Here is a 51,959-nt window from a genome sequence, read left to right on the forward strand (position 1 = left end):
CGTATATTCTAACACATCTTACATTTTTAAGAAATACTGTTATAATGATAATTATTAAAATATTACTAAGAAAGTAGGCATTTAAATGGAGACATTATTTTCAGGCATCCAACCTAGTGGAATTCCTACTATTGGAAATTATATTGGCGCACTAAAACAATTTGTTGATGTGCAAAATGACTACGATTGTTATTTCTGTATCGTAGATCAACATGCAATTACAATGCCACAAGATCGCTTAAAATTACGTAAACAAACTAGACAATTAGCAGCGATTTATTTAGCTTCTGGTATAGATCCAGACAAAGCAACATTGTTCATACAATCTGAAGTCCCTGCACACGTACAAGCAGGATGGATGTTAACTACGATTGCTTCTGTTGGAGAATTAGAGCGTATGACGCAATACAAAGATAAAGCTCAGAAAGCAGTTGAAGGTATACCAGCTGGTCTATTAACATATCCACCTTTAATGGCAGCTGATATTGTTCTTTACAATACTAATATCGTTCCAGTTGGCGATGACCAAAAGCAGCATATCGAATTGACTCGTAACCTTGTAGATAGATTTAATAGCCGCTATAATGATGTGCTTGTGAAACCTGAAATTCGTATGCCTAAAGTTGGTGGACGTGTCATGAGTTTACAAGACCCAACAAGAAAAATGAGTAAGAGTGATGATAATGCTAAAAACTTCATTTCATTATTAGACGAGCCGAATGTTGCAGCTAAAAAAATTAAAAGCGCAGTAACTGATTCAGATGGTATTATTAAATTTGATCGTGACAAAAAGCCAGGTATAACGAATTTAATTTCAATATACGCTGGATTAACAGACATGCCAATTAAAGATATTGAGGCAAAATATGAAGGCGAAGGTTATGGTAAATTTAAAGGTGACCTTGCTGAAATAGTTAAAGCATTTTTAGTAGAATTCCAAGAAAAATACGAAAGTTTCTATAACTCAGATAAACTTGATGATATTTTAGATCAAGGTAGAGATAAAGCACACAAAGTTTCATTTAAAACTGTCAAGAAAATGGAAAAAGCGATGGGTTTAGGACGTAAGAGATAAAATAAAGAGGTACTAGAATTAACTAGTACCTCTTTTATTATTTAACGTCTACCTCTAGGATTAAAAGCATCTTTAAGCCCTTCCCCTACAAAGTTTATACTTAATATAGTTAATGTAATCAATATAGCAGGTGGCATCCATATCCATGGTTTACCACTTATAACATCCCCTTCTTGAGCATCACTCAACATATTACCCCAAGATGGGATTGCTTTACTAATTCCGAATCCTAAAAAACTCAATCCTGATTCCACTACAATCATACCGGCAAATAACAATGTTGCTTGTACGATAACTACACTTAATATATTCGGCAAAAGATGTTTCAAAATAATTTTATATGTGGGTGTACCAATTGATTTTGCTGCCAAAAAGTATTCATTTTCTTTTTCTTGAAGTACTTTACCACGAACAAGTCTTGCAATACCTCCCCAACTTAATACGATAATAACTAGAACAAGAATTATGGCAGATCCATAAGGATTTTTAATTTTATCTCCAAGTGCAGCATTTAATACAATTGCAAATATTAAAAATGGAAATAACATAACAAATTCGGTTATTCTCATTAATAATGTATCAACAATACCTCCAAAATAACCAGAAATCACTCCAACTGTAATTCCAATCAAAAGCATTCCTATTGTAGATGTAATTCCAATGGATAATGAAATACGACCTGCATATAACAAACGACTAAAGTTATCCCTACCACCAGAGTCTGTACCAAGAATGTTTTGTGCTGTCATTTCACCTTTTATATTTAATAAATCTTGTTGGTTCACTGGAAAAGGAGCTATTAATGGCGCTATAATTGATACAATAGTTATGATTAATAAAAAAATAACCGATAACATTGCAATTTTATTATGAATAAATTTAGACAATGCAATTTTAAAAGGCGATTTTGACTTATTTTGCATTCTAATCCCCCCTAGTTACTTCTAATTCTTGAATCTATAAATCCATAAGTAATATCAGAAATCAAATTACCCAGTAAACCTAAAAATGAGAAAAATAACGTTAATGCCATCATTAATGGATAGTCTTGGCCTATTACCGATTCTAAAAATAATTTACCGATACCGTTATATGAAAAGATAGTCTCCGTAATCACAGCTCCACCTAAAATACTTACAATATCAGCACCTAAAAATGTAATAATAGGTATTAGAGAATTTCTCAATATATGTTTATTATAAATTTTATTCATAGATAATCCTTTTGACCTTGCCGTCAATACATAATCTTTTTTAGAATTTTCAATAATATCATTACGTAAATATTGAATATAACCAGCAGTAGATAATAAACCTAAAGTGAATGCAGGTAAAAATGTGTGATATATTTTACTCATATAATATTCAAAAGTGCCTTCTTTAAGGTTAATATCAACAGAACCTTGAAACGGGAACCATTGTAATTCAAAAGAAAAAATAAAAATTGCAAATACTCCCGCAATAAAAGATGGAATGGCTAACATCAAATAATTAAATATTTGCACAGTATAATCCGTCAAACTGTAAGAATATCTACCTGACGTTATTCCTAAAGCAAATGAGATAATATAAGTAATAATTAATGACATAGCACCGAGTAATATTGTATTTGGAATTCTTTCCTCAATAACATCAATTACCGGCCTTTTATATTTGATTGACTCCCCTAAATCACCGTGTATAACATGATTGACCCATCTAATGTATTGATGTGGTATTGAGTCGTTGAGACCTAACTTTTCTCTTTGTGCATTTATTGCTTCTTGTTTTATTTTACCGTTTTGTAAATCTGAAAATGGATCTCCTGGTTGTATGATTGCCAATGAAAATACAACTATTGAGATTAAAATTAGTAACGGGATCATTAACCCTAACCTTTTAAGTATTAATTTAATCATTTAAATCACCTACTTTATCTACGTAGAAACAAGCAACTTGATGTTCGTTACCAATGTCCTTTAATTCTGGCATACTTTTTTTGCACATATCTTGAGCAATTGGACATCTAGTATGGAAAGGACAACCTTGTGGCGGATTACTTGGCGAAGGTAATTCTCCCTTTAATATAATTCTATTTTTATTTAGCTTATCAATTTGTGGTATTGATGAAATCAACGCTTTTGTATATGGATGTTTGGGATTTTCATAAATTTCTTTATCAGATGCGATTTCAACTATATGACCTAAATACATAACTCCAATGACATCACTTATATGTTTTACTACACTTAAATCATGTGCGATAAATAAATAGCTTAAGTTAAATTGTTCTTGTAAATCTTTTAATAAATTCAGTACTTGAGATTGAACAGATACATCCAATGCACTTACAGGCTCATCAGCAACAATTAAACTCGGACGCAAAGCCAATGCTCTTGCAATTCCCACTCTTTGTCTCTGTCCACCTGAAAATTCATGTGCATATTTATAATATGCATCTTCACTTAGGCCAACACATTTTAATAAATATAGTACTTCTTTTTTTATTTCTTCTTTTGGCAATTTTTTATAATTTAAAATAGGTTCTGAAATGATATCTCCAACCATTTGCATCGGATTCAATGATGCATACGGATCTTGAAATATCATCTGATATTGTTGTCGTGATTTTCTCAGTTTTTTACCTTGTAACCTTGTTATATCTTCACCATTAACAATTATTGAGCCTGAAGTTGCATCTTCAAGCCTGATAATCACTTTACCTAACGTTGACTTACCACAACCCGATTCTCCTACTAATCCAAAAGTTTGTCCTTTTTTTATTGAAAACGATACGTCATCAACAGCTTTAACGTACTGAGTTTTTTGTAATAATCCAGTTTTAATTTTGTAGTATTTTTTTATGTGATTTACTTCTAAAATATTTTCCATTCTTATATCTCCTTATATTCATTTTGGTACAAATGACAACGTACAATGACGTCTTCACAAACATGCATTTTAGGAGATTGATTATTACAAATATCCAGTTTTTTGTTACATCTATTTGCAAATCTGCACTTATTAACGTGAAATGCTTGGATTGATGGCACAATTCCTTCTATCGTTTCAAGTCGTTTCTGCTCTTCTTTAAGTTTTGGAATTGTAGATAATAATTTTTGAGTATAAGGATGTTTCGGATTGTGTAGTATTTCTTTTATGCCTCCAAATTCTACAATTTGACCTGCATACATAACCAAAACTTTATCGCAAAATTCAGCAACCACACTCAAATCATGTGTAATCATCATAATTGCCATTTGCGTTTCCTTTTGCAATTCTTTTAATAAGTCTAATATTTGCGCTTGAATCGTGACATCCAAAGCAGTTGTAGGTTCATCAGCAATTAATAATTTGGGAGAACATGAAATGGCCATTGCAATCATTACTCTTTGCCGCATACCACCAGATAATTGATGAGGATAGCTATTTAATATTTCATCTTGTCTTGCAATTCCAACTTTTTTTAGTAAATCTTTTGCTAAGTTATTTGCTTCTTTTTTAGAAATTTTTTTATGTGATTTTATAGATTCCACTAGTTGATTTTTTATGGTAAATACCGGATTTAAAGCAGTCATAGGTTCTTGAAAAATCATAGCAATATCATTTCCTCGAATATCTAGCAATTGCTTCTCATTGAGTGTATCGATTCGTTTACCATCAAATATAACTTCTCCATTACTTAGTTTAGATATCTTTTCTGGTAATAATTTAATAATTGACTTACTTAATATGGACTTACCGCAACCAGATTCCCCTACTATACCCAAAACTTCTCCTTTAGATAATTCAAAAGAAATATTTTCAACAGTTGCTAACCATTCATTATTTATTTTTAATGATGTTTCTAAATCTTTAACCTCTAACAATACATTATTCATAACATCCCCCCATATAAGTAAACCTCGACAAAATCGTCGAGGTTACATTACTAAGCTTCTTTAGTTAAATTATATAAACTTTGATCAGTTCCAATTTCAATGTCTAAGTTTCGTACTTTATCGTTAACAATAGTTATCGATTTACCTTGGAACATTGGTAATCCAGGTAACTCATCATTCATATATTTTTGCCATTTAACATAAATATCTTTACGTTTCTTTTCATCAATGCCTACTTTTTCGAAGTCTAATGCATCATCTAAATATTGATCTGATTTTGGTAAAACTGTTCTCATTTCATTTTGAGGTCTATCAGTATGGTATAAATCTGATGGATCTGGATCTGTACCGCCTGCCCATGATCTGAAGTACACTTCCATATCTTTAGATGCATTTGCTAAGTCTTCATTATATTTACCGAATTCTACTAACTTCACATTTGTTTTCAAGCCAACTTTTTCCCAGAAATCTTTTATCGCAGCAGTTCTTGGTTCAAAAGTAGGATTTGAACCTGAATAATGTTTAAAGTTAATCTCAAATTTATTACCTTTAGGATCTTCTCTAAATCCGTCACCATCTCTATCTTTATAACCTAACTTATCTAAGATTTTTTTAGCTTTTTCAGGATCATATTTATAATCGTTTAGTTCCTTAGGATCAGCTGCTATCCAATGCATTGATGGTACAAAACTATTTATTTCACTAGCGTAACCATTGAAAAATGCTTTGATCCATTTTTCTCTATCAATTGCATAAAGCATTGCTTTACGTAATTCTTTGTCTTCATATTTTGGTCTCACTTTACCAGTTTTATTAGCTTTTTTATCGTAATCATGAGATACGAATCCTATTAAACCGTAGTCTAAGCTTGGCGCAGATAATACCTTGAGACCAGCATTAGATGACTTAGCATCTTTTGCCATTGCACCGGTAGCATCATTCGTAACATCAATATCGCCTTTTTCCATCGCCTTAATAATTTGAGCTTGATCAATAACTTTCAAATTGATTTTGTCTAATGCAGGCTTACCTTGCCAATAATCATCAAATTTAACAAGTTGAACAGCCTCACCTGGGACGATTTTCTTAACTTTATATGGTCCAATACCAATAGGATATTTTCGGATTTTATCTGATTTCGCTAAATCTTTAATTGATACATCTGATAAATATTTTTTACTTAATAAAGGTCCAGTAATAAATCCTGTTAAGTAATTTTCTTGCTTTTTATCAAATGTAACCTGCATAGTGTAGTCATCTATTTTCTTCAATCCGCTAATATGATCAGCTTTTCCTTCATGATAATCTTTTGCACCTTGGATATTTTCTACACTAGGATAATAAGCGCCTTCGTAATCCTTGTTAGCTAAGACTTCAATTGAATAAATCCAATCATCAATTTTTAATTCATTGCCATCATGCCATTTAATACCTTTTTTAATTTTAAATTCTATTTTCTTAGCCGGCTCGATGTCCTTCCATGAAGCAATATATGCTTTAGGACGTATTTTTTTATCAATTGTTAATAAGTTTTCATTAAAATATCCTTCAACTACAGCATCCGCATGTGTACTATTTAATAACGAAGAATAAACACCACTTGGCGGTGCTGTTAACGCTACATTTAGCGTACCACCTTTATGTTTTGACGCTTCTGTTTTAGTAGCATCTTTTACTCCTTCATCTTTATTACTGCTTTTTCCGCAAGCGCTCAACACTAAAACGACAATAAGAAGCATTGAAATATATTTAATAAGCTTCCCCATACATATGCCTCCTACTTTCAATCTAATATTTTCTTTTTAGTTTACTCATAGAAAAAATTATTACAAGTTTATTTTTAGAATATTCAGTCATTTGTGCATTTGATCAATTTCAGTAATTTAAAAAACGACTTATTTTAATTTTTTCCCAAGGTTTTTCTGCAATACAAAAAGACTGGAGATATATCTCCAGCCTAATTTACAAAGCATATTATTTTTTCTTCTTACCTGTTTCTTTATCTATCGATTTATCAATATATACATGTTTAAGTGAGTTATTTGGACCAAATTTATGGTAAATCAATCCTTTTACTTGAGGATTTGTTAAATGTGCAACACCTTTTTGATAAATTGGTGCTACCGGTGCATCTCCTAGGAACATTTCTTCTGCTTTTTTCAAGTTTTCATATCGTTTGTTCGGTTGAAGTGCCAATTTGGTTCTTGCTACTTTAAGTAATTGATCGTATTCTTTATTACCCCAGTCTGTATTATTTTGTGCGCTACCTGTGGTCATTGTTTCTAAGTAAGCCATAGGATCAGGGTAATCTGCAGACCAACCACTAAGTGATGCTTCAAAATTGTTACTCAGTTCTAGTGATACTCTTTGTTTAAACGGTAATTGTTTAATTTTCAAAGTGACACCTGGTAAATTTTTCTCAACTTGTGATTTGATGTATTCAGCAGATATTTTTGCATCTGGTGTATCTTCTGTGTTCATTGAAAATGTCAATTCATTTTTACCTAACTCTTTTTTAGCTTTGTCCCAGTGTTCTCTTGCTTCTTTAGGATTATATTTTAAAGGCGAATTCATGGTACTCGCATAATCTTTGCCATTAGGCGCTTTCGCAATGCCTTTGGCTGTTAATGTATCGGAAGGAATTGAGCCATTGTTTTTCACTGAATCAACGTATCCTTTTTTATCTATTGCTTGCGCGATAGCCAATCTTAAATTTTTGTTTTTAAAATCAGGATATTGTTTTTCATTCATTTTCACAAAAAATGTCCCAGACGTTAACACAAAGTTTAAACCTTTATTATCTTTATATTTATTTACTTGATCTGCTGTAATAACTGCGTCATCTACTGATTCAGTATCATACAATGATGCACCTGCTTGTAAGTCTTTAATAACTTTATAATTCACTTTATCTAATTTTACATTCTTTTTATCCCAATAATACTGATTTTTAGATAGTAAGGTTTTATCTTCTTGTTTCCAATCATCAACTTTAAATGGACCATTGTATACCGCTCTATCAGCTGCCGTACCATAATTTTTACCATATTTTTTGGCAACTTTTTCATTTTGAGGTGCAAATGTATTAAGTGCTAATAATTGATTAATATATGGAACCGGCTTTTCTAATTCAATTTGTAATGTTTCATCATCTAATGCTTTGATACCTAATTGCTCTACAGGTTTCTTACCAGTACTAATATCACTCGCATTTTTAATGTCCCCCATAATGTATGCAAATTCAGAACCTGTTTTAGGGTCAACTGTTTTTCTCCAAGCATAAACAAAGTCTTGTGCAGTCACTTTGTCACCATTGCTCCATTTAGCATCGCTTCTTAATTTAACCTTTAAAGTTTTCCCATCTTTACTCTTTTCTGGAAAAGCTTTCGCAACACCTAACACCGGTTTGTCACCTTTTCCTAATGTATATAAACCTTCGAATGTTTGCGCAGTCACTTCAGAAGATATTTCATCCGTAATTAATGATGTATCAAGTGATGTTAAGTCTGCTGACAAAATTTTTCTGAATACTTGACCTTTATCTGAATAAATACCATCGTCATTAGCACAACCACTTAATGCAATTGTGGCAACAAATATTAAAATCAGCGTTTTTAACTTTCTTGTCATTTTATTTCCCCCTTCCCCTTAATCTTGTGTTACCAACAAATTTTTTCGTAGTCGTGCCGCTTCATCTTCAGTACTAAAAACAAAATGCTTTGGTCTTATTTCATGTAATTGTCTTAAATGATTATTTGCTTCATCATCAATATAACTAAATCGTTTGCGACTACGTTCCGATTCAGGATCCGGTTGAGGAATTGCCGACAATAAAGACTTAGTATAATCATGTAATGGATATTGATAAATATCGTCTGCTGGTCCGATTTCTACAATTTTCCCAAAATGCATGATTGCAATTCGATCAGAGATATACTTCACCATTGATAAATCATGTGCAATAAATAGGAATGTAATACCTTTTTCACGCTGTAATTTTAATAACAAATTGACTACTTGAGCTTGAATTGAAACATCCAATGCTGAAATAGGTTCATCTGCTATAATAAATTCTGGTTCAACGGCTAATGCACGGGCAATTCCAATACGTTGGCGTTGTCCACCTGAAAATTCATGAGGATAACGATTGGCATGTTCTTTACTTAATCCAACAGTTTCAAGTAAATCATAGACACGTTTTTTACGCTCACGTTTATCAGTTGCTAAATGATGGATATCAATACCTTCAGCTACTATATCCATTACTTTTAACCTAGGATTTAAAGACGCATATGGGTCTTGAAAAATCATCTGTATCTTTTTATTAAATTTAAGCAAATCTTTACGTTTACGAATCTTTTGTATATCAATACCCTCATACAAAATTTCTCCACTTGTAATATCATTAAGTTTGATAATTGATTTACCAGTTGTAGATTTACCACACCCCGATTCTCCTACTAAACCTAATGTTTCCCCTTTGTATATTTCAAACGAAATATTTTCAATCGCTCTCACTTCGTTTTTCTTTCCTGCGTTAAAATATTGCTTTAAATTTTTAATAGATAATAGCACTTCATCATTTTTCATTGAACGACACCCTTTCTACCTTGAGTGGTTTTTCATAATTATTAGGCATCGGTTTCATACGTTGTTTTACCAGCTCGGGTAGTTCAACTTTTGGTGCACGTGCGTCTAATAACCAAGATTTCACAAAATGTGTCGGTGAAACTTTAAACCACGGTGGTTCTACTTTAAAATCAATATCTAATGCATATTGACTACGTCTAGCAAATGCATCACCTTTAGGTGGGTGTAATAAATCAGGTGGCGCTCCAGGAATCGCTAGTAATGGTGTGTCATTTGTTGTTGATAAATCAGGCATTGACGATAATAATCCCCATGTATATGGATGCTTTGGATCATAAAATATTTCGTTAACATCTCCTGTTTCAACCATTTGACCACCATACATAACTGCCACTCTATCAGCAATATTCGCAACAACCCCTAAATCATGCGTTATAAAAATAATTGCTGTATCGATTTTTTGTTGTAGTTCTTTCATTAAATCTAAAATTTGTGCCTGCATCGTTACGTCTAATGCAGTCGTTGGTTCATCAGCAATGAGCACTTTAGGTTCACAAGCTAATGCGGTTGCAATAACAATTCTTTGCCTTTGTCCACCTGAAAATTGATGTGGATATGCTTTAAATCTTTTTTCTGCATTTGGTAAACCTACAAGATTTAGTATTTCCAATGCGCGCTTTTTAGCTTGTGCTTTACTATAATTTTTGTGCTTAATTAATGGTTCCATGACTTGTTTACCAATTTGCATCGTTGGGTTTAAAGATGTCATTGGATCTTGAAAGATCATTGAAATATCTTTGCCACGTAATTTAATTAACTCATTTTCAGATTTTTTTGCTAAATCTTCCCCTAAAAATAAAATTTCTCCCTTTTTAATTCTTCCTGTGTCCCCTTGGAATAATTTTGTAATTGCTTTTGTTGTTACAGATTTACCTGAACCTGATTCACCAACAATTGCCAATGTTTCCCCTTTGTTTAAATAAAAATCTACACCTCTCACTGCCTGCACTTCCCCTGCTGTAATATCAAAGGAAACATGCAAATCATTTACTTCTAATATTCTTTCAGTCATATGCTATGCCCCCTTTTATTTACGCATTTTCGGATCAAATGCATCACGTAATCCATCACTAAATAAGTAAAAGAATAGAATTAATAAACTTAAAATCATTGCTGGTATAAATAATTCATGTGGATAAATTAATAACATTGCGCGCCCATCATTTACTAATGACCCTAACGATGTTTGAGGTGCGGGTACACCTATACCAATGAAACTTAAAAATGCTTCGAAGAAAATAGCACTAGGTACTGTAAACATTGATGTAACCACGATAGCACCTAACGTATTAGGTAAAATATGCTTAAATATCAATTTGAATTTTGAAGCCCCCAATGTTTTCGAAGCCATGACAAACTCTTGATTTTTCAATTTTAAAAATTCTCCACGTACAACTCTGCTCATGCCTAACCAGCCTGTGATAGACATAGCCAATATAATTGTCCAAATGGATGGTTCAAAAATTAATACAAATAAAATTACGACAATTAAATTCGGAATAGATGCTATGACTTCAAGTATACGTTGCATAATCGTATCGACACGTCCACCGAAGAATCCAGAAATCGCACCATATACAACGCCAATAAAAATATCTAACATCGCTGCAACAACACCGATAAACAATGAAATTTGAGCACCTTTCCATGTTCTTGTCCATAAATCTCGACCCAACTGATCAGTACCAAACCAATAATTTTCTTTAGCATTTGCTGCTTTATAAGCATCCTTGCCATCTGCATCTTTACCATCAAAAGGTAAAAATGGAACTTTGTCTAATACAGGTATTTTTGCCGGAAGATTTCTATGTTGTACATTTTGTTCAGCATAATCATGTTTATTTATAACTGGACCGATAAAAGCAAATATTACAATGATAATTAAACCTATCATACCGACAACAGCTAACTTATTTCGTTTTAACTGAGCCCAAGCATCTTGCCAAAAGTTTTTGCTTTCTCGTTGCATTTCAGGTTCCTGATTCAAATCTAATTCTCTAATAATAAAATCAGATGATGCGATAGCGTCAGAGGTATGCGTCATAGCTGCATTAGAATGATCGTCGTTAATCGACAAATTGTTTTTATTTTCAGCCATTATTTTTTACCTCCTTGAACACGAATTCGTGGATCTATCACACCGTATAAAATATCTACAATAAAAATAGAAACGATAAACAGTGTGCTAAATAATAGTGTGATTGCCATGATTACTGAGAAATCATTTGTTGTAATTGAACGTACGAATTGATCCCCTAATCCAGGAACCCCAAAAATATTTTCAATTGTTAAAGTGCCTGTTAAAATACTTGCTAACATGGGAACGATAATTGTAATAATTGGAATTAAAGCATTTCTAAGTGCATGTCCAAAAAGTACACGCATTGTCGAATTACCTTTAGCTCTCGCTAATAAAATGTAGTCTGAACTTAATACCTCTATCATCTCTGCTCTTATGTATCTGGCGACAGTTGCTAAAACAGCTGCAGATAATGCAAGTGACGGTAATACCGCGGTCGAAAAACCTTCCCATCCAGCTACTGGGAACCATCTTAATTTAACTGCAAATACATATTGTAAAAGTACAGCAAGTACAAAAGATGGTACAGATACTGCAATAACTGAAATAACTGTAGTTGTATAGTCAACCCAAGAATTTTGTTTAGTAGCTGCTGCAACACCTAAAATAAGTCCCAGTATCACACCGATGAACATCGCTGTAAGACCCATTTCAAAAGAAGGTAGTAGTCTTGGTTTAATCAAATCCCACACAGGTTGATTATGATACTGGAATGAATTACCAAAATCGCCTGTAACAACATTTTTTAAATAATGTAAATACTGCGTAGCTACAGGATCATTTAATCCATATTTTTCATTTAAAATTTCTTTTTGTTCAGCATTTAATTTAGCATCGTTAAATGGCGAACCTGGCATTAATTTCATTAAGAAAAATGTAATTGTAATAATAATAAATAAAGAAATAAGCATATAAATAAATCGTTTGAAAATATATTTCCCCATCTAATCCCCTCCTCTAACAAATTCCGATTTCTAAATTTCCATTCCCTTCAAAATTTTCTGAAATCTTAACTAATATTATATATACAATATTTACTATATATCAATATTTTTTTGCTTTAAACTAATGAAGAATGATTGATTTTAGAATTTCAATAAAACTGAAGAAATTAAAAAATCATTCCTCAATGTCTCATTTTAATGTAAACTATGCGTAAGAGTTTTCTATAAGTGGGAGTGATCAAATGTTGAAAAAATGGCTTGGAATGGCACTAATAACCCCAATGTTAACGTTTATTATATGGGTTTTTAATAGCCATACTATCATTACATATTTAAATATATTGTTTTATGTTTCATTAATTATTTTTATTAGCATATTTTTGATTTTACTTGTACAAGAAGGCATTTTTGATGCGACAAGTTATGGTTTTAGAAGATTAAAGTATCAAATGTCATCTTCGAAAAAGAAGAAGTCTATCTCTGATGATCCATTTTTCAACCCACAAGAGGTAAAAAAAGAGCATTACTTTGTTTCTACATGGATAATACCCTTATTATTAATAAATATTTTATATTTTATTATGGCGATTGTGCTGTCGCTCATCTTAGTATAAAGAAACAGAAAAAATCTTCAGTAACTAAAACAACGTTACTGAAGATTTTTATAATTATGCTTCAAATTTCTTGAATACTAATACTGCGTTATGTCCACCGAATCCTAAGCTATTACTCATTGCATAAGTAATATCAAGGTCTTGCGCTTCATTTGGAACAATATCCAAATCACATTCTGGATCTGGTGTTACCGCATGAATTGTCGGTGCGACTTTAGAGTCTTTAATTGAAAGCGCTGAGAAGATTGCTTCAATTCCACCTGTTGCACCAAGTAAGTGACCAGTCATTGATTTTGTTGAGCTAACTTTTAAGTGTTTAGCTGCTTCACCAAATGTATTTTTAATAGCTTTAACTTCATTTAAGTCACCAACAGGAGTACTTGTACCATGGGCATTTAAGTATTGTACATCTTTAGGTTCAATACCAGCATCATCCATAGCTGCTTGCATTGCTCTAGAACCGCCTTCACCTTCTGGAGCTGGTGCTGTAATATGATAAGCATCACCTGTAGTACCATAGCCAACTATCTCAGCATAAATATTGGCACCTCGAGCTTGTGCTGATTCTAAAGATTCGATTACTAAAATACCAGCACCTTCACCCATAACAAAACCGTCTCTGCCTTCTTGGAATGGACGACATGCTGTTTCAATGTCATCATTTGTAGAAAGCGCTCGACTTGCACTGAAACCTGCAATTGCCATATGAGTAATTGGTGCTTCTGTACCACCAGTAATCATTGCATCTGCATCACCGCGTTGCACAATTTTAAATGCTTCTCCGATTGAGTTTGTACCTGTTGCACATGCTGTAACTGTTGCACCATTTGGTCCTTTTGCACCTAAGTCAATTGATACTTGTCCAGTTGCCATATCAGGAATTAACATTGGTACGAAAAATGGACTCACACGTCTTGGGCCTTTATCCATTAATTGTTTATGTGCAATTTCAAATGTTTCCATACCACCGATACCAGAACCAATCCATACACCGATTCGATCTGCAGTATTTTCATTGATATCTAATTGCGCATCTTTAACAGCCTCTCTAGCTGCTACAATTGCATATTGAGTAAATCTATCCATACGACGCGCTTCTTTTTTGTCGATATGATCTTCAATATTAAAGTTTTTAAGTTCTCCTGCTAAGTGAACGCTATAAGGTTCAGTATCGATACGTGTAATTTTATCGATACCATTTACGCCTTTTAGAGCATTCTCCCATGTTGTTTTGACATCATTACCGATTGGAGAAAGGGCTCCCATACCTGTAATAACTACTCTTTTATTTTGACTCATTCGTTATCCTCCTATTTTCCCCATTTTATTGTCATTGCGCCCCAAGTTAGGCCGCCACCGAATCCGACAAGAACAATTGTATCATCATCTTTGAGTTTACCATTTTTTAATTCTTGATCGATACTTAAAGGTATTGACGCAGCTGAAGTATTTCCATATTTATTTACAGAAACACTCATTTTGTCTTTTGAAATACCTAAGCGTTCTCTAGCTGATTCCATAATTCTAATATTAGCTTGATGAGGAATAAATAAATCTATATCATCTGATGTTAAATTCGCTTTTTCAACTACACGTGTTGATGCATCACCCATAATTCTAACAGCAAATTTAAATACTTCTCGACCATTCATTTTCAGTTTACCAGTATCTTTATCTAAATATAAATGTTTACCACCAGTGCCATCAGAACCCATTTCATAACTTATAATACCTCTGCCTTCTGAAACTTCACCGATGATAACCGCACCTGCACCATCTCCAAATAGAACTGCAGTAGAACGGTCAGTTAAATCTGTTATTTTAGATAATTTATCTGCACCAACAACTAAAATGTTATGATAATCTCCAGATTGAACATATTGTTTAGCTGTAATCATTGAATACATAAATCCAGAACATGCTGCAAGTTGATCCATAGAGGCAACTTTGCCCGTCCCTAAACGTTCTTGCAACATATTTGCGACAGTTGGAAATGGCATATCTCCAGTTGCTGTGGCAACAATTATCATATCTATATCTTCGGGCTGAATACCAGCGTCAGCGATTGCTTTTACACTTGCTTCATATGCTAAATCTGAAGTATCTTGATCGTCATCTGCCCAATGTCTTTCTTTAATTCCAGTCATCTTAGAAATCCATTCATCAGATGTATCTAAAAATTGCTCAAAATAGGCATTGTCAATAATCTTTTCTGGTGCATATGCACCAAAACCTTTAATACCCACGTTCATAGTTGAACACCTTCTTAATAAAATTTTTAATACCAGGTATTAATTTAACATAGATTACTTTTTAAACTCAAGTCAGAGGTAGGAATATTGACTAGTTAATAAAATTTTAATGCTTTATTATCGTCAAATTTCAGTATGAAATTGGTTTTAATGCGCTTAAATTAGAATAGCCATTCAGATAAAATCATTTATTTAAACTGTATAATATGGTCAAAATATATGAGATGTTACTATACAAATTTCTAACTTTCACTTAAAATAAAATATATATAATTAAAGTGGAGGTAGAATGACATGAAACACCTCGTAACATTCTTTTGGGCATTATTATTAATGCAAATGGTTAACTTTGTACTTAATAGCCTAGTAGGTGGAGACAGCTTAAATGTAGTGAATCCAATTATCATGGCAGTATTGTTCACGATTTTCACAGCAATTTTTGCTGCAGTAATTAAACCACCGAAAGATTCATCACAATAACTATTTAGTATAAAATGAAATATGTCTTTCTTATTATTGAAGCTGCCCAGATAAAGGCGGCTTTTATTTTTGGCCATTAATGTTTTGTATTATGAATATTTTAAAGCTCAATGACCTCTAACCCATCACATTAAAATTTAGAAAAAGCCTTAATACAAAGATGTCATTTACGAGTAATCTTTGTATCAAGGCAATTATATTATAATCATCACTGTAAAATTAAATGCTTCATGTTGAATTTGATAATTTTAAGTGTTTATTTAGTTTTTACATTAATATCAATTTGTTTAATTGAATTTGAATCAAACAAGTTTGCTGTATAACTATCTTTCTTTAAATCCACTTCTTTTTTACTGCCATCTTTCCAAGTAATCGTGTAAACGGCAGATTTTGCATTTCGAATCTTCTCAGGTGTTACACCACGTTCATCATATAATAAAGCTTTAACTTTATTTCCTAAATCTAAATATGATAATTGGCTATCTTTTGGTAAATTTAAGTAAGATTGATTGAAAGCCATTATGCCATCTACTGCAATTGTATATGGAACATTTTGCATTTCTTTAGCTTTTTGAGTTGCCGGTAGTTTGTCCTTTTCTGCTGCAGATACCTCATTACTTGCCACAGTAGCGCCAGTCGTTGCGATCATGCCCAGTGCCAAAGTTACAGTTATAAATGATTTTAATTTCATATAATCTCTCTCCTTTGTGAGTTAAAGTATCTTACAAAATCAATATAACACAAATCTAAAAGTTTCAAAAATTATAAGTATGTAAATTGTTTACTTGTTTTTAAAAATTAATTTTAATTAATGTAAAAGCTATAATTGTTAATACTTTCTATTTTTTCGAATAAATTCACATTACAATAACTAAGTTTACATTTCTTAAATTTAATTACTTCTTTGCATTATAGCGAACGCCGTACCTAATATATAAATTAAATCCCTTGTTTCTTCGTACTTTTAATTGAACAATTTTATATTGATGAGATATTTAGTATTAAATTTTTCTTCCTATAAGGTTAATACTTGTTTGATCAATTTTATGTTGATTTACTTCTTTTAAAAATTCATTCAAGTAGAACCCATTCTTCAAATTTAAAGAATGATCTAACGCATAAACAGTTAATTCATATTGATGATCTTTATCAGGTGGTGTTGGTCCTACATAGTGATTTTCTATTTCTGAAAAATCTTCAGCCAACAACCCACTAGTAAAGCTATTTTTACCTTGTACATAGTCACCCTTTGTTCTTGATAAATCTGCTTTTATAGAAATTGAATTGCCACTAACACTTACATTAGCTACACTCCAATGAATCCATGCAAAGCCACACACAGGAATTGCATCATAGTCAATTAAAGACCAAGCAAGATATTTAGTCCCTTCCGGTAATTCAGTTACTTCAAATGGAAATGATTTAATTGGATTCCCGTTAATAGAATCACTCACATCTGCACCTGCTGCGTATTCATATGGTATATTGTTCCCTTTAAATTCAGTTTTTATTTTCATGTTGCTCTCTCCTTGTAAAATAAAATATTATTATTAAATATATAAAAATTAATAACGAAATAAATAATATTAAGTATTGAATAGTTCCTATTGTATATAAGTAACCACCCATAAGTAAAAATGCGATATTAAAAATAAAATATAACGTTTCTGCATAATTAAGCATCACTCTTAAGTTACTACTGCTAGAAAGTTTATTTATAGTTTGTGGACGAGTTAACCCTGAAGAAATACCTAAAAATATCATAGAAATAGTAACTGCTATGAAACTTTGATATGTATATATTATTAAAAATATTACTAAACAAATTTCTGACACAAACTTATAGTTCAAGTATTTAGTTAAATAACGTGAAGATACAAAACCCATAACTGTGTAACAAGTTAATACTGAAATAAATTGTAAATTATTCAGTTTTAAATCATTATATATATTAATTGGAATAAATCCTATAAAAAATCCTAATATTAACGCTCTTAAAAAAGAATAATGCAATATCCAAAACTTCTCTTCCGGTAGAAATTTCTTTATCTTTCCCTTTGTTTCTCCTATTAAATTTAATTCCCTATTTTCAACTAATGTGCATCGAATAATTATAATTGTTAGAATTGAAAATATACCAGTCATTATTATAGGCCATTTAATATTTATTCCATAAAGATAACTACCTATAATCCCTGAAATTAATAATGATAGGAACATATAGCTATTTGACTTATTTTGTACGTATTTCTCATTTGTTATATTTCTTTTAATTATTGCTGTATCAACACCCGCCATCATTGAGTAACTTAACCCTAATAATATTTGTGCCACTACTAAAATTAAATATTGATTTTGATATAATAACAACAATAAACCGATGATTTTGAATATTTCACTAACAACTAATTTATTAGAATCTTTTAAGTTACAAATTTTAAAACACTTCTCTTTGTATAGAGAGAATAAAAATGCTGCAATGCCATAAGACGCCATTAATATTTCTAATTGTATTATGGAATAACCTTGAATCAAAAAGTAAATTAATAAAAACGGTAAATAAAAGTATGCTCGTGAAAAAATTCGGTATAAATAAATCCCAAGTATTAACTTATTCATAAATAATACCTGTACCTAGTCTTTCTTTTATTTCTTCAAACTTTATATCTCCTTCTCTTAATAATTCAATTTTATTATCTGTCACTTTAATAATCGTACTAGATGTTTTATAGTTAGTTTTATTTTGACTTCTTAGCATATATCTTACATTTTCGCCCATGTGCTTAATTGCTTCATTTTCAGTTATTAAAATATCATCGGCAGTTCCAGAGATATTTGCTGAAGTAATTGCTATAGGTGAATTAATATATGAAATAAATCTTCTCATCGTTTTATTTTGTACACATCCTATAGCTATACTATCTGAATTATTGAGCATATAATTATAGCTTGTTTTATTTTTTAAAATAATATTTAATGGTCCAGGCCAAAATATTTCAACTAGTTTATCAACTATTTCCGTATTTTGATTATCTCCATACAATTTCCAATCCTCTGGCTTATCAATAAATAATGATAATGGCTTATCTTTCGATCGCTTTTTATATTCAAATATTTTATCGATACAAAGATCGTTGTTAGGTAAACTACATAAATTATAATTAGTATCAGTAGGAACAATCACTGGAAAACCATCTTGTAATTGTAAATAAAGTTTTTCAAAACTTTTTACAGAATCATTTAAAATTTCCATCTTTACTCCTCCTTTTTATTATCTGAAGTAAATCCACTGTATCTTCAGGTGCTACTTCAGGTGAAAACTTGTTCACAAGTTTATAGAAAGAAATATTTTCATCAATTTCTTCAGTGTTAACTATTGATTTAAATTTATTGTGCAAGATTTTCTTACTAGAAATATTACTTATTGGAAACTGAACAACTTGTGAATTTTTCAATCCTAAATCACTAGGAACTAAATATTGATACATATTGATACATATTTATATTTTTTTAGTACCATCTTGATGAATTCCTGGTTCATGTTTAAATATATTTTCACCAATTATAGGTTTGTTTTCTGATATTTGAAAATCAAGAATTTTAGAAATATTAATACTAGTTTTATATACGTCGGGTAAAGTGAATTCCGTACTTTCTATTTGTTTTTTTGTCAAAATAGTAATTATTTCCTCAATAGGAGCATTACCCGCTCTCTCACCAATTCCCAAAAATGTAGTTTCTATTTGCTTTGCACCATTTAAAATTGCAGCTAATGTATTTGCAGTAGCCAACCCTAGATCGTTATGACAATGAGCAGAAAAAATTATGTTAGAATATTTTTTTACAAAGTAATTAAAAATATCTCCGTATTCTAATGGTGTCGAACATCCTACAGTGTCCGCAAATGTAACTGTTCTAACTTGATATTTTGAAATAATTTCCATGTATTCTTTCAATTTTTCTCTAGAAGTCCTTGTTGCATCTTCAAAACAAATATCTACTCCTTTTTTATCTTTCTTTAATATATCCAAGCAGTCTTTGATTTTCTGAATATAATATTTATTTGAAAAATTAAGCTTTTCTTTTATATGCAAGTCAGATATTGGCAATAGTATTTTTACCACTAAATTATGAATTTTCAATTTGACTATTTTTTTTATTTCTTTTTCATTAAGCCTAGTCAATACTACTAATTCTTTTTCAGGGCTTAAAATGTCTCTGAATTGATGAATATTAAATTCATCCTCGATAGTAGTACACATGCCTACTTCAACAGAATTTATATTTAACTTGTTAATTTGTTTCAATACTTCTTTTTTTATAAATAGACTTTTTCGAACATTACTTTGTTGCATACCATCCCTTATTGTATTATCTTGAATTCGAATCATATTACTTCACCCCCTCGATAACCTCTGATATAATATTAATATTATTTTTATGCAATAAAAATTAAATATTATCTAATGAATTATTAACTTTTTTGAAAGAGGTAAGTTCATGAATTTGGATTGGTACTATACATTTGTCATTTTAGCGAAGACGTTAAACTATCGATTAGCTAGTGAAGAAATTAATCTCACTATACCTTCTATACATAAGCAAATTAAAAATTTAGAACAACATCTCAATGTGAAACTATTTGAAACTTATAAAAATCAAATTATCTTGACTGAAGATGGTCATACATTTCTTCCAATTGCGCAAAGTTTTATTGAACAATATGAAAGTGGCATCAAACATATCCAACTTAAAAAAACGATGTTTCAATCGAAATTAAATGTTGTCGTGTCTTCATATATCGCGACATTCATTATGCCCAAATTTTTAAAATCATTCTTTAACGAGCATCCTTTTATCGATGTTTCTCTTCATGTCAAAAATGAAAATATTGAAAAAGATATTAATAATCATACGTATGACATCGGGATTAGCAGAAATCAACCTAAACTAAGAGAAGTTCATTCTGAAAAAGTATGCGAAGGTAAAATTGTATTGATTGCTCCCAATAAAGAGAATAATCATCTTCTAACTGAGGCATCTTTATTTGAAAAATACAAAATAATAAGTGATAACCATCCAGAATATTGGTCATCACTTAAAAATAATATTTTAAATATTTATGAAAAAGCACAATTTCTATCTATCAATGATGTGCATACTTCAATTAAATTAATCGAAATGAATCAAGGTATATCATTCCTGCCTCTTTATATAACAACAAATAGTGATTACAATATTTCGGTTATTAACACGAAAATTTTACAAGCACCTATTTCATTTACATATATACAGCAAAAAAGAAAGCCCAGAAATATTGGTGTTTATTAAATCATTTAAAAAGTATATTGCCAATGAACAATTATAATAAATTTCAAATCTAAAAAACCAAGAATGCGATTAATCATCACATTCTTGGTTCAATTTTATTCATGAATTTTTTCAACATTAAACGTTAAGTTATTGTCTGAATTTAAATTAACTTTAATCGTTGTACCTTCTGGGAATCCTTCTTTAATCATCATACGTGCTAATGGTGTTTCAATTTGGCGTTGTACAAAACGTTTTAATGGTCTTGCACCGTATTGAGGTTCATAAGCTTCTTGACCTAGCCAAGCTTTAGCATCATCAGAAACTTCAATTGAGATTCGTTGTTCTAGTAATCTTATATTTAATTGCGTTAATATTTTGTCTACAATCATACTCATGTCATCAATAGATAAAGGTTTAAATAATACGATGTCATCCATACGATTCAAAATTTCTGGTTTGAAATATGCATTTAAACTTGTCATAACAGCTTTTTCTGTTGATTCTGTAATTTCACCAGTCTCTTTTACGTTTTCTAATAAAACTTGAGATCCAATATTACTTGTCATAATAATAATAGTATTTTTAAAATCAACGCTACGTCCTTTAGAATCAGTTAAACGGCCTTCATCTAAAATTTGCAATAATACATTAAAGACGTCAGTATGCGCTTTTTCAACCTCATCTAATAAGATAACTGAGTATGGATTACGACGAACCGCTTCAGTTAATTGACCCCCTTCATCATGTCCAATATATCCTGGAGGTGCCCCTATCAATCTTGATACTGCATGTTTTTCCATATATTCACTCATATCGATACGAATCATATGTTTTTCAGAATCAAATAATGATGCAGCTAATGATTTAGCTAATTCAGTTTTACCTACCCCAGTTGGACCTAGGAATAAGAAACTACCAATAGGTCTGTTTGGATCTTTAATACCTGCTCTTGCTCTAACTACTGCATCTGAAACCAGGTCAACCGCTTTATCTTGACCTACAACACGTTTATGCAAGATATCACTTAAGTGAAGTAATTTTTCACGTTCTGTTTCAACTAATTTTGAAACTGGTATGCCTGTCCATTGGCTGACAATATCGCCAATTTCTTCGTCTGTTACAACTTCACGAATCATTCGATCTGTATCTTCACCTTGCTCATCTTGGAAATTATCCTCTAATTCTCTAAGTTCTTTTTCCAATTGAGGAATTGTTCCATATTGTAGTTCAGCTGCTTTTTCTAAATTGTTATTTGTTTGTGCATCTTCCAACGCTTGTCTACTTTCATCTAGTTGCGCACGTTTTTCTTGTAAGTTTGCTATTTTTTCTTTTTCTGATTCTACACGAGATTGAAGTGCTGCTTGTTTCTCTTTTTCATTGGCAAGCTCTTCTTGTAGTTCTTGTAATCTCTGTTTGCTCGCATTGTCAGATTCATTTTTAAGTGCGCTTTCTTCAATTTCTAATTGCATAACACGTCTATTAACTTGATCCAATTCAGTTGGATTTGATCCCATTTCCGTACGAATTGTTGCACATGCTTGGTCAACTAAATCAATCGCTTTATCTGGTAAAAAACGATCAGTGATGTAACGATCAGACAATTCAGCGGCAGCAACTAAGGCTCTATCTTGAATACGCACACCATGATACACTTCATATCGTTCTTTTAAACCACGTAAAATTGAAATTGTATCTTCAACATCAGGCTCACTAACTGCTACTTTTTGGAAACGACGCTCTAATGCCGAATCTTTTTCAATATATTCTCTATATTCATTTAAAGTTGTTGCACCAATACAATGTAACTCTCCTCGTGCTAACATTGGTTTTAGCATGTTGCCTGCATCCATGGCACCATCTGTTTTACCAGCACCTACAAGCATATGGATTTCATCAATAAATAATATAATTCTACCATCAGACTCTTTAACTTCTTTTAGGACTGCTTTTAATCTCTCTTCAAATTCACCACGATATTTAGCGCCCGCTACTAATGCGCTTAAATCTAACTCAAAAACAGTTTTATCTAATAATGATTCTGGCACATCTTTCTTAACTATACGCTGCGCTAATCCTTCAACAATTGCAGTTTTACCAACACCTGGTTCACCAATGAGCACAGGGTTGTTTTTAGTTTTACGACTTAAAATACGAATCGTATTTCGAATTTCTTCATCTCTTCCTATAACAGGATCCATTTTACCTTGTCTAACTTCTTCTACTAAGTCGCGGCCATATTTAGCTAATGCTTCGTAATTAACTTCTGGATTTTGTGATGTCACGTGATTTTCCCCTCTTACTTTTTTAATAATTTCTTTGATAACTTCTACTTTATTATTAATATAATGTTTTGTTGTTTGATCAATGTCCATTGCCGAACGTAAAATATGCTCCATTGAAATATATTCATCTTCATATTCTTTCATGTATGATTCAGCCTTAGTTATCAATTGGTTTGCTTGTTGGCTAATATATTGACCATATTGTATATTGTCACCTTCTACAGATGCATACGTATTTAGTTTGTCTTCATAAGCTTTGTTTAATTGATCTACCTCAATATTTGCTCGTTCTAAAATACTTTTATATAAGCTTTCACTTTCATTTAAGGCAGCGCTTAAAATTGCCTCGATTTCTATATTTTGTAATTTATGTTGCTGACTCAGTTCAACTGCTTGTTGTAAAGCACTTTGAACAGCATATGTCATTTTATTTATATCCATTAATTTCACCTCTAATTTGTAGAGTTGGTCAAGTGCACTTTTGACTTTGACTTTCTTTGACCTTAATTATATTATAGTCCCAATATAATCATTTATCAACTGTTTTACACTTAAATTTCCTAATATTTGTAAATAATTTTTTGAATTAAAAAAATCTAGCTAATGTTACGTTACACATTAACTAGACTTATTAAACATATGTTATTTCTTTTTAAGTGCTTTTAATATTTCATCTTTTAAAGCTAGGACTCCTTTGTACTCTAAATGTACACCGTCTGGTGCAAAATATTCACTATGTCCTTGTGATCGCTTATACCAATCAATTAATGTGACATTGGACTTTCGTTTCGCCGCGTCAGCTAATAATCGATTTACATTTGCCTCATAAATTCTTGGAACACGTGTATTAACTAAATAAATCTTGGCTTTTCCAAATTGATTAAGTAAATCGTCGAGCTGTTTGACAGTAAAGTCGCCATTTGTACCTAATTCTAATACAACTTGATCAGATGATTTTTTATATTGTGAATAATTCGCTTTAACTAAAGGTAAGGTTTGATACAATTGACGCCCTACTTTTCCATCAATTCTAGACTTAGGAACTGATGACTTAAATGACTCACCGATATCAACCATTACTGAATCACCGATTAAAAGAGGTTTAATATTATTATATACGTCGGAAGATTCCTTTTTCTTCTCACTTACTAAGCCATCAATGTGAATGTTATCAATTGGTGCTATCCGCATTAAATAATTATCTTCAATAGTGGTATCAAAGCTATTCGCTTTTTCTCCTATAATGTCTTTACCATATTTATTGAATGCACCTACTAAAATCAACATAAATGGAATTAACAAGGTTACTACAATTGCCATTCTTATAAATTGTGGTATATAAGAAGGTCGCCAATTTAAAGCTTTAATACCTTCTTTTCTAAATGGAGTTTCTATAAAGCGATATGATAGCTCTGCAAATATAATTGTTAAACTTATATCTATAAAGTACACATATACAGGTATCTGTCCGTCTACATAGTAACTATGTACGAAACTAATTACTGCAAAATGCCATAAATATAGACTGTAAGATCTTTTCCCGATAAATACTAACACTGGATTTGAAAATATCTTCGCTATCCATGTAGATGGATGAACGACACTGGCAATAATAAATAACGTTAATATGGATATTAAATAGAAACCTCCATCATATATCCAATTCGTCTCATCATTAATAATGAAAAATAATAATATAAGTACTATAAATGATAAACTACCTATGCTATCAATAACATATTTTACAACTTTAGGTGGATCATTTTTCAATTTAAACGGTGGCCATAAAAAAGCTAAAATAACACCCAGTAACAATGTCTGTAATCTTGTATCTGTTCCAAAATACACTCGTGAATGATCCCCATTAATACTGTAGATAAACATCATTAACCCTAAAGAAATTATAGATACTCCCCAAAAAGTAAATCCTATTTTGTATCGCTTTTTAATTGTTAACAATAATGTAACCAAAATAACTGGGAAAAATATGTAAAACTGTTCTTCAATTGCTAAAGACCATAAATGCTTTAATGGCATAAATGAAAATTGCTCAAAATAATTAACATCTTTTGCTATATACCACCAATTTGATACATAAAATATCGCAGCAATAATATCATGTTTAACCCTAATGATATTATCTGATTTTAATAATAAGGTTGCTGTCCCTACAACCATTAATAAAACTATGACTGCTGGTAATAAACGTTTTAAACGACGTATCCAAAAGCTTTTCAATTTAATGATACCTGTGTCATCATACTCTTTGAGTAATAAGCTTGTAATTAAATAACCAGAGATCACAAAAAATGTATCCACACCTAAAAAGCCACCTGTCAACCATTGCTTATTTAAGTGGTAAATAATAATTCCTAGAACAGCGATTGCCCTCAAACCATCGAGCCCTGGCATATATCTCATTTTCTTATATTTTGTAAAACCCTTTGTTTTGTTCATTTTTGCATTCTTCCCTTTTAAAACTGTTCTTCTTAGATGCTTAATTAAATTTAGTTATGCTGTTTAAAAGAATATTGAAATGCATATGTATATTATTGAATTACGACATCATCAAAATCATATTGACTAAAATACTGTTAAATTAAAAAATTACCAATGATGATTCTTACTTCGAAATCCAATTTGTAATGCAACTCGGTAACTTAAAAACTATGAAGTATTATGCATTGTAATATAACTGTAATATAAATTCAATTTATTATAGAAATTTTAAATAAAATATTCAACTAGGAAATGAATTGTGCACTCTTAGAAGTGCGAGTCACTGTCTTAGTTCATATTTTTTGAAACAAGTTAGATATAAATTTTCAAAATAAAATCAGAACCTTGAACGTAAATAAGGCTCCCTTCAATGTCTACTTTGAAGGGAGCTTATTCACAATGAATTATACTCTACAATGTTATATTGACTGCGGGGCCCCAACACAGAGAATTTCGAAAAGAAATTCTACAGGCAATGCAAGTTGGGAGCGGAGCCCCAATTGGATTTCCAATTTCTACAAGCAATGCAAGTTTATGTTAGCTCACACCAAGTGCAATCTTAGCGTAACGTGACATCATATCTTTTGTCCAAGGCGGACTCCATACGATATTCACTTCAGTATCCTGAATTTCAGGAATCTCTGCTAATACTGTTTTAACTTGATCAATAATTTGAGGTCCCATTGGACATCCCATTGATGTTAAAGTCATATCAACTGTACATACGCCTTCATCATCAACATTCACTTTATATACTAAACCTAAATTAACTATATCAATTCCTAATTCAGGGTCAATTACCATTTCTAATGCACCTAAGATACTATCTTTCAATGCCTCTTCCATCCATATCACCTCTTTAATGTCATATTATTCATAATATATCAAATATCCGACAAAACGCCAATAAAATGCTATGATGTATCTATATGAACTAAGCAACTTATGAGGAGAGAGATATGCAACCACATTTAATATGTCTAGACTTAGACGGAACATTATTAAACGATAACAAAGAAATTTCATCATATACTAAACAAGTATTAAATGAATTACAACAACGTGGACACCAAATTATGATTGCGACTGGCAGACCTTATCGTGCAAGTCAAATGTATTATCATGAATTAAATTTAACGACACCAATTGTTAATTTTAATGGCGCTTACGTACATCACCCTAAAGATAAAAACTTCAAAACTTGCCATGAAATTTTAGATTTAGGCATCGCACAAAATATTATTCAAGGATTACAACAATATCAAGTATCGAATATTATTGCAGAAGTGAAAGATTATGTTTTCATTAACAATCATGATCCAAGATTATTTGAAGGTTTTTCAATGGGTAATCCAAGAATTCAAACTGGTAATTTACTTGTCCACTTGAAAGAATCCCCTACCTCAATTTTAATTGAAGCCGAAGAAAGTAAAATACCTGAAATCAAAAATATGCTTACTCATTTTTATGCCGATCATATTGAGCATCGACGCTGGGGCGCACCATTCCCTGTCATTGAAATTGTAAAACTTGGTATTAATAAAGCAAGAGGTATTGAACAAGTTAGACAATTTTTAAATATTGACCGAAATAATATTATTGCATTCGGTGATGAAGATAATGATATAGAAATGATTGAGTACGCCCGCCATGGTGTTGCTATGGAAAATGGTTTGCAAGAACTTAAAGATGTAGCGAACAATATTACATTCAACAATAATGAAGATGGCATTGGTCGATATTTGAATGATTTCTTTAATTTAAATATTAGATATTACTGTTAATTTATAACTAATCATTTTATAATATTTTAAAACAATAGGAGGTAAGTTACGATGCCCAAAATAGTCGTAGTCGGAGCAGTCGCTGGCGGTGCTACATGTGCCAGCCAAATTCGACGTTTAGATAAAGAAAGTGACATTATTATTTTTGAAAAAGATTGTGATATGAGCTTTGCTAATTGTGCATTGCCTTATGTCATTGGCGAAGTTGTTGAAGATAGAAAATATGCTTTAGCATATACACCTGAAAAATTTTATGATAGAAAGCAAATTACAGTAAAAACTTATCATGAAGTTATTGCAATCAATGATGAAAGACAAACTGTATCTGTATTAAATAGAAAGACCAACGAACAATTTGAAGAATCTTACGATAAACTCATATTAAGCCCTGGTGCAAGTGCAAATAGCCTTGGCTTTGAAAGTGATATTACATTTACACTTAGAAATTTAGAAGACACTGATGCTATCGATCAATTCATCAAAGCAAATCAAGTTGATAAAGTATTGGTTGTAGGTGCAGGGTATGTTTCATTAGAAGTTCTTGAAAATCTTTATGAACGTGGTTTACACCCTACTTTAATTCATCGATCTGATAAGATAAATAAATTAATGGATGCCGACATGAATCAACCTATACTTGATGAATTAGATAAGCGGGAGATTCCATACCGTTTAAATGAGGAAATTGTTGTTATCAATGGAAATGAAATTACATTTAAATCAGGAAAAGTTGAACATTACGATATGATTATTGAAGGTGTCGGTACTCACCCCAATTCAAAATTTATCGAAAGTTCAAATATCAAACTTGATCGAAAAGGTTTCATACAGGTAAACGATAAATTTGAAACAAATGTTCCAAACATTTATGCAATAGGCGATATTGCAACATCACATTATCGACATGTCGATCTACCGGCCAGTGTTCCTTTAGCTTGGGGCGCTCATCGTGCAGCAAGTATTGTTGCCGAACAAATTGCTGGAAATGACACTATTGAATTCAAAGGCTTCTTAGGCAACAATATTGTGAAGTTCTTTGATTATACATTTGCGAGTGTCGGCGTTAAACCAAACGAACTAAAGCAATTTGACTATAAAATGGTGGAAGTCACTCAAGGTGCACACGCGAATTATTACCCAGGAAATTCCCCTTTACACTTAAGAGTATATTATGACACTTCAAACCGTCAGATTTTAAGAGCAGCTGCAGTAGGAAAAGAAGGCGCAGATAAACGGATTGATGTTCTATCGATGGCAATGATGAACCAGCTAACTGTAGATGAGTTAACTGAGTTTGAAGTGGCTTATGCACCACCATATAGCCACCCTAAAGATTTAATCAATATGATTGGTTACAAAGCTAAATAAATGAATCATGCGATTCAATCTAATCTTAATTCTCTAGGTTAGAATTATGTTGGACTGGTACTACTATCCAGTCCATTTTTTTGTTTAAACATTTTTAGAATCAAAAAAGACATAAGGTCTTGGACTAATAATTGTCCATGCCTTATGTCATATACTATATGTCTTATCAATTATCCAATACCGAATAATTTTGATATAGGCCCTAACGGTAGAATGACACCTAATACCATTGTGATGATAATTAATGCAATTGTTATCCAAAACATTGTGTGACTTTGTTCATGTCTCTTTCTTTTAGCAATCGACACTTCCATCAATCCAACTACTGCAACACCACACAGCATTTTCAATGTAAGCAACATATGATTTGCCCCGCCATTCATAAATGACTGAATTAATATCCAAAATCCTGAAATTAACGTCAACAGCATAAATAATCGTAGTACCATATGTAATGGTTTGAAATATGGCGTACCACCTTGATTTTTTGAAATATTTAAGTATGTAGCGATAAATAAAATGATTGCTAATACCCAACTTAAAATATGTAAATGTAACATATTAATTCCCCCACTTTAATAATTTTAGTTATTAAATTAAAACTTCGTGGGATAAATACCCACTTTCTTATAATTTAATCATTATTTGTTCATACACAAATACATATTTTACCACACTTCTATATTTGAGAGGAAGAACATGACATTTTATTACTTATTAGAATATTGTGCATCTGCTGTAAAATAATCAACTACTTCTTAATATCATATTTCACTTTCGTCTCAAAATGGTAACATTATAAACAATGATTTATAACACCTTTTTAGAAAAGCAAGAAAAAACTAACCAATCTATATAAAGACTGGTTAGCTTTTTAAATGATAATTATTTAGCGATATAAGTTGTCAGCGTTCCAATATTATCAATAGTCACTTTAACTTCATCACCTGGTTGTAAGAATTTAGGTGGTTTCATACCTGCACCAACGCCTGCTGGTGTGCCAGTTGCAATAATATCTCCCGGATGTAGTGCAACATATTTTGAAATTTCTTCTATTAATTCATCAATTTTAAGAATCATTTCGCCAGTGTTACCATCTTGTCTAATTTCATTGTTAACTTTTGTAACAATATTTACATTTTCAGGTAATGGTAGTTCGTCTTTAGTAACGATATAAGGACCCATTGGGCAACCGCCAGTTAAACTTTTTGATAAAAATGCTTGATCTTGTTCACTTTGTGCTTTACGATCAGTGATATCGTTAATAATTGTATAGCCGTAAACATAATCTAAAGCTAATGCTTTTGGAATCTTTTCACCCGACTTACCAATAACAATACCTAATTCACCTTCATAATCTAATTGATCAGTAATATCTTTATGATTTGGAATTGTTGCATTATCTCCTGTTAAAGATGACGCTGCTTTTGTAAATACATATAATTTTTCCACTTCATGATTTAATTCGTTCGCATGATCTTTGTAATTTCTACCAAAAGCAATCACATTATTCGGAGGTGTTACTGGTGGTAAGAATTCAATGTCATTAAATGAAATTTTATAGTCTTCAGCTTTGCCGCTATCTTCTGCTGCTACAACTGCTTTACGTACTTGTTCTTGAAAATCTAAAGTATGATTTTGTTGTAAACCAGCTAACAATGTTTTAGGATGGAAATCTCCTTCTGCAAAGTCAGCAAATACTTGTGTTAAATCCCATACAGCATCTTCGCGTTTTACTTTAACGCCATATGAAGTTTTGTCATTATACTTGAATGATAAGAATTTCATTCATTCTCAACTCCTCATCTTTATCTTAATTCACATTATAACTTTTTTCGTTATCAAATAACAAATAAATAAGTAAGACAATTTTGAAAATGAGTTGTGTTCATTCTGCTACAAGGACTTTGCACTTAATCGAAATTATTTTTTATTCTTTTGAAAATCAAAATACTATAGTTGCAATGTACCAAATTTGAAGAAGTATAAATAACCTTTAACTTCTTTATTAAGAATCGTTTGAAGCGTATTTTGATAATATTTCATCTGTATCTTATATTTATTTTTTAATTGTGTACCAATTTCTTCATCTGTCATCCCACGGCGACGATTAAATGCATCGGTTTTATAGTCTACAAAATAATGCACACCATCTTTAACAAAGATTAAGTCAATCATACCTTGAATAATTGAGACGTCTTCGTCTCCTTGTGGCAATTGGTCCACTAATGCTTGGTTAACTACAAACGGTAATTCACGATAAACTTGCTCTGCTTCAGCAATAATCGAATATAACTCACTATTGATAAATGTCATAATTTCATCCATACGGATATCTTTTTTCGCATCTGCTTCGATAATATGTTTATCGATTAATCCATCGATATACTGATGTAACTCAACTTCAGATATGCGTTCTTTTTTGAATGGTAAATGTTGCATCACTGTATGCATTAACGTACCAATTTCATTCGCTTTTCGTTTACCTTGTTCACTTAGAAATTTAGGTCGTTCATACGTTGAAAAACCGATACGATATTTCCTTACTCGTTCGTAACTTGTGCCACTTTCTTCTGTTTCATATTGTCTTTTCAATTCAGAAACAGATTGTTTTGAGGGCTTTTTAGTATCATTTACATATGGATATTGATAATCAAGTTGGTGTTTAATTTGTGCTTTAACATCTTCATTACCATTTTGCATAGTTTCTAATTGATTAACCGAACGATATTCATCATTATCTAAAATGGTTTCTGTAGACACATCTTCAAAGTACACAATTGAAATATTTACATTCGGACGACTACTATCTTCAATTTGTGCTATATCTTTTTCAAATTTTAAATCATCTGGAATTGACGCAGATTGATGTTTAGATAAAATACTATAAATAAGATGGAACGGATTTGGTGAAGTTAATCGTTCATTGACAGCAATGTGCTCACCAGAAATAGACAATTGCTCTAGTTCTAGTAACGATTTATCATTTTTCACTCTACCAATTAAATAAAGTTGTTCTTTCGCTCTTGTTAATGCTACATAGACTAATCGCATTTCTTCTGACACAAGTTCTTTTTCAGCAACAGCTCTATATGCAACCGAAGCTAAAGATGGAAATGCCATTTCTTTATCCACATCAAAATAATCCATTCCGAGACCAAATTGCTGATTTAAAATAACTGGTTGTTTCAAATCACGTTTATTAAAATCTTTTGACAATCCAGAATAAATGACAAACGGAAACTCTAGACCTTTACTACTATGAATTGTCATCATTCTAACGACATTATCGTTTGGACCAACTACGTTTTCCTCACCAAAATCTTTGCCTCTTTCAATCAATTCATCGATAAAACGAATAAATTGATATAAACCTCTAAAACTTGAATTCTCAAACTCGATAGCTTTATTAAATAAACCATAAAGATTTGCACGTCGTCCACGTCCACCAATAAGTCCACTAAAGTATTGAATAACATAATGATCATTATAAAATTTATCAATTAACTGATACACCGGATGATCTTTACTATATTGTTGGTAACTTTGAATATCTGATAAAAACATTTTTAATTTATCAACTAAAATAGTATCTGCTGCTTCGTCATTAATGTAATTTACAATCGATTGATAGAAGTAGTCATCATTTGGACTCAATATTCTAATTTGAGCTAATTCGTCTTCTTTGAACTGATAAATAACGGAACGCATTAACCCAACTAAATAAATATCTTGTAATGGATTATCTATCGCTCTTAAAAATGATAATACTAAACGGACTTCTGTTTGTTCAAAGTATCCTTCACGACTATTAACATGGAATGGAATATCTTCATTTTTAAAGGCTTGTTGTAAATTGCGAGCTTGTCCAAAGCTGCGTTCTAGAATAACGATATCCTTGTATGTCGCACTTCTATAGCTTCCTGTTTTCATATCATAAACTTTTTGATGTTCTAAGATATCTTTAACTTGTTCTACTATAAAATGCGCTTCTTGTTCACTACCAGTTAAATCACTATGTTCTTGATCCGCTTCAACAAGCACTTTTAAGTTTACTGGATGGTCCGATTCATCATATGGTGCACCATAATACAATTGTGCTGATTCATCATAATTTACTTCACCGACTTGTTCATCCATCATATGTTTGAATATATAGTTTGTCGTTGACAGTACTTCTTTACGTGAACGGAAGTTTTGTGACAAATCAATTCGACGTCCAGTGCCATCTCCATCTATAGTAAACCGTTGATACTTTTCAATAAATAAACTTGGATCAGCTTGTCTAAATTTATAAATGGATTGCTTAACATCTCCAACCATAAATAAATTACCATTATGTTCATCACCCGTTTTGATGCAAGATAGTATTTTCTCTTGAACTCGGTTCGTATCTTGATACTCATCGACCAATATTTCTTGGAAGTGTTGACGGTATGATTCGGCAATTTCTGAAGGCGAACCATCCTCATTAGTTAAAATTTGTAATGCAAAATGTTCATAATCAGAAAAATCCAAAATATTTTTGCTACGCTTTTTTCGATTGAATTCTGACATAACATCTTTCACAATACGCGCAAGGTACTTTACTCGTGGCGCCAATTGTTGCATATCAGCTTTCAAATCATCAGCTTCTCTTGAAAAGTAATCACTCTTAACTTTATCAATTAATGATTTATATTTTTTATACTGAAGTTTAGCATCTTCTAAGGCATCGACCATCATTTCATTTGCTTCTTTAATTTTCGCTGTTACATTAGGTAAACGCGCGCCAAATTCGTGACCAGTTAAATAAGGTATATCAATAAAGCCACCTTCTAAAACACGCCCCATTAAACGTCGTTCATCTTCTATAACAGCTAAATGTTTATCGACGCCATCCATCATACTAAACAAATCATACGCCTTATTTAAAGCATCATAGGCAGCTGTGATAAATACTTTAGATAAGTCTGTTAGTAGTTGAATAAGTTGCGCTTGTTGTGCTTCTTCTTCGTATGGTGTCACCAATTGATCCAACCAATTTGTAGGATTTGGATTTGCAACGCTAAAGAAATACAATTGTTTAATAATCATTCGAAACTGATCATCACTTCTATCTGAAGACAATTGCTCTGTTAATTCAATAAAAGCAGGATCAAGGATATCGTAATGTTGTTCTATGACTTCATCTATCGTTTGTTCTAATAATAAAATATTTTCAGCTTCACTGCTTGTTCTAAAGTTCGGGTCAATATTTAATACATCATAATGCTGTTGAATTAATTTCAAGCAAAAACTATGAAGTGTAGATATTTGTGCTTGATGAATTTTGATGCGTTGGTTTTTCAAGTGTGCATTTGCAGGATCAGCAATCGAAGCCTCTTGAATACGTTGGTCTACACGATGCTTCATTTCACGTGCACTTAAGTTTGTAAAAGTTACAACTAAAAGTCGATCGACATCAATGCCATCACGTAAAATCTTTTGGATAATACGCTCAACTAGTACAGCTGTTTTACCTGAACCTGCCGCGGCTGCAACAAGTACATCTTGTCCAGTTGTGTAAATACTTTGCCATTGCGCGTCAGTCCAAATCACGCCTTGTGGTTTCTCTGGAATTGTCATCTATTGCTCACCCCCAAATTCATCATTAATGTTAATATTTTGAATTGCTTCAATTGGATTTATTGTTTCATCTACAGTTCGATATCGCTTACTATCAATCATGCCATCTACATGACATACCGATTGATAACTACAAAAAGCACATGGCAATTTTTGTTTGTACTTTAATGGTGCAACTTCAGTATGTCCATCCATAATATTTGAAGCTGTTTCTATAAAATTTTCTTTGTTATGTTGGATGAATTTATAAATCGTTGCTTCATCTGCAACTTGGCTGCCTCGTTTACTCAAAGAACCATCTTTATTCAAACCAACTGGCACAATATCTGAAGTGAATTTAGGTTCTAAACGAATATCCAATGCATCAATAACAGTTTGGTCTGCATTCACTAAACCACTCAGCTTAAACTTTTTAATTAAATCTTGTTCTAGTTTATCTTCATCAATATCAGCCCATGATTTAAATTTAATTCTAGGTTCATGTACATGGAAATATAATAATCCGCCTGGTTTCACAATATCTGTTAATCCAAGGCGTTGTTTATTTTGTAAAACGATATCCATGTATGTCATCATTTGCATTTGCATACCATAATATACTTTTGCTAAATCAAGTGTCGCACTACCTTCAGAGGATTTATAGTCAATGATATTAACAAAACTTGTATCATTCTTTGTATACGTATCGATACGGTCAATTTGCCCTCTAATATTAATTGGAATACCTTGAGTTGTCGTTAATGTTTGTGCAATTAATTCGTCATTTGTTCTTGGTTTCCTTCTAAAACTTGTCTCAAAATGTTTTGGCATAAACTTTGAATACGTGCCTTGATATTTTAATGCGCTTAGTGTTGTTTCTACAATAGCGCCAATGCGTCTTGATAAATAACGATAGTAAGCTGAAGAATTTAATAAATTAAACTGAACTTTAGGTAAAATTTCTTCCAATGCTTCATTCGTTAATTGTCTTATTTTTTTCAGGTCTAATTGTTTAAAATCGCCATTAATACGTTCAGATATATATTTTAAAACGGAATGGAAAATATCGCCTAAATCAAAGTTTTGAAGTTCATACTTCGTTCGCTCATTTAGTTTCAGACCATGTGACGCATAATGTTTAAACGGGCATTGTTGGTATCCCTCAAAGCGAGATACACTGGCATTGATTTCCTTACCATATAAATCTTTAGACAACGTCTCACCTAATTTTACAGTTTCATTGTCAAACGTTAATGCTGACATTAAATAATCTAAACCTTGATTTAATTGATCGCTATCTCTAATTACTTGATAAGCATCTAACCAACTATCAGCCACAATTTCATCATCTAACCAAGCACGCAATGCTTCAAATAATGTAATTTTGGTTTGCTTAGCATGTTGCATTAGTGACAATGGGTTAACTTCATGGTATTGAGGAATGTTAGTAATTTCCAATTGGTTGAACAATGATTGAATTTGATTTAAAAATGGGCTGATTTCCTTATCATCACCACTTGATCCCATTAGACTATAAGAAAATGTAACATTTCCCTTAGCTCTAGTCATAGCAACATAACAAACAAATGCTTCATCCATCTGTAAAATATCTGATGTTGGACTTAACTCGACATTAGCCTGCTGTTCAAAGTATTTCTTTTCTTCATCTGTAATCAAGCTTGACGCAATTACTGGTTGTGGCATCGTACCATCATTCATTCCAACTAAGTAAACATGTTGCTTATTGTCGACTTTAGCCAAATCCATCGTACCAATACTAACTTGGTCCAATGTTTGCGGAATCATAACAAATTCTAATTGTTCTAAACCAATATCAAATACTTCTAAGAAACGTTCCATCGACATTGGTTCATCTCCAAATACTAGAACTAAGTCATCAAGGATTTGAATTAAGCCATTCCATATTTGATCAATTTCTTCCGCCTTTTCATGATTACCATTTAAATCAAGTTCATCTCGCTCTGTCATCAATTGATTTGGCAGTTCAAAATATTCCATACTTTCATAAAAAGCAGTTGCAAAGTCTTTTACAGTTGCCGCTTGTGACATTTGCTTTTCAAAATGTAAAATTTTATCAATGACATCTTTCTTTAACTTAACGACTTGTTCAAATGTGTTACGTTCATCTTCGGTCAGTTTATGCGCTTTACGCCCCATTTTGCTAAAATGTTCGACATTAAATAGCTCATCATCTAACCAACGTTTACCGTATATACCACGTTCAAGTACAAAATTTTCAAGTAAATCAACTAAGTATGCACTTTTTAGATATGATGTCGTTAACACATCAGTCTTCAATAAGCGTAGCATTGGATTAACTTGCCAATTAGATTGAATAACTTCAATCAATGAACGAATCATTTCCATGACCGGATGATGTGTCATCGAACGCTTTGTATCAATGTTATAAGGAATATTATAAAGCGGTAATATGGAATCAAATAAATAAGCATAAGACTCGTCACGATATAAAATAGCAATATCTTGATATCGTAATTGCTTATCACGAATATCAACGATGATACGTCGTGCAATTTCATTTATTTCCTCTCTCATAGTCGCAGATTCTAAAATATTGATATGACCTTGACATGCCACTCGATTGATTTGAAGTGCATCAAACTCTTGTTCAAGATGCTTTAAATCTTGATTATTAAAGCGATATAATTGGTTGAAATATTGACGTTCAATAGAAATATTGAGTTCATTTGCTATTTCTTCAATATGTCGTAACACTTCAGATGGTTTTCTAAATAAACTGAATTGATCGTGGTTACCATCTGTCGTCAATATAATTGTGACACTCTTCGCATATTTAATTAATCCTTTGATTATTAAATACTCAATCGTTGAAAAGTTGTGGAAACCATCAATATATATATCAGCACATTTTAGCCACTCTGATTTCGGCATACAATCAATAAAATATTGTAATGCATCCTCACCCGTAATAAACTCGTTTTGAATGCGTTGTTCGAACTCTCGGTATATTAAAGCAATATCCTCTAACTTATTTTTAGTTCGAGTTTGCATATTTTTATCAGCAATAAAGCTTTCTAAATGTTCAGGCGTTACTGCATATTTTTTAAAATCTTGAATTTGTTCTGTTAATTTTACACTAAACCCATAATATTTTGCTTGTGATTGATAAAGTTTTAAATACTTTTGTTGTTCTTGAACAATGTTATAAATCATCATTTCCGTTGCAGCTTTAGATAACTTTTGTTCGCTATAACTACCAACTTCTTGGAAAATACGATGACTTAATCGTTCAAAATGCAACACTTCTGTTCTTAAACTACCATTTAATTCCGGATCATTGACAAAGGCTTGTTCTAATTGAAATGTACTTTGAGTTGGCGCAATTAAAATGATTGGATCTCCAAGCGGATCTGCTTTCATTTTTTGTTTTATTTCGGTCAACATTTTCGTAGACTTACCTGTTCCCGCTCTACCTAAATAAGCATGTAATGTCATGACAAACCCTCACTTCCTTTGACACATATTTTAACACAAAGTGATTGTGATTGATTTATTATAAGTTCATTTCGAACGTAGCTTTTATTGTGGTACTGACAAAATAAAACATCGTTTATCAGTATTAAAACCGACAAACGATGTTGTATTTGTTTCATATTAATTTTTAGTATTTTCAGGATTGAAATTATATTTAAATTCGCTGAATGGCCAGAATCTAAATGAAACTTTACCAACAATTTGATCTTCATCAATGAGGCCAAACGCACGGCTATCTTTACTTACTTCACGATTATCCCCAAGAACTAAATATTTACCTTTTGGAATGACATTTGATTTAGGGTTCGCATTCGGTAAATCTTTAACTTGGAAAGTCCCAGTAATGTAATCACCTTGTTTATGTTTTAAATTGTAGTTTAAATATGGTTCATCTTGTTTTTTGCCATTGACATATAATGTATCATTTTTATATTCTACTTTATCGCCAGGAACACCGATGACACGTTTAACATAGTCATCATTTTTGTTTGCATGGAAGACAACTACATTACCTTTTTCCAAACCACCTGTTTTATATCCAATAATGTTTACAGCTACTCGCTCGCCATCTTTCAAAGTTGGATCCATTGATTCACCTTTAATTGTATATGGTGTAACAATAAATTTACCTACTATAAATAAAATGACAAAAGCGACTGCAATTGAAATAATCCATTCCAATAATTCTTTTTTCAATTTTGACACCTCTTTTTAAGATTTGAACTGAATCGTCCATTTTGAAAAAGGATAATATCTCAAACTTATATTACCAATAATATCCTTTTTATCAACTAAACCAAATTGTCTAGAATCATGCTGATTGTTATCATGATCATTTAGCACAACAAAATTGTTAGGCGGTATAATATCTCCATCTAATTCTTTAAAATTGCGCAAACTAAAATCTTTAATTTTTCTGTTCTTGGCATAAGATGCGTCAACCGGTCGGTCATCACGGTATAATTGTCCCTGACGAAACGCCATTGATTGACCAGGTTTGGCAATAATTCGACTAGTATATATCTCGTTACCACGCCTATATGTAATGATATCACCATTATTCAATTGATTAAATGTAACTTTAATTTTATTTACAATAACACGATCCCCTTTGTTCAGGGTTGGTGACATATCATTATTCGGAATGACATGACCAACTATTACAAAAGTTTGTACGAACAGTACAATGATAATAGCAAGTATCAATGAAATCAAATATTTTACAACTTTTTTCACGATGTCACTCCTTTTTCGACCCCATAAAATGCTGTTCTAACTTTTTTCCAACAATCCAAAATACAATCAACACAACTAACATTAATATCCCTCTTAAAGGATGCGTTAAAATTGTAGTAATTTCCTTTCCTAAATAACCTAAAATAATTGTTGAAACTAACTTTGATGATGCCAAAACAATAAAATAATATTTAGGTCTAATATGAGATAGACTCGCTACAAAATTTATTAATGTATTTGGCGTAAAAGGAAAACAAAGTAAAATAAACAATGGGATTAATCCTTGGCGATCAATAAAACTAATCAAGCGTTGAACAGCAGTACGTTGTTTAATTCGCTGCATCCTTTCAGTGTTCACCAATCGTTTACAGATCAAATAGACTGTAAATGTTCCAGAAATTAATCCAAGCCAACTAATCAATATACCTAAAATAGGTCCATAGGCTTGAATATTAATTAAAATATAGAGTGCTAATGGAAATACTGGAATAATCGCTCTTATATATAACAATATGAATCCAGGTAAATAACCAAACTGTCGAAATATCTCAAACCATTCTTCTACTTGATGAAACGACAAATCATCAATCCCTTTCTTTGGCTGAAGATAATTATTCTTACATTATAAAGTTAATTACTAAGTAAAGAAACATTAACATGTAATCATGCTAATAAATCAGTCTCTAGTAGTATAACAATATTATTGTATGGCAGATATTATTTTATCTTTAATTTTCTCTTAACATTCTTCGTCTTAAGTATTTGTCTAAACGTAGCAAACGAGCCTAGGACCTTTATATATCTCAGACACTTACTGTCGTTGAATACTTGCACTTTATATTTTAAAATTTCTCAATGCTTTTCTAATCCATTGACCATCCATTACTTAAATTTGTTAAGTTTAACATAAGCCCAACAAATAAAAGCCAATAACAATATGCCACTAAAAACAAAAATATTTATATTCGTTTTTAACGTTACATTAGTATTTAATAACCCATTAAAACAAACAACTGCTGTTAATATTATTAATACTATCTGTATTTTTCTATATAAACTTTCCAATATAAACCTCTCTTTAAAGTTTCTTTACAGTGTAAATTATAGGTGCTAATTAAATATCACAAAACTTACCATCACTTCGAACAAGTAATATAATTAATCTCTTTCATCACTATTTATTTAATATACACTTCGATGTACAATGTTTATTTTTTATGCTTTTCATTTATAGAAATTATCATCGTCAACAAAACACTAAAAACAGCAATTATTAAAAACAAGCTTGTATTCATACTAACCGCCTCCTATAAATATAGTTATCTAATAATAAATACATGTAACCTAATTCTATACCAATCAAAATTTTTAATAATATAAAAAGACAACTTCTATTTAAATAACTCTAAATAGAAATTGCCTTTTCATTTTTATCAATGAACTTAATATTCAGCTCTATATTTATACCATTTTATAGATCACTAATCATTGAAGTAATGTATTTTATAAACGCTCTTCTAATTCTTTTTTCAAGTCTTCAAAACCAGGTTTACCTAATAATGCGAACATGTTTTGTTTATATGCTTCTACACCAGGTTGGTTAAATGGATTTACGCCTAATTGGTATCCACTCATTGCACAAGCAAGTTCGAAGAAGTATACGACATAACCGAAAGTTTCTTCATCTAATTGTGGAATGTTCACTACCATGTTAGGAACACCACCATCAGTATGCGCTAATAATGTACCTTCGAATGCTTTTGTGTTAACTTCGTCGATTGTTTTACCAGCTAAATAATTTAATCCGTCTAGATCATCACTATCTTTTTCAATAGTAATATCATATTTAGGATGATTTACTTTTACAACTGTTTCGAATAAGAAACGACGGCCTTCTTGTACATATTGACCTAAAGAATGTAAATCAGTTGTGTAGTTGGCACTTGAAGGATAGATACCTTTGAAGTCTTTACCTTCTGATTCACCAAATAATTGTTTCCACCATTCATTAAAGTATTGCATAGATGGTTCATAGTTAATCAACATTTCTGTTGTATAACCTTTTGCATATAAAATGTTTCGAATTGTCGCATATTGGTATGCAATGTTTTCTTCTAATTTATCTGAAGATAATTCTTCACGTGCTTTTGCAGCACCAATCATCATAGCTTCGATGTTAATTCCAGCTGTTGCAATTGGTAATAATCCTACTGCTGTTAAAACAGAATATCTTCCACCTACATCATCAGGTACGATGAACGTTTCATAACCTTCGTTTGTAGCCAACTGTTTTAAAGCACCTTTTTCTTTATCTGTTGTTGCAAATATACGTTTTTGTGCTTCTTCTTTACCGTATCTTTCTTCAACTAATTGTTTGAACAATCTAAATGCAACTGCTGGTTCTGTAGTTGTACCAGATTTAGAAATAACGTTTACAGAGAAATCTTTGTCTGCTAAATAATCAACTAACTCTTTAGTGTATGTTGATGATAAGTGATTACCAACAAATACAATTTCAGGGTATTCATTGCTGTTTCTAAATGATGACGTTAACATTTCGATTGCTGCACGTGCACCTAAGTAAGAACCACCAATACCGATGACTACTAAAACATCAGAATTTTCTTTAATGCGTTTTGATGCTTCAACAATTCTTGAAAATTCTTCTTTGTCGTAATCAACTGGTAAATCAACCCAGCCTAAGAAGTCACTACCTGCACCAGTACCTTCATGAATTGTTTTGTGAATTGATTTAACAATTTCTTGTTGTTGTTTTAATTCGTGTTCACCGAAAAATTCTAACGTTTTACTAAAATCTAATTGAATATGAGTCATCTATAAAAGCCTCCTGTTTCATTTAATATCTTAATTTTACTAAGTTTACGTTTGCGATTCAATTCACAAGTTTGTACTTAATCAATAAAATTGATATTTATGTGACGTTTCACACCTATTTTTCAACAAACATTTCAAACTGGCGTCAAACACTCAAACATTTTTTATACAATTCGCATGTTTTTTAAAACACTTTTAAACATTGATAAATAAGCATTTATACTTCCAACTCTAACTACCTCTATCATATTTTATGAATAAATATGTAAAATAATGGTTTTATTTTCATTAAAAGTTTGCTATCATGTGTTCATACGAAATATTCAGATAACTACAATGAGGTGAATTTTATGAAAGAGAAAATTGTTTTAGCATATTCAGGAGGACTAGATACAAGTGTGGCCGTTCAATGGCTTATCGACAAAGGATACGACGTTGTAGCTTGTTGCCTAGATGTTGGTGAAGGTAAAGATTTAGACATCGTTTATAAAAAAGCTTTAGATATGGGAGCTGTTGAATGTCATATTATTGATGCAACAAAAGAATTTAGTGATGAGTATGTAAGTTATGCAATCAAAGGAAATTTAATGTATGAAAATGCATATCCATTAGTTTCTGCTTTATCAAGACCATTAATCGCTAAAAAATTAGTAGAGATTGCTGAGAAAACAAATTCAGTAGGTATTGCACATGGTTGTACTGGTAAAGGGAATGACCAAGTACGTTTCGAAGTTGCCATTAAAGCATTAAACCCATCATTGAAAGCATTCGCACCTGTACGTGAGTGGGCATGGAGTCGTGAAGAAGAAATCGATTATGCAATTAAACATAATATCCCTGTATCAATCAACCATGATTCACCTTATTCTATCGATCAAAATCTATGGGGCAGAGCGAATGAATGTGGTATTTTAGAAGATCCTTATGCTGCGCCACCAGAGGATGCGTTCGATCTAACAAATGCTTTAGAAGAAACACCAGATACTGCTGATGAAATCATTTTAACGTTTGTTAAAGGTATCCCAGTTCAAATTGATGGCAAAACATATGAATTAGACGATTTAATTTTAACGTTGAATGCATTAGCTGGTAAGCATGGTATCGGAAGAATTGACCATGTAGAAAATAGACTTGTAGGTATCAAATCAAGAGAAATTTATGAAGCACCTGCTGCAGAAGTTATTTTAAAAGCGCATAAAGCATTAGAAACGATTACGTTAACGAAAGATGTCGCACACTTTAAACCAATCATTGAGAAGCAATTTGCTGAACAACTATACAATGGACTTTGGTTCTCACCTTTAACTGATAGCTTGAAATTATTTATTGATAGTACTCAGCAATACGTAAGTGGTGATGTCAGAATTAAATTATTCAAAGGTAATGCCATCGTTAATGGTAGAAAATCACCTTACACATTATATGATGAAAAATTAGCAACTTATACAAAAGAAGATGCATTTAATCAAGACGCTGCTGTTGGCTTTATCGATATCTATGGTTTACCTACTCAAGTAAATGCGATGTTACATGGAGGCTATAGCAATGAGCAATAAAGCTTGGGGCGGTAGATTTGAAGTACAACCTGAAGAGTGGGTTGACGACTTTAACGCATCCATTACTTTTGATCAAACGCTCATAGATCAAGATATCGAAGGCAGCATTGCGCATGCAACTATGCTTGCGAATCAAGGCATTATTAGTCAACAAGACAGCGAACAAATTATACAAGGGCTAAAATCTATTCAACATGATTATCATCAAGATCAAATTCAATTTAGTGCATCATTAGAAGATATTCATTTAAATATTGAACATGAATTAATTAAACGTATTGGTGATGCTGGTGGTAAGTTGCATACTGGACGCAGTAGAAACGATCAAGTTGCAACAGATATGCACTTGTATACTAAGAAACAAGTGCAAGATATCATCGCATTAATTAAGTCGTTACAAAGTGTAATTGTAGACATCGCTTCCAATAATGTTGATACAATTATGCCTGGTTATACTCATTTACAGCGTGCACAGCCAATTTCATTTGCACATCATATTATGACTTATTTTTGGATGTTACAACGAGACCAACAACGATTTGAAGATAGTTTAAAACGAATCGATATTAATCCTTTAGGTGCAGCAGCCTTAAGTGGTACCACATACCCTATCGATAGACACGAGACAACAGCATTGTTGAACTTTGGCAGTCTCTATGAGAATAGCCTAGATGCTGTTAGTGACAGAGACTATATTATTGAAACATTGCATAATATTTCTTTAACGATGGTTCACTTATCACGCTTTGCAGAGGAAATTATTTTCTGGTCCACAGACGAAGCTAAATTCATTACATTATCAGATGCATTTTCAACTGGCTCATCTATTATGCCACAAAAGAAAAATCCTGATATGGCAGAATTAATTAGAGGTAAAGTTGGTCGAACGACTGGTCATTTAATGAGCATGCTTATGACTTTAAAAGGATTACCTCTAGCATATAACAAAGATATGCAGGAAGATAAAGAAGGTTTATTCGATGCTGTCCATACAATTAAAGGTTCTTTACGTATTTTCGAAGGTATGATTCAAACGATGACAATTAATAAAGAACGACTCAATCAAACTGTTAAAGAAGATTTTTCAAATGCAACGGAACTAGCAGATTATTTAGTAACTAAAAATATTCCATTTAGAACTGCACATGAAATTGTAGGAAAAATCGTCTTAGAATGTATACAACAAGGTCATTATTTATTAGATGTACCTTTAGCAACATATCAACAACATCATTCTAGTATTGATGCCGATATTTACGATTATTTGCAGCCGGAAAATTGCTTAAAACGACGTCAAAGTTACGGTTCTACGGGTCAATCATCGGTCAAACAACAACTTGATGTTGCTAAACAATTACTATCACAATAAATACGTTAATCTACCTACCCACAATGTCTATGTAAATTACATTGTGGGTATTTTAATGCTCTCTTCGTCTTGTTGAACATCACATTTTTAAGATTCCTAAAATGTTTGATAATTCTTTTAAATTTATATTACAAAAATGTTATAAATTGTAAAAGAAATGTGTAAAGCGTTTTCACAAGCAGGTTTTTGTAGTATTTTAAAATTGTTAGACTACAAATAAAGAGATGAAAGGATAAAGACTATGACTAACTCTTCGAAAAGCTTCACTAAATTTATGGCTGCTTCTGCTGTTTTTACTATGGGATTTTTATCAGTACCTACTGCTGGCGCTGAACAAACAAATCAAATTGCAAATAAACCTCAGGCTATTCAATGGCATACAAATTTAACGAATGAGCGATTCACTACTATCGCACATCGTGGCGCAAGTGGCTATGCACCCGAGCATACGTTTCAAGCATATGATAAGAGTCATAATGAGTTAAAAGCATCTTATATCGAAATTGATTTACAACGTACCAAAGATGGCCATTTAGTTGCTATGCATGATGAAACAGTTAACCGTACAACAAATGGACACGGTAAAGTTGAGGATTATACCCTTGATGAATTAAAACAGTTAGATGCAGGAAGTTGGTTTAATAAAAAATATCCAAAATACGCAAGAGCAAGTTATAAAAATGCTAAAGTACCCACTTTAGATGAAATTTTAGAACGTTATGGTCCGAATGCAAACTATTATATTGAAACAAAGTCACCTGATGTATACCCAGGAATGGAAGAACAATTATTAGCTTCATTGAAAAAGCATCACCTTTTAAATAACAATAAATTAAAAAATGGACATGTAATGATTCAATCATTTTCTGACGAAAGTTTAAAGAAAATTCATCGTCAAAATAAGCATGTGCCATTAGTAAAATTAGTTGATAAAGGTGAACTACAACAATTTAACGACCAACGCTTAAAGGAGATACGCTCTTATGCGATTGGATTAGGTCCTGATTATACAGATTTAACTGAACAAAATACCCATCATTTAAAAGACTTAGGATTTATAGTACATCCTTATACAGTAAATGAAAAAGCTGATATGTTACGATTAAATAAATACGGCGTTGATGGTGTCTTTACAAATTTTGCTGATAAATATAAAGAAGTCATTAAATAGTATTGTTAAACTAGAAAACATAAATACAAAAATATAGCTATTACTATAAAAAACAGCAGTAAGATATTTCTAAAATGAAATTATCCTACTGCTGTCTTTTTGATCAACTATATATAGTTGAGCGTTTAATTAAAAATTCTCTGTGTTGGGGCCCACCCCAACTTGCATTGTTTGTAGAAATTGGCTCCCCAATTTCTCTGTGTTGGGGCTCCGCCAACTTGCATTGTCTGTAGAAATTGGCTCCCCAATTTCTCTGTGTTGGGGCCCCGACTATTTTTGAAATAAGCTTGTTACACGGGCATTGTTTTACAGTCAACTACTGCTAAAATAAAATTAACGAGCTTAGGGCTTTGTTTTCTGTCCCAAGCTCGTTAAATCACATATGATAATTAATTATGCCCAACCACGATATCTAGCTGCTTCTGCTGTACGTTTAATACCTATGATATATGCTGCAAGTCTCATATCTATTTTTCGATTTTGAGACAATTCGTAAATCGTATCAAATGCCGCTTCTAATTTTTCACGTAGCTTTTCATTAACTTCTTCTTCAGACCAATAATAACCTTGATTATTTTGTACCCATTCGAAGTAAGAAACCGTTACACCACCAGCACTTGCTAATACGTCTGGAACTAATAATATACCACGTTCAGTTAAAATACGTGTTGCTTCTGGTGTTGTAGGTCCATTAGCAGCTTCAACAACGATGCTAGCTTTAATATCATGTGCATTGTCTTCTGTAATTTGGTTTGAAATAGCCGCTGGTACTAAAATGTCACAATCTAATTCAAACAATTCTTTATTTGAGATTGTTTCTTCAAATAAATTTGTTACCGTACCAAAACTATCACGACGGTCTAATAAATAATCTATATCTAAGCCATTTGGATCGTGTAATGCACCGTAAGCATCAGAGATACCTACAATTTTTGCACCTAAATCATATAAGAATTTAGCTAAGAAACTTCCGGCATTACCGAAACCTTGAATAACAACCTTGGCACCTTCAATTTGCATATTACGACGTTTTGCAGCTTGTTCAATTGCAATAACTACACCTAGTGCAGTTGATCTGTCGCGTCCATGAGAACCACCCAATACAATTGGTTTACCTGTGATGAAACCTGGTGAATTAAATTTATCTAATGCACTATATTCATCCATCATCCAAGCCATAATTTGTGAGTTTGTAAATACATCTGGTGCTGGAATATCTTTGTTCGGACCTACGAATTGTGAAATTGCTCTTACATATCCGCGTGATAAACGTTCAACTTCATGAATGCTCATTTGACGTGGATCACAAACGATACCACCCTTACCACCACCGTATGGTAAGTTAACAATGCCACATTTCAAAGTCATCCACATTGATAATGCTTTTACTTCTTCTTCATCAACATCTGGGTGGAAACGCACGCCCCCTTTTGTTGGTCCAACAGCATCATTATGTTGCGCACGGTAACCTGTAAATGTTTTAACAGTGCCATCATCCATTCGTACAGGGATACGCACTTGTAACATTCTTAAAGGTTCTTTAATTAAATCGTACATTCCTTCGTCAAATCCCAATTTATGCAATGCTTCTTTAATAATTCCTTGAGTAGAAGTTACTAAATTATTGTTCTCAGTCATGATCCTTTTCGCCTCTTCTTTACCTAATGATTTCGCTTTCAAGCATATTGTAACATAACGTATTCCTTTTTAAAGCCCTTACAAACTGATTGTTACAACTTTTTGACATTATTGAAATACATGTCTTATTTTTTCAAGTGCAAGGTCCAATTCTTCTTTAGTAATAATTAATGGTGGTGCAAAACGAATGACAGTATCATGCGTTTCTTTACATAATAAGCCTTCTTCTTTCAATGCTTCACAATATGGTCTAGCACTTTCATTAAGTTCCACACCTATAAACAAACCACGTCCACGGACTTCTTTAATTGATGGATGATCAATTTGCTTTAATTGTTCTTTAAAATAATCTCCTAATTCTAAAGAGCGCCCTGGTAAATCCTCATCAACGATAACATCTAATGCAGCAATTGATGCAGCACAAGCAAGTGGATTACCACCAAATGTTGAACCATGTGAGCCAGGTGTAAAGACATCTAATACTTCTTTATCTGCTAATACAACAGAAATTGGGAAGACACCACCACCTAGTGCTTTACCTAAAATATAGACATCAGGTTTTACATTATCCCAATCCGTAGCAAATAATTTACCCGAACGACCTAATCCTGCTTGGATTTCATCAGCAATAAATAAGACATTATGTTCATCACATAATTCTCTAATTGCTTTCAAATATCCTTCTGGCGGTATATTTATACCCGCTTCACCTTGAATTGGTTCTACTAAAACTGCTGCAGTATTTTCATTAATTGCAGCTTTCAATGCATCTACATCTCCAAAATCAACTTTTCTAAATCCATCTAATAACGGACCATAACCACGTTGGTATTCTGCTTCTGATGATAATGAAACTGGCGCCATTGTTCGACCATGGAAGTTACCATTAAATGCAATGATTTCTGCTTTATTTGGCTCAATTCCTTTAACATCGTATGCCCAGCGTCGTGCTGCTTTCAAAGCTGTTTCCACTGCTTCAGCACCTGTATTCATTGGTAAAGCTTTATCTTTACCTGCCAATCTACAAATTTTTTCGTACCATTCTCCTAAGTTATCACTATGAAAAGCACGTGAAACTAAAGTCACTTTATCAGCTTGATCTTTTAATGCTTGAATAATTTTCGGATGTCTATGACCTTGGTTAACAGCGGAATATGCAGATAACATATCCATATATTTATTGCCTTCAGGATCTTTAACCCATACCCCTTCAGCTTCTGAAATGACAATTGGCAATGGTAAATAATTATGTGCTCCGTAATGATTTGTTAACTCAATAATTTTTTCAGATTTAGTCATCATATCTCCCCTTTTCATCATTTATAACTATTATACATGAAACATTATCCAAATAATTACATTAGTTTTCAAAGCAGATACTTTTCCACCAAAAAAGATGAAATAATCACTAAGCTTCATTAAATTTGTCTATTTTGAAAACCCTTACATTTATAATGACATAATTACTTAAATGATTACAAGCAAAAGAATTGATAATTTTACACTTAATCAAAAGTATATTTTACTAAGAATATTTTTATTTATAAATATTGAAAACCACTAACAAATTGCATACACAATATCATTAGTGGTAACAGTTAAACACTTATTTATCTTTACGTGGTAATGGATAGAACCCTTCATTAAATTGATGCCATAAATTAGGAGTTAAGTGATGATTATCTTCTCTCTCTGGATCAAAGTAATTAATAATTTCATCTTCCCGTCCATCTTTAATTTTTTCAACAAATTGATAATCCAGTAGTAGCTCTCTACCAATGGCTACTAAGTCAACACCAACATTTTCAACTGCATCTAAAGCTTCGTCAGCTGTGAAAATTGAACCAATACCGATAAGTGGCATACGACCATTTATCCATTTGTGAATTAAAGGCAGTCTTTCTTGTCCAGCATATTTACCTTCACGTGTCGTTGCATGCGTATCCATCATTGAAACATGAATATAGTCAATTGGCATATGGCTAATTTTATTAACGAGTTCCTCTGTAATTTCCATTGTGATTCCTGGAGACTCCGCTTCCTCTGGAGATAATCTGTATCCAACTATAAAGTCTTTATTGCCATACGCTTCTTTCGCTTTAAGCACTTCTTCAATCACAGCGACCGGGAATTTATATTGATTTGCCCATACATCATTTCTTCTATTATAGTATGGTGATACAAATTGATGAATTAAGTAATGATTCGCGCCATGTATTTCAACACCATCAAACCCTGCTTCAATTGCACGTCGCGTTGCTTCACCAAAATCCTTGATTGCTTGTTCAATCTCTTCATTCGTCATTTCTCTAGCACTATGTTCTTGTTTCTGACCGAAACTTTTTAAAGAAATTGGACTTGGTGCTACGACGTCTCCATCAGGTGTTAATTCAGGCAATGCTTGTGCACCGCCATGATGTATTTGTACGAGTGCTTTGGCACCGTTTTTCTTCATTGCTGTAGCTAATCGTTTTAGTCCTTCAATATCACTGTCATGCGCGATTGATGGCTGTCCTGGAAATGCTTTTCCGACATCACTCACATTACTCGCAGCATTAATTGTAATACCAACATCTTGTGAACGCTTTTCAATATAAGGAAGTTCTATATCTGAAATAGTACCATCATCATTTGAAGAAATATGTGTTAAAGGGGCTAACACAAATCGATTTCTCAACTCTACTCCATTTGGTAATTCTACTTTATCAAACAATGGTTCGTATTTACTTTTCATTACTTAATTCCTCCTTAAAATTATTGAGTTGACTATAACATGTAATTTTTTCATTCTCCAATTATCTGTTTATATAGTTACAATTCGTTTAATGCTTTAAGTTGTAGTTCTCATTTCTAAAATAAATTAAAAAAACAAATCCACATACATCATTGCAAATCAACGATTCTATCTAACAAAGATAATGCATATGTCACCTTAAACCATTTGTACGTGTTAATAGAATCAATCATATTACGTTATCGTAGACAAAAAGAGATTAGTATCTAATAAAATTTAATAGATACTAATCTCTTTTATAGTCTAAGAAACTTTCATTTCAGACCCTTTGTATGATTTTCGGTACGATTTATCTGTTGCTTTAGTCGTTTCGAATTGCTCGCTTTGACTGTTTTATCCAGATTGGTAAGCGTTCTTTAAGTGTTTGAAACCCATATTTTTCTGTTTCTCTGATTTCATCTAATACTGATTGTTTTTCCTTCTTACGCTCATAATTTTTGAAGTAATCATTATCCTTTAATGATAGATTAAGCTTTCCTTCATCATCTATAGACAAAATTTTAGCTTTAACAATTTGGCCTTCTGATAGAAATTTCTTCAAATTATGAACGTAGTCATCCATAATTTCTGATATATGAATCAGTCCTTCAGTATGATTAGGGGTCTCAACAAACGCACCGTATGGTTGAATACCAGTTACACGCACCTTGATATGTTGGCCAATTTTGTAGTTATTCAACTTAATAACCCCTTATTTCGTTTACTTAACACTATTATCATAGCACAAATCGAAATGGTGGACTAATTAAAACATCAAATCATACGAATATTATTTTATAAATGAATAAGAATACTACAAACTTGGATTTACAAATAAAATCAGCAACAAATTCCTATCTAAATAAATATGATATCCAGCTACTTTGTTTTCAATTTATTAACTATTTGAATAGCAATTCTCTGTAAAAACGGTTCTTCATCTTTTATGGTGGGAAGGTAAAACTTCCTGCTTTTTTTAATACACAAAAAGCGCAATTGCCTCTATAATTTAAAGTGACCAAACCCAAACTAAAGGAGACAAGTGCGCCTATGTGTAA

Annotated in this window: 39 protein-coding genes and 2 pseudogenes; 9 read left to right on the top strand and 32 right to left on the bottom strand. The window is 31.9% G+C overall.

Annotated features, from left to right (window positions below; genetic code table 11):
• Positions 1-85: 85 nt before the first annotated feature.
• Positions 86-1,075, top strand: a complete 990-nt coding sequence (gene trpS, locus IDG45_RS09605; RefSeq protein ID WP_000448929.1) for a tryptophan--tRNA ligase — start codon at positions 86-88, stop codon at positions 1,073-1,075.
• Positions 1,076-1,116: 41 nt separating this feature from the next.
• Here trpS and opp4C read toward each other — a convergent pair whose 3' ends face one another.
• The 10 genes from opp4C to opp3b all read right to left on the bottom strand — a co-directional run bounded on the left by opp4C (position 1,117) and on the right by opp3b (position 12,608).
• Complete coding sequence (gene opp4C, locus IDG45_RS09610) at positions 1,117-1,998, bottom strand: oligopeptide ABC transporter permease (protein WP_001180269.1); 882 nt, start codon at positions 1,996-1,998, stop codon at positions 1,117-1,119.
• An 11-nt stretch (positions 1,999-2,009) separates the two neighbouring features.
• Complete coding sequence (opp4B, locus tag IDG45_RS09615) at positions 2,010-2,972, bottom strand: oligopeptide ABC transporter permease (protein WP_000593418.1); 963 nt, start codon at positions 2,970-2,972, stop codon at positions 2,010-2,012.
• Positions 2,965-3,945, bottom strand: a complete 981-nt coding sequence (locus IDG45_RS09620) for an ABC transporter ATP-binding protein (RefSeq protein ID WP_000427764.1) — start codon at positions 3,943-3,945, stop codon at positions 2,965-2,967. The genes opp4B and IDG45_RS09620 overlap by 8 nt, the downstream gene beginning before the upstream one ends.
• Before the next feature lie 2 nt (positions 3,946-3,947).
• Positions 3,948-4,934, bottom strand: a complete 987-nt coding sequence (locus tag IDG45_RS09625) for an ABC transporter ATP-binding protein (protein WP_001067041.1) — start codon at positions 4,932-4,934, stop codon at positions 3,948-3,950.
• A gap of 50 nt (positions 4,935-4,984) precedes the next feature.
• Positions 4,985-6,700 (bottom strand): oligopeptide ABC transporter substrate-binding protein, encoded by a 1,716-nt coding sequence (gene opp4A, locus IDG45_RS09630; RefSeq protein WP_054193866.1) that lies wholly within the window; start codon positions 6,698-6,700, stop codon positions 4,985-4,987.
• A 208-nt stretch (positions 6,701-6,908) separates the two neighbouring features.
• On the bottom strand, positions 6,909-8,564 hold the full coding sequence (locus IDG45_RS09635) for a peptide ABC transporter substrate-binding protein (RefSeq protein WP_206171608.1): 1,656 nt from the start codon (positions 8,562-8,564) through the stop codon (positions 6,909-6,911).
• 18 nt (positions 8,565-8,582) lie between these two features.
• Positions 8,583-9,524, bottom strand: coding sequence for an ABC transporter ATP-binding protein (locus tag IDG45_RS09640; protein ID WP_031927833.1), 942 nt, complete (start codon positions 9,522-9,524; stop codon positions 8,583-8,585).
• Positions 9,514-10,596 (bottom strand): ABC transporter ATP-binding protein, encoded by a 1,083-nt coding sequence (locus IDG45_RS09645; RefSeq protein ID WP_000140055.1) that lies wholly within the window; start codon positions 10,594-10,596, stop codon positions 9,514-9,516. Before IDG45_RS09645 ends, IDG45_RS09640 begins: the two co-directional genes overlap by 11 nt.
• A gap of 15 nt (positions 10,597-10,611) precedes the next feature.
• Entirely contained in the window at positions 10,612-11,682 is a 1,071-nt protein-coding gene (opp3C, locus tag IDG45_RS09650) for an oligopeptide ABC transporter permease (protein ID WP_000829639.1), read from the bottom strand.
• Positions 11,682-12,608, bottom strand: a complete 927-nt coding sequence (opp3b, locus tag IDG45_RS09655) for an oligopeptide ABC transporter permease (protein WP_000521533.1) — start codon at positions 12,606-12,608, stop codon at positions 11,682-11,684. Before opp3b ends, opp3C begins: the two co-directional genes overlap by 1 nt.
• A gap of 242 nt (positions 12,609-12,850) precedes the next feature.
• On the opposite strand from opp3b, the gene IDG45_RS09660 reads away from it, so the two are divergent.
• The gene (locus tag IDG45_RS09660) at positions 12,851-13,222 is read left to right on the top strand and encodes a DUF3899 domain-containing protein (protein ID WP_000915160.1); all 372 of its coding nucleotides are present in this window, start codon (positions 12,851-12,853) and stop codon (positions 13,220-13,222) included.
• 54 nt (positions 13,223-13,276) lie between these two features.
• On the opposite strand, the gene fabF is transcribed toward IDG45_RS09660, so the two are convergent.
• Both fabF and IDG45_RS09670 read right to left on the bottom strand, forming a co-directional pair.
• Complete coding sequence (gene fabF / locus IDG45_RS09665) at positions 13,277-14,521, bottom strand: beta-ketoacyl-ACP synthase II (RefSeq protein WP_000081240.1); 1,245 nt, start codon at positions 14,519-14,521, stop codon at positions 13,277-13,279.
• Between the two features lie 11 nt (positions 14,522-14,532).
• Positions 14,533-15,474 (bottom strand): beta-ketoacyl-ACP synthase III, encoded by a 942-nt coding sequence (locus IDG45_RS09670; protein ID WP_001100526.1) that lies wholly within the window; start codon positions 15,472-15,474, stop codon positions 14,533-14,535.
• Between the two features lie 294 nt (positions 15,475-15,768).
• Here IDG45_RS09670 and IDG45_RS09675 point away from each other — a divergent pair, with 294 nt between their 5' ends.
• Positions 15,769-15,954, top strand: coding sequence for a YjzD family protein (locus IDG45_RS09675; protein ID WP_000682089.1), 186 nt, complete (start codon positions 15,769-15,771; stop codon positions 15,952-15,954).
• Between the two features lie 256 nt (positions 15,955-16,210).
• Here the strand turns inward: IDG45_RS09675 and IDG45_RS09680 are convergent, their stop codons facing one another.
• The 5 genes and pseudogenes from IDG45_RS09680 to IDG45_RS09700 all read right to left on the bottom strand — a co-directional run bounded on the left by IDG45_RS09680 (position 16,211) and on the right by IDG45_RS09700 (position 20,345).
• On the bottom strand, positions 16,211-16,645 hold the full coding sequence (locus IDG45_RS09680; RefSeq protein WP_000769690.1) for an MAP domain-containing protein: 435 nt from the start codon (positions 16,643-16,645) through the stop codon (positions 16,211-16,213).
• Between the two features lie 310 nt (positions 16,646-16,955).
• Entirely contained in the window at positions 16,956-17,471 is a 516-nt protein-coding gene (locus tag IDG45_RS09685; RefSeq protein WP_000695346.1) for a YbhB/YbcL family Raf kinase inhibitor-like protein, read from the bottom strand.
• A complete protein-coding gene (locus IDG45_RS09690) occupies positions 17,455-18,573 on the bottom strand; it encodes an MFS transporter (protein WP_001037436.1) in 1,119 nt (372 codons plus the stop codon). The genes IDG45_RS09685 and IDG45_RS09690 overlap by 17 nt, the downstream gene beginning before the upstream one ends.
• Positions 18,566-19,207 carry an L-threonylcarbamoyladenylate synthase gene (locus IDG45_RS09695; RefSeq protein WP_000404422.1) on the bottom strand — a complete coding sequence of 214 codons (642 nt, stop codon included), beginning with the start codon at positions 19,205-19,207 and terminating at the stop codon, positions 18,566-18,568. The genes IDG45_RS09690 and IDG45_RS09695 overlap by 8 nt, the downstream gene beginning before the upstream one ends.
• A pseudogene (locus IDG45_RS09700) lies at positions 19,191-20,345 on the bottom strand (LeuA family protein). The gene IDG45_RS09695 and the pseudogene IDG45_RS09700 overlap by 17 nt, the downstream one beginning before the upstream one ends.
• A 109-nt stretch (positions 20,346-20,454) precedes the next feature.
• Between IDG45_RS09700 and IDG45_RS09705 the strand changes: the two are divergent.
• Positions 20,455-21,322: pseudogene (locus tag IDG45_RS09705) on the top strand (LysR family transcriptional regulator).
• Positions 21,323-21,380: 58 nt separating this feature from the next.
• Here the strand turns inward: IDG45_RS09705 and clpB are convergent.
• The 3 genes from clpB to IDG45_RS09720 form a co-directional block, all read right to left on the bottom strand.
• Positions 21,381-23,990, bottom strand: coding sequence for an ATP-dependent chaperone ClpB (clpB, locus tag IDG45_RS09710; protein WP_000353944.1), 2,610 nt, complete (start codon positions 23,988-23,990; stop codon positions 21,381-21,383).
• A gap of 201 nt (positions 23,991-24,191) precedes the next feature.
• Positions 24,192-26,006, bottom strand: coding sequence for an acyltransferase family protein (locus IDG45_RS09715; protein ID WP_001044239.1), 1,815 nt, complete (start codon positions 26,004-26,006; stop codon positions 24,192-24,194).
• A gap of 579 nt (positions 26,007-26,585) precedes the next feature.
• Complete coding sequence (locus IDG45_RS09720; protein ID WP_000390575.1) at positions 26,586-26,894, bottom strand: metal-sulfur cluster assembly factor; 309 nt, start codon at positions 26,892-26,894, stop codon at positions 26,586-26,588.
• 113 nt (positions 26,895-27,007) lie between these two features.
• Here IDG45_RS09720 and IDG45_RS09725 point away from each other — a divergent pair, with 113 nt between their 5' ends.
• The gene (locus tag IDG45_RS09725; RefSeq protein WP_001182436.1) at positions 27,008-27,832 is read left to right on the top strand and encodes a Cof-type HAD-IIB family hydrolase; all 825 of its coding nucleotides are present in this window, start codon (positions 27,008-27,010) and stop codon (positions 27,830-27,832) included.
• A gap of 51 nt (positions 27,833-27,883) precedes the next feature.
• On the top strand, positions 27,884-29,200 hold the full coding sequence (locus IDG45_RS09730) for a CoA-disulfide reductase (protein WP_206171609.1): 1,317 nt from the start codon (positions 27,884-27,886) through the stop codon (positions 29,198-29,200).
• Between the two features lie 170 nt (positions 29,201-29,370).
• Here the strand turns inward: IDG45_RS09730 and IDG45_RS09735 are convergent, their stop codons facing one another.
• From IDG45_RS09735 to IDG45_RS09770, 8 genes are all read right to left on the bottom strand, one after another.
• Positions 29,371-29,760: a YisL family protein gene (locus IDG45_RS09735; RefSeq protein WP_000902813.1), complete on the bottom strand. Its 390-nt coding sequence runs from the start codon at positions 29,758-29,760 to the stop codon at positions 29,371-29,373.
• A 325-nt stretch (positions 29,761-30,085) separates the two neighbouring features.
• Entirely contained in the window at positions 30,086-30,988 is a 903-nt protein-coding gene (locus IDG45_RS09740; RefSeq protein WP_000670751.1) for a fumarylacetoacetate hydrolase family protein, read from the bottom strand.
• 165 nt (positions 30,989-31,153) lie between these two features.
• A complete protein-coding gene (gene addA, locus IDG45_RS09745; protein ID WP_000154953.1) occupies positions 31,154-34,807 on the bottom strand; it encodes a helicase-exonuclease AddAB subunit AddA in 3,654 nt (1,217 codons plus the stop codon).
• Positions 34,808-38,284: a helicase-exonuclease AddAB subunit AddB gene (gene addB, locus IDG45_RS09750; protein ID WP_031927835.1), complete on the bottom strand. Its 3,477-nt coding sequence runs from the start codon at positions 38,282-38,284 to the stop codon at positions 34,808-34,810.
• A 159-nt stretch (positions 38,285-38,443) separates the two neighbouring features.
• The gene (gene lepB, locus IDG45_RS09755; protein WP_000711897.1) at positions 38,444-39,019 is read right to left on the bottom strand and encodes a signal peptidase I; all 576 of its coding nucleotides are present in this window, start codon (positions 39,017-39,019) and stop codon (positions 38,444-38,446) included.
• Between the two features lie 15 nt (positions 39,020-39,034).
• Complete coding sequence (lepB, locus tag IDG45_RS09760; RefSeq protein WP_000758211.1) at positions 39,035-39,559, bottom strand: signal peptidase I; 525 nt, start codon at positions 39,557-39,559, stop codon at positions 39,035-39,037.
• Between the two features lie 4 nt (positions 39,560-39,563).
• Positions 39,564-40,139 (bottom strand): TVP38/TMEM64 family protein, encoded by a 576-nt coding sequence (locus tag IDG45_RS09765; protein ID WP_000007965.1) that lies wholly within the window; start codon positions 40,137-40,139, stop codon positions 39,564-39,566.
• Between the two features lie 923 nt (positions 40,140-41,062).
• Complete coding sequence (locus IDG45_RS09770; protein ID WP_000148855.1) at positions 41,063-42,394, bottom strand: glucose-6-phosphate isomerase; 1,332 nt, start codon at positions 42,392-42,394, stop codon at positions 41,063-41,065.
• A 350-nt stretch (positions 42,395-42,744) separates the two neighbouring features.
• Between IDG45_RS09770 and IDG45_RS09775 the strand changes: the two genes are divergently transcribed.
• The 3 genes from IDG45_RS09775 to IDG45_RS09785 all read left to right on the top strand — a co-directional run bounded on the left by IDG45_RS09775 (position 42,745) and on the right by IDG45_RS09785 (position 46,490).
• A complete protein-coding gene (locus tag IDG45_RS09775; RefSeq protein WP_000660050.1) occupies positions 42,745-43,950 on the top strand; it encodes an argininosuccinate synthase in 1,206 nt (401 codons plus the stop codon).
• The gene (gene argH, locus IDG45_RS09780; protein ID WP_000066053.1) at positions 43,940-45,319 is read left to right on the top strand and encodes an argininosuccinate lyase; all 1,380 of its coding nucleotides are present in this window, start codon (positions 43,940-43,942) and stop codon (positions 45,317-45,319) included. The genes IDG45_RS09775 and argH overlap by 11 nt, the downstream gene beginning before the upstream one ends.
• A gap of 241 nt (positions 45,320-45,560) precedes the next feature.
• On the top strand, positions 45,561-46,490 hold the full coding sequence (locus IDG45_RS09785) for a glycerophosphodiester phosphodiesterase (RefSeq protein ID WP_000185319.1): 930 nt from the start codon (positions 45,561-45,563) through the stop codon (positions 46,488-46,490).
• A 393-nt stretch (positions 46,491-46,883) separates the two neighbouring features.
• On the opposite strand, the gene IDG45_RS09790 is transcribed toward IDG45_RS09785, so the two are convergent.
• The 4 genes from IDG45_RS09790 to ygs all read right to left on the bottom strand — a co-directional run bounded on the left by IDG45_RS09790 (position 46,884) and on the right by ygs (position 51,601).
• Positions 46,884-48,128: a Glu/Leu/Phe/Val family dehydrogenase gene (locus IDG45_RS09790; RefSeq protein ID WP_000138487.1), complete on the bottom strand. Its 1,245-nt coding sequence runs from the start codon at positions 48,126-48,128 to the stop codon at positions 46,884-46,886.
• Between the two features lie 108 nt (positions 48,129-48,236).
• On the bottom strand, positions 48,237-49,427 hold the full coding sequence (locus tag IDG45_RS09795) for an ornithine--oxo-acid transaminase (RefSeq protein ID WP_206171611.1): 1,191 nt from the start codon (positions 49,425-49,427) through the stop codon (positions 48,237-48,239).
• A gap of 307 nt (positions 49,428-49,734) precedes the next feature.
• Positions 49,735-50,862: an NADH-dependent flavin oxidoreductase gene (locus IDG45_RS09800; protein WP_000838024.1), complete on the bottom strand. Its 1,128-nt coding sequence runs from the start codon at positions 50,860-50,862 to the stop codon at positions 49,735-49,737.
• Between the two features lie 361 nt (positions 50,863-51,223).
• Positions 51,224-51,601 carry a S1 domain-containing post-transcriptional regulator Ygs gene (ygs, locus tag IDG45_RS09805; protein ID WP_001067294.1) on the bottom strand — a complete coding sequence of 126 codons (378 nt, stop codon included), beginning with the start codon at positions 51,599-51,601 and terminating at the stop codon, positions 51,224-51,226.
• Between the last annotated feature and the right edge of the window lie 358 nt (positions 51,602-51,959).

The sequence above is a fragment of the Staphylococcus sp. EG-SA-10 genome (assembly GCF_017151945.1).
In the GTDB taxonomy this organism is placed as follows: Bacteria; Bacillota; Bacilli; order Staphylococcales; family Staphylococcaceae; genus Staphylococcus; species Staphylococcus aureus.

Coding starts and splice junctions, on each gene's coding strand:
- trpS (WP_000448929.1), top strand. CDS start 86: ATGGAGACATTATTTTCAGGCATCCAACCTAGTGGAATTCCTACTATT.
- opp4C (WP_001180269.1), bottom strand. CDS start 1,998: ATGCAAAATAAGTCAAAATCGCCTTTTAAAATTGCATTGTCTAAATTT.
- opp4B (WP_000593418.1), bottom strand. CDS start 2,972: ATGATTAAATTAATACTTAAAAGGTTAGGGTTAATGATCCCGTTACTA.
- IDG45_RS09620 (WP_000427764.1), bottom strand. CDS start 3,945: ATGGAAAATATTTTAGAAGTAAATCACATAAAAAAATACTACAAAATT.
- IDG45_RS09625 (WP_001067041.1), bottom strand. CDS start 4,934: ATGAATAATGTATTGTTAGAGGTTAAAGATTTAGAAACATCATTAAAA.
- opp4A (WP_054193866.1), bottom strand. CDS start 6,700: ATGGGGAAGCTTATTAAATATATTTCAATGCTTCTTATTGTCGTTTTA.
- IDG45_RS09635 (WP_206171608.1), bottom strand. CDS start 8,564: ATGACAAGAAAGTTAAAAACGCTGATTTTAATATTTGTTGCCACAATT.
- IDG45_RS09640 (WP_031927833.1), bottom strand. CDS start 9,524: ATGAAAAATGATGAAGTGCTATTATCTATTAAAAATTTAAAGCAATAT.
- IDG45_RS09645 (WP_000140055.1), bottom strand. CDS start 10,596: ATGACTGAAAGAATATTAGAAGTAAATGATTTGCATGTTTCCTTTGAT.
- opp3C (WP_000829639.1), bottom strand. CDS start 11,682: ATGGCTGAAAATAAAAACAATTTGTCGATTAACGACGATCATTCTAAT.
- opp3b (WP_000521533.1), bottom strand. CDS start 12,608: ATGGGGAAATATATTTTCAAACGATTTATTTATATGCTTATTTCTTTA.
- IDG45_RS09660 (WP_000915160.1), top strand. CDS start 12,851: ATGTTGAAAAAATGGCTTGGAATGGCACTAATAACCCCAATGTTAACG.
- fabF (WP_000081240.1), bottom strand. CDS start 14,521: ATGAGTCAAAATAAAAGAGTAGTTATTACAGGTATGGGAGCCCTTTCT.
- IDG45_RS09670 (WP_001100526.1), bottom strand. CDS start 15,474: ATGAACGTGGGTATTAAAGGTTTTGGTGCATATGCACCAGAAAAGATT.
- IDG45_RS09675 (WP_000682089.1), top strand. CDS start 15,769: ATGAAACACCTCGTAACATTCTTTTGGGCATTATTATTAATGCAAATG.
- IDG45_RS09680 (WP_000769690.1), bottom strand. CDS start 16,645: ATGAAATTAAAATCATTTATAACTGTAACTTTGGCACTGGGCATGATC.
- IDG45_RS09685 (WP_000695346.1), bottom strand. CDS start 17,471: ATGAAAATAAAAACTGAATTTAAAGGGAACAATATACCATATGAATAC.
- IDG45_RS09690 (WP_001037436.1), bottom strand. CDS start 18,573: ATGAATAAGTTAATACTTGGGATTTATTTATACCGAATTTTTTCACGA.
- IDG45_RS09695 (WP_000404422.1), bottom strand. CDS start 19,207: ATGGAAATTTTAAATGATTCTGTAAAAAGTTTTGAAAAACTTTATTTA.
- clpB (WP_000353944.1), bottom strand. CDS start 23,990: ATGGATATAAATAAAATGACATATGCTGTTCAAAGTGCTTTACAACAA.
- IDG45_RS09715 (WP_001044239.1), bottom strand. CDS start 26,006: ATGAACAAAACAAAGGGTTTTACAAAATATAAGAAAATGAGATATATG.
- IDG45_RS09720 (WP_000390575.1), bottom strand. CDS start 26,894: ATGGAAGAGGCATTGAAAGATAGTATCTTAGGTGCATTAGAAATGGTA.
- IDG45_RS09725 (WP_001182436.1), top strand. CDS start 27,008: ATGCAACCACATTTAATATGTCTAGACTTAGACGGAACATTATTAAAC.
- IDG45_RS09730 (WP_206171609.1), top strand. CDS start 27,884: ATGCCCAAAATAGTCGTAGTCGGAGCAGTCGCTGGCGGTGCTACATGT.
- IDG45_RS09735 (WP_000902813.1), bottom strand. CDS start 29,760: ATGTTACATTTACATATTTTAAGTTGGGTATTAGCAATCATTTTATTT.
- IDG45_RS09740 (WP_000670751.1), bottom strand. CDS start 30,988: ATGAAATTCTTATCATTCAAGTATAATGACAAAACTTCATATGGCGTT.
- addA (WP_000154953.1), bottom strand. CDS start 34,807: ATGACAATTCCAGAGAAACCACAAGGCGTGATTTGGACTGACGCGCAA.
- addB (WP_031927835.1), bottom strand. CDS start 38,284: ATGACATTACATGCTTATTTAGGTAGAGCGGGAACAGGTAAGTCTACG.
- IDG45_RS09770 (WP_000148855.1), bottom strand. CDS start 42,394: ATGACTCATATTCAATTAGATTTTAGTAAAACGTTAGAATTTTTCGGT.
- IDG45_RS09775 (WP_000660050.1), top strand. CDS start 42,745: ATGAAAGAGAAAATTGTTTTAGCATATTCAGGAGGACTAGATACAAGT.
- argH (WP_000066053.1), top strand. CDS start 43,940: ATGAGCAATAAAGCTTGGGGCGGTAGATTTGAAGTACAACCTGAAGAG.
- IDG45_RS09785 (WP_000185319.1), top strand. CDS start 45,561: ATGACTAACTCTTCGAAAAGCTTCACTAAATTTATGGCTGCTTCTGCT.
- IDG45_RS09790 (WP_000138487.1), bottom strand. CDS start 48,128: ATGACTGAGAACAATAATTTAGTAACTTCTACTCAAGGAATTATTAAA.
- IDG45_RS09795 (WP_206171611.1), bottom strand. CDS start 49,427: ATGACTAAATCTGAAAAAATTATTGAGTTAACAAATCATTACGGAGCA.
- IDG45_RS09800 (WP_000838024.1), bottom strand. CDS start 50,862: ATGAAAAGTAAATACGAACCATTGTTTGATAAAGTAGAATTACCAAAT.